Here is a 57,407-nt window from a genome sequence, read left to right as displayed (position 1 = left end):
TCGTCGTCCACGTAGACGACGCGCGCGCCGGGGCTGTGCCGCTGGGCGACCTGGTGCACGTTGTCGGTGGTGGGCAGGCCGCTGCCCATGTCGACGAACTGGCGGATGCCGTCGTCGGCCATGCCGCCCACCGCGCGGATCAGCGCCCGGCGGTTGGCGAACGCGATCGCCACCGAACCGGGCAGGTCCCTGATGAAGTAGTCGCCGACCTCACGGTCGACGGCGTGGTTGTCCCTCCCGCCGAGCAGATAGTCGTAGACCCGAGCGATGCTCGGCTTCGACGGGTCGACGCCCGCGGTGGAATCCGCCATCGGAACCAACCCCTGTCTCTGGGAGCACCGGTGCGCCGATCGTAGAAGAACCGTCACGCACCGCGCTGCCCACCACGACCGGTGTCGCGCGATCCGTCCGACGTGAGCGGCGGGCCCGGCCCAGCGGGCCGTCCAGGAGGCCGCGAGATGACCGCCGATCAGCTCGGAAGCCGACCGGCGCTCAAGGCCTCACCCGCGTCCTGGCCGCGGTCGCCTCGCTCGCGGTCGCCTCGCTCTCGGTCGACGTCGTGACCATCCGATCTCCGGCGATCAGGAGCGGCGCGGCGGACGACGCTCAGGACATGGCGCGGTCACGCCGCTCGAGCCACCTTCGCCCGAGGAACGCGGCGACGAGATGTGCGGCCAGGCCTGCCCCTGCGACGGCGAGTCCGGCCTTCGTGCCGAGCCACAGATGGACGGCGAGACCGCCGACTGCCAGCGGCAGGGCGACGATCCGCAGGACGCGGTGGCCTCCCGGCGGCCGGTTCACGCGGGGTCCTGACGCTCGGCGGGCCGGACGCCCGTCACGTAGCGCATCCACGGGCGCAGATCGCCGACCCCGACCCCGGTGAATCCGGCGTCCCGCACCAGGCCGTCCAGCTCGTCGATCGGGTTGTGTTCCATGGCCGGTCCGGTGGCGGCACCGACGAGGTGTCGTCCGATCCGGCTCTCGGGAGGACGGAAGTCGGCGACCAGCAGCCGCCCGCCCGGCCGGCAGACCCGGTACATCTCCGCCAGTGCCCGCGGCCTCACCCCAGCGGGCAGGTGGTGGATCATCAGGCTGCTGACGACCACGTCGAAGGAGGCGTCCGGAGCAGCCAGTTCCTCCGCTATGCCGCGCTCGAAGGTACAGCCGGGCAGAGCGGCGGCGAGGCGCCGGGCGTGGTCGACGACCTGGTCGGCGGGGTCGACGCCGAGAGCCGTGCCGTCGGGCGCGACGGCGGTGGCCATCCGCCGGGTCAGGTAGCCGGTGCCGCAGCCCACGTCGAGCACCCGGTCGCCAGGCCGGGCGCCGCTGAGGGCGGCGAGCCGGGCGAACACCCGGTCCCGGCGGCCGCCGAAGGCGACGGTGGTGAACAGTTCGTAGCCGCGGCCGTGGCCGATGGCCGTGCCGTCGGTGTCGTGCTGGGGGTCTCCGTGCAGCAGGCGTCCGAGCGCCATCTCCCGCTCCCTACTTAGTTCGGACTAAGTAATCCCGAGCTTAGTTGCGACTAAGTTCTTCGGCAAGAGAACCCCTAGGATGATCGGGTGACCGAGCCCGACCCCAGCGAGACCCGACCCACCGCACGGCGCCGGACCCGCCTGAGCGCGGACGAGCGCCGCGCCACGATCCTGGCTGCCGCCACCGAGGTCTTCGCCGAACACGGCTACGGGCGCGCCAAGGTCTCCGAGGTGGCCGCCCGCATCGGCGTCACCGAGCCGGTGGTCTTCCAGAACTTCAAATCGAAGGCCAGGCTCTTCACCGCCGTCGTGGCGCACGCCGCCGACCTCGTCTGCACCGAACTGGCCGCGGCCGCCGGCTCCGGCGTCCCGGTGTCCGCCCTGCTCACCGGGCTCACCGCACCCGAGCACCTCGACCGGTTGCACGCACGGGGAGCGATCGGCGTGCTGTTCGCCGACTCGGTCGCGGCCACCGCCGAACCATCCGTCGCCGAGGCAGGACAGACGGCCGTGCGCCGGATCGCCGAGTCCCTCGCCGCGCTGCTCCGCCGGGGCCAGGCCGACGGAGAGCTCCGCGCCGGCACCGACCCCGATGCGGCGGCCTGGCTGCTGATCTCACTGATCTCCGCCCGACCGCTTCGTCTCGCCGCCCTACCCGAGGCCTCCCGGGCTCACATCGAACGCGAACTGGCCGCCATGGCAGCGCAATTGATCGCCCCGCCGGCAGGCTGACGCCCGCCCCGGCCACGGGGCTCACGGCACCCCCGCGCGGGCGCCGACGCCCACCCTCCGGCACCTTCCGACGGACGGAACCGCCGGAGTACGACCGGGAGCGGGCCTCGTGAGCGGCGTCCGGGCGGATCCGTGTAGGGTCGGCGGCTGATCAGGCTCAGCCGGACCGTCTGGGGGCGGGAATGCTTTTCGGCGCGAACAGGAACCGCCCGGCGGAAGCCCCCGTCGAGCCCGTGGGCTGGGAACGGGTCAGGGAGTTCGTGGTCGGCGACGTCGAACGGCCTGCCACTCCCACGCGCAACCGCATCACGCGGGGCCCCCGCGCCGTCCGCGTGGCCAAGCGCGGCACGAACGACCGCGTCCTCGCCCCGTGCGCGTACGTGGCCATGTCGGACCTGCCGCTACCGGTGTCGGCTCCCCCTGCCCGCGGTCCTGAGCTCGCCCTCTTCGAAGACCGCGACGCCACCCGTCTACTCTGCTACGTCGGCGAACCGCAGGAGGTCGCCGGCGAGCGACACCACCCCGTCCACGACGGCCAGGGGCAGCTCATCGGGACCCTTCGCCGCGTTCCGCCCAGGCGTCCTTTCCGCCACACCTGGGCCATCGACCAACCGGACCACCCCACCATCGTCGGCCGGAACGAGTGGATCGCGGGCGGCTCGCCGAAGGACGCGCTCGCGCGGGCGGCCGGCCGGTTCGCGGTCGGTGTCCTCGGAGCCGTCGCCGACCTCGGAGCCGACGGCGGGGACCACCCCGCCAAGCCGCGCACCCTGGAATGGCGTGCCGACGGCGTGGTAGTGATGCTCTCCGAAGGAAGCGAGAAGGTCACCGTCAAGGCGGAGTGGATCGACCGCCGCCTGGCGTTCGCCTTCGCGCTCCTGGGAGACCGCTGAGACGGGCCTCGCCCCACGGACGAGGATCCGCGCCGCGGCTGCGGCGATGGGCGCGCCGATCCTCGCCGAGGAAATGCCCGCACTCACCTCCGCCGGGCCGGCGGAGCGAGCCGGCCACCGTCCTCCGCGGACTCCTCACCGCCTGCGCGGTGATCGCCGTCGCGGCGGCAGGTCCTGCTCGCCGGATCGCCACATCGGCCCCGCCACGGGAGCTCGCAGCGGTGCTGCTCGGGCCCGCCCGGCTCGGCAGCCCGACCGCCGGACAATCCGGGGGCAGACCCGGCCTTGAACGTCACCCCGCCCGGCGAGGCCGTCTTCGCCGAACCCGGTACCACGCTCGGCCCGGTCACCATGGAGGGCGTCCTCAAAGAGCTCGTGGGCCCCGCACCGGCCGCACGCTGACCCCGACCCAAGTCCTCGGCCCCTGCCCCGCGGGGGTCTCGGGCGCTCCGGCCCCTCGCACCTGGGCCGTCCCGTCCGCAGCGGATCAGCGGTGTTCGGGGTTCTCGAAGTCGAAGCGGCAGCCGGCGTCCCATTCGGAGCGCTGGTTGCCGTGGGCGGGGATGCCACCGGCGTCCTTCAGCAGCCTGGCCAGGTGGAGCTGGTTCCAGGTCATGAAGGTGGTGTTGCGGTTGGTGAAGTCGTTGTCCGGGCCGCCGGAGCCCTCGTCGAGGTAGGACGGACCGGGGCCGGCCTCGCCGACCCAGCCGGCGTCGGCCTGCGGGGGGATCGTGTAGCCCAGGTGCTGGAGGCTGTAGAGCACGTTCATCGCGCAGTGCTTGGCGCCGTCCTCGTTGCCGGTGATCAGACAGCCGCCGACCCGGCCGTAGTAGGCGTACTGGCCCTCGGAGTTGAGGATCGACGAGCAGGCGTACAGCCGCTCGACGACCTGCTTCATGACGGAGGAGTTGTCGCCGAGCCAGACCGGCCCGGCGAGGGTGAGGATGTCGGCGGCCATCACCTTGGAGTAGATGACGGGCCACTCGTCGGTGTCCCAGCCGTGTTCGGTCATGTCGGGCCAGACGCCGGTGGCGATGTCGAGGTCGACGGCCCGGAGGACCTCGACCTCGACGCCCTGGCGTTCGAGGATGCCGGTGCTGACGTCTATCAGGCCCTGGGTGTGGCTGCGTTCCGGGGAGCGCTTGAGGGTGCAGTTGATCACCAGGGCGCGAAGGTCGGCGTACGACGTCGTCGGGTCCGGCACGGGTTCCTCCCACGTGGTCCGGGAGCCGGGCGGGTCGCGGACTCCCCGTACAGCTGACCAGCCCGGCGGCGCGGGCGCGCGCCGGGCTGGTCCGGTCGCCTGACGGTCGACGCGGTCAGGTGCCCCGGTACCAGCTCAGGACGAACGTGGTCATCGCGAAGGCCGCGAGGCCGAGGGCGCCGGGATCGGCGATGGTCGTGGGTGCCGCCGGAGGGGTCGGCGGAGCCGGCGGTTTCGGGGGGAGCACGGAGCCCGGATCGGTCCTGCCGGTACCCGCCACGACGACTCCTCTCCACGGCGTGCCCGACCGCGCCGCCCGCCCGTGTCCTTCCGGCGGGCACGGCGCCCCCGGGTTCGCCGTGGCGTGCCTCGGGCACCCGCTCATCGGCGGCCGTGCTTCCGGGCCGGGACCGTTCCCCGGCGCGGAAGCCCGTCGCACCGCTCGCGTCTTTCCGGTCTGCGGACGCTCAATCCGACCGGCCGACCGGCTGGACGAGCGAGCCGCGCCGCTGCCCGGGCCGAGCGGCTCCTCCGGCCGGACGTCCTGCGAGTCAGCCTTCCGTGCTCGGCCCTGCGGCCGCCGTCCCAGCAGTCCCGGACGGGCCGGCCAGGGTGACGGGCAGGCCGGCCTCGATGCGGCTCAGCAGGCGGCCGCCGTGGACGCCGGGCGCGTCGAAGCCGCGCAGCTCGTCCGGGTCCTCCCCGGTGCCGGTGGTCAGGACCTCGGGCACGAGCACCGTCGCGGCGTCGACCGGCGGCCCGCCGGCGGAGGGGGCGAGGTAGGCGGGCGCGAGCACCGGACCGTGCAGGATGCCCTCGACCAGGTCGGGGGCGAACTCGGCGGACAGCACCGTGACCCGGGCGTGCAGGTCGCCGTGGAGCATCACGAGCTTGTCGGTCATGTTGCCGACGAAGGCCTCGACGTGGACGTCCCCGCGGACGAGGAGCTTGGCGTCGCCCTCCAGGTAGACGGCGGCGGCCCTGAGGTCCCCGAGGACGATCAGCGCCGGGCAGCCGTCGTCGGTGTTGAGGACGGCACCGGTGACGGCGAGGTCGCCGTCGACGACGTAGCCGGTGCCGTCCGGCTCCGCGGCGTCGAGGTCAAGGTGACCGTCGACCGTCAAATCGCCGGAGTGGACGTCGTACTCCTCCTCGTAGAGGTTCTCGTAGGAGGAGACGGGCAGCCCGCGGCGCTCGAAGAGGGCGACCGCCTCGTCCCAACTGTGGCTCGTGGTGGTGATGTTCATGGGCCGAACTGTGTCATGCGGCACTGTCAGCCAGGACCTCGGGACGGCCGCCGGTGGCCGGCCGGCACCGTGCGCGTCCGGTCCGCCGGGTGCCGGTGGAGGAGCCGGCCGCCGCGGGGGTGACGGCCCGGGTGTCCACGCCCGCCCGCGGGCCGGGCTGACCCCACCCGTGACCCCGGCCGCCGGGGCTCGTCCGGGTGAGAGGCATCAGCCGCCGAGCAGCGGGATGGCGGCGAAGTCGTGGTCCTGCCAGAGCAGTCGGGAGGCCTCCTCCGGGTAGGGGGCGACGGCCGGGTGCGCGTCGAGGAGCTGGACGAGGCGCCGCCCGGGCTCGTGGGCGGGCCAGCCCGGGTCCCCGTCGGTCGCGAAGGCCGTCCAGGCGGTGCGCATCCGCGCGGAGAGCTCCTCCGCCTCCGGCGAGGGGGTGTCGCCGATCAGCAACGCGGGTTGGCCGCTGCTCAGGTTGCCGAAGACGAGCGGGACGTCGAGGCCGTGGCAGGCGCCGAGGATCCCGCCGAGGCCGGGGGCGGGCCAGGTGAGCTCGTAGAGGAACGTCCGCCCGCCGGCGGCGGCGTGCGCCCGGGCGAGGTGGAGGGTCGGCATGCGGAACAGCCAGTCGGCGTTGACCAGTTCGTAGAGTTCCTCGGGGCCGGCCGCCGGGTGGGCGGCCCGGTGGCGGCGGGCGCCGTCCGGGCCGGGGGCGAGCATCCGCAGGGCGGTCTCGGCCTGTTCCTCGGTGACCTGGCCGAGCACGCCGTCGATCAGGCTGAACAGCCGGTGTTCGTCGCGGGTGTGGCCGACGAGGAGGTCGACGTCCGCGGCGGTGCCGGTGGGGGCACCGGTGGCGAGGGCCTGCCAGGGGGTGGCGGGCAGGACGTCGCCGTCGACGACGGGGGCGAACGGGATCGGCCGGTGGGTGATCGGGCCCCAGCGGTCCGCCCACCGGCCGATCTTCGCGGAGACGGCGTCGCCCGCGGCGGGCAGCCGGGCCGGGTCGACGGTGGACAGGTCGGCCACCGTGGGCCGCAGTCCCAGTTCGGCGGCGCAGGCGGCGGCGACGTCGGCGGCCAGCTCGGGCGTGAGGAACGTCCCCGGCACGCTCTGCGCGACGGCCCGGCGGAAGAGTCCGGCCGCCCGCGGCATCGCCAGCAGAGCGGCGACCGAGCCGCCGCCCGCCGACTGGCCGGCGACCGTGACCCGCGACGGGTCGCCACCGAAGGCCCGGACGTTGTCGTGGACCCAGCGCAGGGCGGCGAGCTGGTCGAGCAGACCGCGGTTGGCGGGGGCGCCCTCGATCTGCGCGAAGCCCTCCAGGCCCAGCCGGTAGTTGAGCGTGACCACGACGAGGCCGCCCGCGGCCAGCCGGCCGCCGTCGAACTCGGGCAGCGCGGAGGAGCCGATCACGTAGCCGCCGCCGGGGATCCACACCAGCACCGGGAGGCCCGCGCCCGGGCCCGGGTCGGGCGACCAGACGTTGACCGTCAGCCAGTCACCGTCCGCGGCCGGATCGGCGGGGCCGTCCGTGCCGAGCACTCCGGCCTGGGGCGGTGGCGGGCCGTACGCCTCGGCCGCCCGCACGCCGGCCCACCCGCGGACGGGCTGCGGTGCGGCGAAGCGCAGCGCCCCGACCGGCGGCTCGGCGAACGGGACGCCGCGGAAGACCGCGAGCCCCGCTTCCCAGGTGCCGCGCAGCGCACCCGCGGTGGTGCGGGCCTCCGGTGCGGGCGTGGACTCGGACGGGCTGGCTGTGGAGGCGGTCACGACGACGTCCCTTCCGGCGGATCCGGCTGGTGCGGCCGATCCGGACCGAGACGCGCCGGTCCGGTCCGGTCCGGTCCGGTCCGGTCCGGTCCGGTCCGGTTCGGGCAACCGGGTCGGCACCGGACGACGAAGGGCCCGGCCGCCCGCTCCGCGGATCATCGCACCGGATCGGCGGTCGGGCCACTGGTTTTGGGGACGGCCGCGGGCGGCGGGGCGGGCGGGCGCCCTAGCGGCGGGACAGGCGGGCAGGCGCCGTGGCGGCCGGGCTTCGGCGGGTGCGGCAGGCGGGCGACGACGACCGGGCTTCGGCGCCGGGGGCGCACACGACGGAGGGCGGGGCGTCCGCCGGAAACCGCCGCGGTGACGCCCCGCCCCTCCGCCCGCCTGCGCCGCCGCAGCGGGTCCGGTCAGGCCGCGGCCGTGGTGGGCGTGCGGCGGGCCAGCGCGTCGGAGGCCTTGGCCGTGGCGTAGAGCGAGACGACCAGGGCGACGACCAGGGCGGCCCCGCCGGCGAACACCGTGGTGGAGGAGACGGCCTTGGCGCTGCCGGCCTCGGTGCGGGCCGAGCCCGAGATGAAGGGCATGACGGCGAGCACGGCGACGCCGAGCGCGACCTCGCCCCACACGACCAGCGGGAAGTGCCGCAGGGTCAGGTGCAGCAGCGAGCTCTGGTCGTCGGCCCGGCGGGCCTGGACGATCCGCGGCATCAGGCGGAACTGGTTGAAGGCTCCGGCGGCGACGAGGCCGAGGACCAGCAGGACCTTGACGGACAGGGCGATGCCGTAGCCGGTGGTCCACAGCTGGGAGACCGCGCCGACGTGCTTCCAGCTCAGCCAGAGGCCCGACACGGTGACCGCGCCGACGCAGACCATGGCGACCAGGCTGAACCGGCGCCACACGTCGGCCCAGAGCAGTCCGGCGCCGTCGCCGAGCCGGCCGCGGGTGCCGGCCAGGGCGACCAGGAGGGCGAGGCCGCCGAGCCAGACCACGCCGGAGACGATGTGGGTCTGGTCGAAGACGAGGTCCAGCCAGCGGTCGAGGTCGGCGGGCTTGGTGGCCGGGACGGCGCCGATCAGGGTGACGGCGAGCGAGAGCGGCAGCGCGAGGAGGGCGACGGCGTCGACGTGCCGGCGGACGGCCGGGACGAACAGGGACGTCAGGGCGGCGGCCGTCACCACCAGGACCGCGTTCTGCACCAGGTAGACGGTGCCCTGGGCGATCCAGGCGCCCTTGGCGGCGGGGGCCTGCAGGAAGTCCAGGATCCGGTCGGGCACGAGGGCGTCACCGAAGGGCATCCCCTTGCCGGCGCGTGCCACCCGGGCCGCGAGCTGGAAGTACCCGGCGACCAGCAGCACCACGCCCGCCCAGGCGAGGTAGGCCGCGGTTCTTCTTCGCAGCACCACCGTGTCCTCGGGGCGTGTCTGCGGCGCGCGCAGCGCGGGGCGGACGGTGGTGGCGTAGGTGACGGTGGCACCGATGGCCCCGCTGAGGCCGAGGAAGTAGCCGGTCTTGCTGAGGATCCGCCAGGCCTGGGGCATGACGTATCCGGCCGTGGTCGCGGCCAGGGAGGCAGTGTGCATGAGGTAAGGCTAACCTAAATATGCACGCTCGAGAACACCCCGTCGACCACGGTGAGCAACCATCGCCGTCTCGCGAGCTCCCCGCCACGCCACCCGCGATCCCGACGTTTCGGCTGGTGAGACAGCCGGGGCGGCTGTGACACCAGCGTGCCGGGCGGGCGTGACGGCGGGGACGGCCGCGCCTCACCGCCACGCTCCGTACACGAAACGGCGATGGCGCCGGACCGGCCGTCCGACGCCACCACCGCTCGCATCAGGCCTGCGGAGTGCGCCCCGCACCGGAGGCCGGGCGGCCGGAATAGCGGGCGGTGGCCCCGTCGTTCCCAACAGTCGATCAGAACCACGGCGAACCACGCTCCCTGTCGGCCCCGTGCCGCAGACTGAGGCCGAACACTCGGCAGACCGAAGGATGAGCCCCATGACTGACCGGCCCTTGACCCTGATGGCCGTGCACGCCCACCCCGACGACGAGGCCACCGGCACGGGCGGTGTGCTCGCCCGCTACGCGGCCGAGGGCATCCGCACGGTGCTCGTCACCTGTACCGACGGCGCCTGCGGAGACGGTCCGGGGGGCGTCAAGCCCGGCGAGGCCGGGCACGACCCGGCGGCCGTCGCCGCGATGCGCCGTCAGGAGCTGGAGGCCAGCTGCGAGGTCCTCGAGGTCGGCCACCTGGAACTGCTCGAGTACGGCGACTCCGGGATGATGGGCTGGCCCGCCAACGACGCGCCCGGCTCGTTCTGGACGACGCCGGTGGACGAGGCGGCGGCCCGCCTGGCCGACCTGATGCGGAAGTACCAACCCGACGTGGTCGTGACGTACGACGAGAACGGCTTCTACGGCCACCCCGACCACATCCAGGCCAACCGCATCACGACGCGGGCGCTGGAGCTGGTCGGCACGGCTCCGAAGGTGTACTGGACGACGGCGCCGCGCTCGATGATGGCGAAGTTCGGGGAGGTCATGCGCGAGCTCGGCGGGGAGTGGGAGGAGCCGGGCAGCGAGGGGTCGGAGCTGCCCGAGATCGGCCTCCCCGACGAGGAGATCACCACCTGGGTGGACGCCACCGGGTTCGGCGGCCAGAAGTACGACGCGCTGGCCGCGCACGCCAGCCAGGGCGAGAACATCTTCTTCCTGAAGATGGGCAAGGAGAAGTTCACCCAGCTGATGGGTGTGGAGACCTTCGTCCGGGTGCACGACACCACCGACGCGGAACTGCCCGAGAACGACCTCTTCGCCGGCCTGCGCTGAACGACCCGCCACCCGGGCCACGGCGCCGCCCTCCGGTCACGGCCAGCCCGTCGGCCTCGCCGTCGCCGTGGCCCGGGCGGCGGCGATCGCGGCACAGGAGCGCCGGACCTCCTCCGCCGCCCAGCCGGCGGGCAGCGGCCCCTGGGCCCGGAGGGCGGCGGCCCGCCGCTGGAGGTCGCGGAGCGCCCCGCCCTGGGCGCTGGACAGACCCATCTCCTGGTAGTCGCCGAGGTCGGTGCCGCCGTCGAGGGCGGTCTGCAGCCAGGGCCCGATGCTCAGCACGCAGTCCGCCACGGGGTCGGCCGACGGGACCGCCCCTGCGGCGGACGGCGACGCCGTGGCGGGCGGCACGGTGGCGCGTGCGGCGGTCGGCGGTCCGCCGCACGCCGCGGCCATGGCCGGCCCCACCACCAGCCCCGTCAGGCCTGTCAGGCCTGTCAGCCCCAGGCCCCGCAAGCCCTGCAGGCCCCGCAGACCGACCAGCCCCGTAGCACCCGGCAGGCCAGTCGGACCCGCGCCCGTCGAGCCCGCCCCGAGCCGTCTCCCCATGCGCGCATTGTGGCGCCCTCCGGCCGGCCGCACCAGGGGCCGACCGTGCCCGCCACCCCGCCCACCCGGTCGGCCGACCGGCCGTCACCCCGCCCACCTGCGCCGTTGGCCCGTTAATCGGTGGCCGGGCGTTCTCCCCCGCTCCTACAGTGTCGGCGGATCAACCACCTTCCAAGGAGCCGGGCATGCGCGTGCACTACCCTCGGACGCCGCACCTGCCCTGGTCCCCGGGGGCGGCGGCGGACGACGTCCGCAGCGGCGACCTCTCCGGGCTGACGGGCGCGGAGGTCGTCGTCACCGAGAAGCTCGACGGCGAGAACACCACGCTCTACCGGGACGGCCTGCACGCCCGTTCGCTGGACTCGGCGCACCACCCCTCCCGTGCCTGGGTGAAGGGCCTGCAGGGCCGGATCGGCCCGCGGATCCCGGCCGGCTGGCGGATCTGCGGGGAGAACCTGTTCGCCCGGCACTCGATCCCGTACACCGACCTGGAGAGCTGGTTCCACGGCTTCTCGGTCTGGACCGACCGGGACGTCTGCCTCGGCTGGGACGACACCGTCCGCTTCCTGCGCCGCCTCGGCGTGCCGGCACCGCGGGTGCTCTGGCGCGGCCGGTACGACGAACGGGCCCTGCGGGCGCTGCGGTTGGACCTCGACCGCCAGGAGGGCTACGTGGTGCGGACCACCGCGGGCTTCCCCCGGGCGGAGTTCGGGCGGCGGGTCGCCAAGTGGGTGCGGCCGCAGCACGTGCGGACCGACACGCACTGGATGCACGCCGCCGTCGTGGAGAACGGGCTGGGCCCGGGCGCCGCCCTCTGGTCGGTGCGCTCCGGGGCGCTGCCGGAACTCCCCGCACTGGCCGCCGCACTGCGGCTACCCGAGGACGGACTGCGCGAGGACGGCCTGCTCGGGGCGGGACTGCTCGAGGACGGACCACGCGAGGCCGGACTGCCCGCCACCGCCGACCGGTTGGCCGAGGTGTCCGCCCGGCTGGACGAGCTCGGCCGCGGCGGGGACGCTCGACTGGCCGGAGTGCTCGCCACCGCGCTGGGCGCGGCCCGCCGGGAGGGCCTGGCACCCCGGCTGGCCGGTGTGCTCGGCCTGCCGCTGGCCCGGCGGGTCGCCGACCTGGTCGGACTGCACCCCGGCCTGCAGCAGCCCTATCCGGACGAGGACCGCCGCACCGGGCTGGTCCGGCTCTCCTGCGCCGCCGACCTCGGCGTCCTGCACGCCGTCGCCGCGACGGCCGCGCCCGGAGCGTCGGAACGCGACCAGGTGGCCTGGTCCGCGCTGCACGCCGAGGACGCCGGGCTGCTCGCCGAGGCGCCGCTGCGCCCGCTGCGGGAGGGCCTGCGCGAGGCGCTCGCGGGCCTCGACCGGGACGCCGCCGACCGCTGCTGGGCGCAGGCCCGTGAGGCGTACGCGCTGGGCCGGATCCACACCGTCGAGGAGGCCGTGGCGGCCGCCTGGCGGTGGCGGGACGGCCGCTTCCCGCGGCTGGTGCACCTCGCCGGCCCGGCGGGCAGCGGCAAGAGCACCTTCGCGGCCGCCCTGCCCGGGGTCGGCGCCCGGATCTCGCTGGACGACCTGCGCGAGGCCCGCGGCTCCCGCGCGGACCAGCGCGACAACGCCGCCGTGCTCCGGGAGGGCCTGGACCGGCTGGACGCCGCCCTCGCCCGGCCCGACCCCGCCCATCCGAGCGACCTGGCCGACCCGGCCGACCCGGCCCGCCCGGCCACCGTCGTCTGGGACGCCACCTCGCTCAACCGGCACCAGCGCGCGGCCGTGCACGCCGTGGCGCAGCGCCGCGACGCCCTGGTCACCCAGGTGGTGCTGCTGGTCGACGAGGCCGAGCTGGCGCGCCGCAACGCCGCCCGGCCGCACCCGGTGCCGCCGGAGGTGCTCGCGGCCCAGCTGCGCCGGTTCAGCCCGCCCTACCCCGGCCAGGCCCACCGCACCTGGTACGTCGGCCCGAGTGGCACCGTGGAGGACACGGCCGGCACCCTCGACGGAGAGGACGACTGATGCGCCCCATCGAACAGGTCTGTCAGCGGGTCCGCTGGGACTCCCGCTTCGACCCCGCACGGTTCTCGGTGGGCGTGCGCCAGCGCGACGACCGCACCGAGCTCGTCCCGCTGGAGGCCTTCGCCGACGCGGGCGACATCCCCTGGCACCGGGTGCGCTTCGTCGAGGCCGACGGCGTCCGGGTCTGGGACCGCGACTCGGGCGTGGACGTCCTGGACAGCACCGCGGCCGGCCGGCGCACCGCGCCGCGCCGCCTTCCGGCACCGTTCTTCACCGCCCTCACCCCGTACGACTGGCGGCCGGACGGCGGCTGGCGGCCCGCCGAACCGGCCTCCGGCACCACCCACGGCGACAGCGGCGGCGGCGACACCGGCGACACCACCGGCGCCGCCCCCGTGCGGGTGGTCACCTGGAACACCCTGTGGGACCGCTACGACGCCGACCGGATCGACACCGCCCGGCGACGGCCGCTGCTGCTCGCCGCGCTGGAGGCGGCGGACGCGGACGTCATCGCGCTGCAGGAGGTCGAACCGGCCCTGGTCGCCCTGTTGCTGGACGCCCCCTGGGTACGGGCCGGCTACACCCTCGGCACCGACCCGCTCGGTCCCGACGTCGATGCTTACGGGCTGCTGCTGCTCAGCCGGCTGCCGGTGCTGGAGGCGGGCCGGCACGTGCTGGGCCCGCACAAGGCCGTCACCGCCGTCACGCTGGGCGCCGCCGACGCACCGCTGACCGTCGCCGCCGTCCACCTGACCAGCGACCACACCGCGGGCGGCCCGGCCCGCCGGGAGGCCGAACTGGCCGAACTCGCCGAGGGCCTGGCCGGCGTCCAGGGCGACCTGCTGCTGCTCGGGGACTTCAACGACGGCCGCTCCGGCGCCGAGGGCCCGGCCGCCGCGCTCGGCCTGCGGGACGCCTGGACGCAGGTGCACGGGCCTGCCGACGCGACCGCCACCTTCGACCCGACCGCCAACCCGCTGGCCGCGGTCTCCTCGCTCAGCGGCCGGGCCGCCCGGCTGGACCGCGTCCTGCACCGCACCGAGCGGGCCCGGGTGGCGGCCGCGGCCCTGCTCGGCGACCGGCCGGACGCCTCGGGGCTGTACCCGTCCGACCACTACGGCGTGCTGGTGGACCTCGACCTGGCCGGGACCGGGGCGGCTGCGCTGCTCGACGTGGCGCCGACCGCCCGCACCGCCGTCGCCTGGATCCCGCCCGAGGAGCTGTGGCCCCCGATCCAGCGCGTGCGCGGCCGGTACGACCCTCAGCTGCGGCGCTGGCCGCCGCACGTCAACCTGCTGTTCGGCTTCGTCCCGGAGTCCGCCTTGGACCGGGCGCTGCCCCTGCTGGGCGCGGCCGCCGCCGAGCAGGCGCCGTTCACCGCCCGGCTGGACGGCGTGCACACCTTCGGACACCGCGAGGACGCCACCCTGTGGCTGGACCCGGCGGCCTCCTCCCCCGCGCCCTGGGCCGCGCTGCGGCACGCCCTGGAACGGCGCTTCCCGCGCTGCCGCGGCCGGGCGGAGGGCTTCACCCCGCACCTGACGCTCGGGCGCAGCGCCGATCCGCAGCAGGCCGCCGCCGACTGCGCGGCGCTGCTCGATTCCGTCACGGCCCGGGTGGGCGAACTGGTGGTGCTGTCCCGCCGGGGCGGTGAGCCGATGCGTCCGCGCGCGGTGGTCGCGCTGGGCACCGGCGAGGTGCGGTGGCTGGCCGAGCAGCGGACGGCCACCGGGCACGGGGGCGCGGCGCACGAGGTCGCCGGGCACGGTACGGCAGGGGCGGAGACCGCTCCGCAGCCCGGGGCCCGGCGCCGCGCGGAGGAGGCGGCGGCCCGGGCCGTCGCGGAGCGGATCGCGGCGGCCCTGCCCGACGGGGTCGTCCACACCGTCGGGTCCCGGCGGATGGGCTGCCAGCTGGACGGCGCCGATCTGGACCTGGTCGCGGTGCTGCCGGGGGCCGCCGATCCGGCCGGGCTGCGTGCCCGGGTCACGGCGGCGCTGCCCGGCGCCCGGCGGGTCCGCGCGGTGCGCGGGGCCAGGGTACCGGGGCTGCGGTTCACCGCCGAGGGGCTGGACGTGGACCTCGTCGTGGTCCACTGCGGGTCGCTCGCCCCGGGCGACGCGGTCGGGCGCCGTGCGGAGCTGGGTGCGGAGGCCGCGGTCGCGCTGAGCGCGGTCGGGGACGCCGAGGCCGTGCTGGCGGCGGTCGGCGACCGGCACGGGCGGTTCGTCAGGCTGGCCCGGGAGGTCAAGGCCTGGGCCCGGGCGCGCGGTCTGGACTCCGCGCCGTTCGGCCAACTGCCCTCACTGGCCTGGACGGTGCTGGCCGCCCGGACGGTCCTGAGTGCCGACGACGTCGCCGAGGAGGACCTGTTCCGGCGCTTCGCCGAGACCTGGGCGGCCTGGGACTGGCGGGAGCCGGTCAGCCTGCACGGCACCGTGACGGCCCACCAGGGCGAGCCGGTGGCGGTGTTCACGCCCTCCGCGCCGGTCCGGAGCTGCACCACCCAGGTCGGCCCGGACGCCCGGGAGCTGCTCACCGAGGAGCTCTACCGCGCCTGGGAGCTCGCGACGGAGGGCGACGACCCGTGGCCCTCACTGCTCGCCGTGCCACCGTTGCACCGGCGGCACGCGGCCTGGGCGGTCGTCACCGTCGAGGCCACGGCGACGGAGGACACCGTCGGCGCGGTGCGCGGGCGGCTCCGGGCCCTGCTGACGGCCCTGGAACGGACCGGGGCCACCGGCCTGCACGCCTGGCCGCGACCGTTCGAGGGCGCCCACGGGGCGACCCGCCTGGCGATCGGCCTCGGCGCCGAGCCGCCGGGCCCCGGGGCCGTCGACCGGATCGCCGCCGCCTGGTGCCGCGGGTTGCCCGGCGTCCGCGTCGAGCGGGTGGACGGCGGCGCGCTGCCGACGCCGGCGTAGCGGGCGTGCGCGGCGCGGCACAGCGCGGCGGAACCTGTCCATCCGTCAACCTGCCCGCCGGCCCGCCGGCCGCAACACGCCTGCCCTGCCTTGACCTTCACACCGGTGTGAAGGCCGATGATGCTGCCATGACCGCGACCACACCGTTCGACCCGTACGCCCTGCTCGCCCGGAGCCGGCTCGGCATCCTCGCCACCATCAAGGCCGATGGCCGGCCCCAGCTGTCGCCCGTCCTGCCGTACTACGACCCGGAGACCAACGCCATCCTGGTCTCCACCCGGGACGGCCTGGCCAAGACCGCGAACCTGCGCCGGGACCCCAGGGTCAGCCTCGAGGTGACCGGCCCGGACGGCCGCACCTGGGCCACCGCCGAGGGCGTCGCCACCCTCACCGGGCCCGGCACCGACCCCGACGGCCCGGAGGTCGAGGCGCTGGTGGACTACTACCGTCGGGCCGCCGGCGAGCACCCCGACTGGGCGGAGTACCGCGCGGTGATGGTCGCCGACCGCCGCGTCCTGCTGACCATCCCGGTCGACCACGTCTACGGCTCCCGGGTCTGACCCCTCGGTCCCGTACCGGCCGGCCGGGACGCCGCGCCGGGGACGGTCAACCGCGCCCGTGACGGCCGCGTCAGCGCCGGGTCGCGGTGACCACCGTCGCGTCGAGGTCCTCGTGCCGGATGTCGGCCGCCGCCAGGCCGGCCGCGCGGACGACCGCGAGGGCCGTCGGCGTCTGCCGCTCACTGGTCTCGAACAGCAGCGTCCCGCCCGCCGCGAGCCAGACCGGGGCCTCCGCCACGACCCGGCGCAGCACGTCCAGGCCGTCGGCTCCGCCGTCCAGCGCCGGCCGCGCCTCGTGCAGCCGTGCCTCCGGCGGCAGCAGCGCGATGTCGGCGGTCGGGACGTACGGGACGTTGGCGAGCAGCACGTCCACCCGGCCGCGCAGGGCGTCCGGCAGGGCGGCGAACAGGTCGCCCTCGAAGACCCGCGCCCCGGCGGGCCCGGCCCCGCCGGCGAGGTTGGAACGGGCGCAGCGGACGGCCGCCGGGTCGACGTCGGCCGCGTACAGCTCCACCGGGTGCGGCGCCGCGGCCGCCACCGCGGCCCCGAGGGCTCCGCTGCCGCAACACAGGTCGACGACCACGGCGCCCGGGCGGGTGAGCCCGGTGGCCGTGGCGGCCAGGAACTCGCTGCGCCGGCGCGGGACGAAGACGCCCGGCTGGACGGCGATCCGCAGGCCGGCGAACTCGGCCCAGCCGACGACGTGTTCCAGAGGCCGGCCGGCGGCCCGGGAGCTGACCATCGCGGCCAGTTCGGCCGGGGTCGTGGAGGCGGAGAGGAGGATCCGCGCCTCGTCCTCGGCGAACACGCAGCCCGCGGCGCGCAGCCGGGAGATCACCGAGGAACGGAGGGTGGCGGAGGCGAAGACGGACAAGAGGACCCCTTGGGGGAGATCGGGAGGAGAACGACTCCGTCAGGGCTCCCGCCAGGGTCTGTGCCGCGCCGACGCGTCCGCGCTACGCGCGCGGGGCGCCCGCACGGCCGCGCTCCGGGAGCACCCGCTCGGACATACCGGTAATGGGGCTCACCTCCTTGAGTCGCGGTCGTACTCGGCACCGGCCACCCTACCGCACCACTACCACGGGTGACCGGCCGTTCCCCGGGCCCGCACTGCTCCGCCCCCGGGCCCGCACTGCTCCGTTCCCGGCCTCGGCCGCCCGTTCACGGGACCGGATCCGCACGCGTTCCACACACTGATCGTGACGCGCCGCCGCGCGGGGCCGCGCACCCGCGGCGGCCGCCGGCTGCCACGGGTGCGCGCCAGGTCACGAGCAGTCCCAGTGGTGGGCCACCGGACGGTCCGGGCAGGCCCGGCACTCGAAGACGTAGACGCCGCCCGCGTCGCCGATCATCAGTCGGGCCGCCCGGTGGGCTCCACGGCCTCCGGTGGCGTCCTCGCGTTCCTCGCCGGTCTCGCTGTCGCGGTCCTCCAGAGGAAGCCAGGTACGGTACGACTCGCCGTCGTACTCCCCACTACTGACCGTCAGAAGGTGATCCATCGCCTGCCCGCAGCTCGGGCAGTCGGGCCAACAGGGGTCCTGGGTCCAGCTCGGGTATCCGCCGAGCTTGATCCCCGGGGCCTCGGCCAGGTGATAGCCCCACCACAGGCCGGTGCGGGCCTCCAGTTCCTCCATCCGCACCTGCAGTGCCGGGCTCAGCTCCTCCGGAATGTCCCAGCTCGGGTAGTCGACCACCGGCTCGGGGTGCACGACGCACGGTGCCGGGATGCTGTCCCGGGGCGCGGTGCCCACCGTCGACGGCGCGGCGGCCACGACCGGGCCCACCGCTGCGGAACTGCGCCAGATCACCCGGGGCGTGGCCGTCGGGCAGCCGTCGACGATGAACGGGCACCAGAGCACCTGCAGCAGGTCGGCCCCGGCGGGAGCGGCGAGCTGGGGAACGTCCTTCCGGTGGATCTGGACGACGGGGACCATCGGCACCGGCCCCTGTGTGGCGGATTGCCCCCACTGCTCCGGGTGGCTGGTGCTCGGGCACAGCGGCCACGGCTCGCCGGCCGGCCACAGCAGCGGCCCACCGACCGAACTCTCGGACGGGGACGGCTCGCCGGCCCGCGGGTGGAGACGTACGGCCTCACGGCGCAGCGCCACCAGTTCGGGGAAGAGGTCCTCCACATCCACGGGGCGTGGCGGGGTGGTGCGGGTCATGGTCGTCTCCGTGCGGCGGGGAAAGGGACGGCGGGCTGTATCGGGCGCCGATGGCTCAGGGGAGGTAGGGGGCGACCTGGTCGGCGAACTCCTCGGGGGTGAGGATGCGGATGCCGAGCTCCTCCGCCTTGGCCCGCTTGGAACCGGCCTTCTCGCCCGCCACCAGCAGGGTGGTGCGCTTGGAGACGGACGAGGAGGCCTTGCCGCCGGCGCGTTCGACGAGTTCGTTCATCTCGTTGCGGGACAGCGTGGCGAGCGGGCCGGTCATGCTGCCGGTGACGACCACGGCCTCGCCCGCGAGCGGGCCCGTGCCTGCACCGTCCTCGGCAGCCGGTTCCTCGGCGCCGACGGGGGAGGGTGCCTGCGGAGCGGTGACCTCGGTGCCCACCCCGCGGTCCGCGAGCTTGTCCAACAGATCTGCCAGATCGGCGAGTTCGGCGACGACGACCCGGGCCTTCTCGACCCCGATGCCGTCCACGCCGGCCAGCGCCTCGGCGTCCGCGGCGCGGATCGCGGCCATGCTGCCGAAGTGGGCGGCGATCCGGCGGGACATGGTGCGGCCGGTGCCGCGGATGCCGAGCGCGCAGAACACCCGGTTCAGCGGGCGGCTGCGAGCCGTCTCGATGGCGGCGAGGAGCTTGTCGGCGCTGGTGTCGCCCATCCGCTCCAGGGTCAGCAGCTCGCCCCGGGTGAGGGTGAAGAGATCGGCGAGGTCGGCGACCAGGCCGGCCTCGACCAGCTGGACGGCGCGGGTGCCGCCGAGGCCCTCGATGTCGAGCTGGTCGCGCCCGGCGGCGTAGATCACCGAGGCGACCACCTGGCAGGCCCGGCCGCGCACGCAGCGCCAGCGCTGCTCGGAGGTGTCGATCGCGTCACCGCAGCGCGGGCAGACCTCGGGGAAGACGATCGGCTGCTCGGCGCCGGTGCGCTGGTCGACCAGCGGCGCCTCCACCCGCGGGATGACGTCCCCGGCCCGGTAGACGAACACCTCGTCCCCGATCATCAGACCGCGGCGTTCGATGTCGGCCGGATTGTGCAGGGTGGCGTAGGTGACGGTGACGCCGTCGATCACCACCGGTTCGAGCACGGCGCGCGGCGCGATGATGCCGGTGCGGCCGACGTTCCACTCCACCCCGAGCAGTCTGGTCACCTTGTGCTGGGCCTGCAGCTTGCGGGCCACCGCCCAGCGCGGGGCCCGGGAGCCGGAGCCGGCCTCCTCCTGGTCGGCCACCGCGTCCGCCTTCACCACCACGCCGTCGATGCCGAAGGGCAGCGCGGCGCGCAGCGCGGCGATCCCGTCGATCCGCTGCTGCGCCTCGGCCAGGGTCGCGCAGCGGAGCGGCGCCGCGTCGGTGGCGGCGGCCGTGTTGGCGCCGAGGACGGCCAGCCGGGCCAACAGCTCGGCGTGGTCCAAGCGTTCGTCGGCCCCGGAAAGGCCGAGGGCGTCGTAGGCGAAGAAGGTGAGCTCGACCCGGTAGGGGCGGTCCTTGGCGCGCAGGGTACCGGCCGCGCCGCTGCGCGGGTGGGCGAAGGGGGTCGCGCCGTGCGCGGTGCGGACGGCGTTGGCCTGCTCGAACTGCTCGTGGGTGAGCAGCACCTCGCCGCGCAGCTCGACGTCCAGCGGCTCGGTGAGCCGCGCCGGCAGGCCGAGCACGGCGTCGGCGGCGGCGGTGATGTCCTCGCCGGCCAGGCCGTCACCGCGGGTGAGCACCTGGGTGAGCCGGCCGGCGCGGTAGCGGGCGGCGACGGCGAGGCCGTCCAGCTTCGGCTCGACGCACCAGGCTGCGACCGGACGGCCGAGCCGGCGCTCCAGCCCTGCCGCCCAGGCCTCCAGCTCCTCGGCCGAGAACACGTTGTCGAGGGAGAGCATCGGGGCGCTGTGCGGGACGTCGCCGACGACCGCGCCGCCGGCGACCTTGCCGGTCGGCGACTCGGCCAGCGCCTCGGCGGGGTGCGCGTCCTCGTAGGCCTCGATCGCCCGTACCAGGGCGTCGTACTCGTCGTCGCCGAGCGGCGTGGAGCCGTCGTCGTAGTACGCGGCGGCGGCGCGCACGGCGGTGGCGACGGCGTCGGCGTAGGCCTGCGGGGAGGCGAGGGCGGCGGGGGAAGCCGTGGTGGCTGCGTCCTTCATACCGACATCATGGCGACCCGCACTGACATTCGGCCTGCGCCCGCCCCGCGGCGGACGGCCGCGCACCGCGCCCGCGGGTGCGGCTGCGTCCCAGGTGAACGGGCGTGTCGGCGCGGTTCCGGCGGCGGCCGGTGCGCCGGCGGGCGTTCCGGTGCGGCCGGGCCCGGCTCGGGCACGGTCGTGGTCGTGGTCGTGGTCGTGGTCGTGGTCGAGCGGACGGGGACGGTCGGGGACGGTCCAGGACCGGGGAGCACCGGCCGGAGGCGACGGCGGGGCGCTCAGCGCGACTGCGGGAGGTCCAGCAGCACGGTCTCGAACTCCTGCAGCGAACGCAGGGTCAGCCCGCCGGACGCCGTCCCCCGGGCCCGGGTCGCGGCGGCGGCCCCGCGCGAGGCGACCAGAGCGGCCCGGTCGGCGAACAACCCGCCCACCGCTCCGCGTTCGTCCTCGACGCTGATCAGCATCGAGCCGCCGAGGTAGCCGTCGATGCGCTGCAGCGCGGGTAGGCCGTCCTCACGGAAGCCAGTCCTGTTCGGGGCGGGTGCGCCGGGCGTAGGCGCGGGCCGCGCGGGCCCGGTCGCCGCAGCGGGTGGAGCACCAGTGGCGGCGTCCGTGCCGGAGCAGGTAGCGGGTGCAGGGGGTGGAGCCGCAGGCGGTGAGGCGATCGGCGTCGGGGCCGGTCAGCAGGTCGGCGGCGTCGGCGGCGAGGGCCGCGAGGGCGTGTTCGACGATCGCGGCGGTGGGGTGCGGGGCCGCCCGGTAGGGGCCGGTCTCCTCGTCCCAGCAGAGCAGCCGGGCCGTGGGCAGCCGGATCAGGGCGTCGTTGACGGCGGACAGGGCGGCGGGGAGCGCGGGCAGTCCGGCGACTCTGGCCGCGAACAGCGCCCTGACCTGCTCGCGCATCGCGCGCACCAGGCCCGCGCACATGTCCTGCAGGCCGGCGTCGGCCGGGGCGAGGGCGTGTTCGAGGAGCCACCGGTTCGTCCCCGCGGGGGTGGCGAGGCGGTCCAGGACGTAGCCGCCGGGCACCGTGACGGAGCTGTTGACCAGGGCGAGGGAGGGGTGCTGCTCCTCCCCCGGCGCGGGTGGCACGGCGGCTTCGTCGGTCTGGGTCTCCCTCATGGATCTCATGGTATCGGTTGCGCCCATCCGTGAGAGCCCGCTACGGTTTCTCACGGATAAACCACTCCCATCCGTGAGGTGTGCTTCGCCATGGCTTCTTCCGACCCGACCGTCGAGCAGTTCCCCGTCCGCCTCTTCGGCGGCCCGACCGCCCTCTTCGAGTACGGCGGCCTGCGCTTCCTCACCGACCCGACCTTCGACGCCCCGGGCGACTACCAGCGCCCGGGCGGCCCGGTCCTGACCAAGACCGCCCCGGCCGCCGGCGGCCCCGCCGACGCCGGCCGCGTCGACGTGGTCCTGCTCTCCCACGACGAGCACGCCGACAACCTCGACCACTCCGGCCGGGCACTGCTCGCCGACGTGCCGCTCACCCTCACCACCCCCGGCGGCGGCCGGCGCCTCGGGGGCACCGCGAGGGGCCTGGCCGACTGGGAGTCGGTCACCCTGGACCGCCCCGGCGGCGGCACCGTCACGGTGACCGCCGCACCCGCCCTGCACGGACCGGGGGCCCGCGCGGACGTGGAGGCCGTCACCGGGCAGGTCGTCGGCTTCGTCCTGACCGGCGAGGGGCTGCCCACCGTCTACGTCAGCGGCGACAACGCCTCGCTCGACGCCGTCCGGGAGATCGCCGAACGGTTCGCCCCCGTGGACACCGCGGTCCTCTTCGCCGGGGCGCCCCGCTTCCCCGTCCTCTTCGACGGCGAGCCCCTCGTCCTGGACAGCAAGCAGGCGGCCGAGGCCGCCCGGATCCTGGGCGCCCGCCGGGTGGTCCCGGTCCACCACGACAGCTGGGCCCACTTCACCGAGGGCCGGGACGACCTGGTGGCCGCGTTCACCGCCGCCGGCCTGGCGGACCGCCTGCACACGGCGTGACCGGCCCCGCCCGGGGGGCGGGACGGGGTGACGGGCCGGGGGGCGGGGGACGGGCCCGTCGGCCCGCCGGGTGCCGCGGCCCGCACCCCGGCCGGGCTCAGGCGGGCAGCGGCGCCCGCGGCCTGGTCCGGTAGGCGCCCGACCCGCCCGGGGGGACGAGGCAGGGCAGCAGCCACTCCCACAGGGCGCCGACCCGGCGGGCGCGCTCCTCGTCGGCGCCGCCGTCGCCGAAGACCACCTCCAGGCCGCAGGCGGCCGCCACCACGAGGGTCTCCGGCCCCAGGACGCCCGGCCGGTCGCGCAGTTCACCGGCGCGGCGCGCCCCGACGAGCAGTTCGCGGACGACGCCGGCCCAGATGCCGTGGAAGCCCGGCACCCCCTCGACCGGGGCGGTGGTGCCGGTGGCGGCGACACCGGAGGCGGCCCCACCGGGGCCAGCCGCACCGACGGCGGCCGCGCCCGGGGCCGCCGGGCCGGACTGCCAGCCACCGCCCTCGCGGCCGAGACGGAACGCGGCGCGCACCACCGCGTCCGAGCCCAGGGCGTCGACCAGCCAGTAGCCCGAGTCGATCAAGGTCTGGAGCGGGGAGGCGGTCGCGCGCAGCGCGCGGCAGGCACTGCGCAGGGAGCACTCGGCCTGCTGGAACACCGCTCTGGCCAACTCGTCCTTGGACGCGAAGTGGAAGTAGAGCGCCCCCTTGGTCACCCCCGCGGCCCCGGCGATCTCGCCGAGCGTCGCACCGGCGTAGCCGTGACGGTCGAACAGCTCCGCCCCCGCCTCCACCAGCCGTCCGCGCGTCCGTTCCGACCTCTCCTGCACCACCCGACCCACAACCCCTCACAGCGACCAGCAGGTTCCGACCTCGCCCGGGCGGGACGCCCGGTGCCGCAACGCCTTCGGCGACGAACTCCGCGGAGCCTCAGCCGACCCGACTGAGCCGGGCGGCGGCCGGCTCCGACCCGGCCGCCGCCTCCGCCCTGGCGGGCGCGGCCGCCTCACGCTCCGGGCGCTCCGGCCCGGTCATCAGGATCGAGCGCTGCAGCCGCCGCAGGCCGATCGACGGCTCCATGCCCAACTCCCTTACCAGGGTGTTGCGCAGGCGCTGGTAGGCCTCCAGCGCCTCGCCGCGCCGGCCGGAGCGGTGCAGGGCGATCATGTACTGGCCGTGCAGGCTCTCGTGGGTGCGGTAGCGGTCCACCAGTACGGTCAGTTCGGCGAGCAGCACCCGGTGCCGGCCCAGCCGCAGGTCCGCCTCGATCCGCTGGTCCAGCGCACAGAGCCGGGTCTCCTCCAACCGCTTCGCCTCCACCCCCAGCTGACCGCCGGCCGGGACGTCGGCGAAGGCCGCCCCGCGCCACAGGCCGAGCGCCTCGGCGAGCATCCGGGCGGCCAGCGGGTGGTCCTCGCCGTCCATGGCGCGGTAGCCCATGCCGGCCAGGCGCTCGAACTCCCGGACGTCCGTCATCCCGCCGCCACTGTTGAGCATGTAGCCGCCGGGCGAGGTCACCAGCACGTCCTTGGCGCAGGAGACCCCGGCCGCCGCGCCCACCTGCCCGAGCGCGCGGTCGATCATGTCGCGCAGCTGGAGCACGTACGTCTGGACGGTGGTGCGCGCGCTGCGCGGCGGTCGCCCGGACCACAGCTCGTCGGCCAACGCCCTTGCCGGCACCACCTGGTCGGCCCGCAGGGCCAGCAACCCCAGCACCTGACGCGGCTTCGGTGCCGACGGCACCACCGAGACCCCGCACACCCGGACGTCCAGCGCCCCGAGCACCCGAATTTCCACGATGACCACCCCAATCACACGGAACGCCGCAGGCCTGTCCGCCGCGGCCGGCACCCGGGTCGACACCCCTAGGGCGACTGTCACCAGTCAAAAACAGGACGCGCGGTTTGTCAATACAAAACCGAACGCGCTGTTTGTTTCTGTGGAATGGGTGGCCCGGGGCTGGACGGCGAGCCGGATCGACCGAGCGTCACGGCTGTGACACCCGGAGCGACCGGCCGCGGACGTGCCGAAGGCGGCGCCGGACCTCTCGGGTCCCGCACCGCCACGTCTTCATCCGGACCGATCGGGCCGCCCCCGCGCGACCGCCCCCGCGCGCCCGCCGCCCCCGCACGACCCGGCGCGCCGCGGCGGGCGGGGAGGACGCCCACCGAGGTCAACCGGGCTGCGCCACCATGGACTTCAGCTCACCGGACGCCGACCTCGTCGACGACCGCCCCGACCCCGGAGCGCTCCTCGGCCGGGTCCGCGCCCGGGTCTGCGCCGGCCTCCTCGGCCGCCCGGGCGGCGGCCACCTCCGCGACCACCCGGGCGCCGCGGTCCGGCCCCATCTGCAGCGAGCCGAGCACGCCCGGCACCGCGATGCTCGGCATCAGGTGCTGGAACAGCCCGGCCACCCGCTGCTCCAGGTCCGCCCGCCCGGACAGCTTCTGCGACTGGATCTGCACGCCCGTCCAGGCAGCCGTGACCAGCCAGGCCGTGTCGGCCGGCACGATGTGCGGCAGCAGCTCGCCGCGCTCCCCGGCGGCGGTCAGCAGCGCCTCCAGGCGTCCGATCCACCCGGGGATCGCCCCTCCGCCGAGATCGTCGAAGACGTCCTGGCCGAGCGAGAGCCGGGCCCCCGCACTGAGCAGCGGGTCACGCGGCATCAGATAGGCCACCACCATCCCGGTGTCCACGAACTCCTGCAGTTTGCAGACCCGTTCGGGCACACCGTCCTGGACGAACTGCTCCTCCACGACACCCTGGGCGAGATCCCGCTTGGAAGCGAAATGGAAGTACACCGCGCCGCGCGTCACCCCGGCCCGCGAGACCACCTCGCCGATGGTGGCGCCCTCGTAGCCGAACTCGTCGAAGACCGACGCCGCCGCCTCGAGGATCAGCCGACGCGTCCGGAGCGCCCGCTCCTGCCGTACCACCCGCAACCACCCCGCCCAGAGCTCCGGAAAACAAAACCAAACACCCCGTATCTTAGCTACCGGTGGCCCGAGAGCGACAAGACGAAGTCCGGGAATCACCCCAAAGGCTCCTTCTCCCCCACCTGCCTCCCCCGGTCATTCCACAGGAGACGCGAAGCCTTCACCGGGCACCCGGAAACGGCAGCCGCACCAGCGTCCTTCGCCACCGACAAAACCGAACGATCGGTATTCCAATCTCCCGTTCGGCGACGACAGCCTCGTCCGCAACCGAAAGGTTGAATAGCCCGGAGCCCGGGGGTATCGTTGTCCTCAACCAATCGGTTGCGGAAGAACAGAGGTGCGTGGTGGCCGTCGACCAGCTGTCCCGGGCGTTCGTCGCCCTGGCCGATCCGACCAGGCGCGACATCGTCGCCCGGCTCTCGGTCCGGGACGCCACCGTCGGCGAGCTGGCCGAGTCCTACGCGATGTCCATGCAGGCCGTCTCCAAGCACCTCAAGGTGCTCGAGGAGGCCGGACTGGTGAGCCGCAGCCGGGACGCGCAGCGACGGCCGTGCCACCTGGAGCCGCAGGTGTTCGACCTGATGACGAGCTGGATCGAGCGGTACCGCCGCCAGGCGGAGGAGCGCTTCGGCCGCCTGGACGCCGTCCTCGCGGCCATGGCCGACGACGAGACCCCCGGGCCCCGCCCCGACCGGAAGCAGCACGCAGAACAGACAGAACGGACAGAACACTCCGAGCACACCGGAGGGAGCGACCGGCCCGCACGGGACGGCCGACCCGCGCAACACGAAGGAGACCCGTCATGACCTCCGCCACCGGCCACGAGACCCGGATCGACGCGGACCCGGCACTGCCGACCATCCGGATCGTCCGCGAGTTCGACGCCCCGCAGGAGAGGGTGTTCCGCGCCTGGATCGAGCCCGAGCTGGCCACCCAGTGGCTCGGCCCCCAGGACCTCGACATGAAGATCGACGCCTGGGAGGGGCGCACCGGCGGCCACTACCGCTACTCCATGCACCGCGAGGGGCAGCAGGTCGCCGCCTTCTACGGCTCCTTCCACGAAGTCCGACCGGCGAGCCGGCTCGTCCAGACCTTCACCTTCGAGGGCGTGCCGGACGGCGTCTCGCTGGACACCGCCGTCTTCGAACCCGCGGGCGAGGGCCGTACCCGCGTCACCGTGCTCTCCGTGGTCGACAGCCTCACCGCCCGCGACGCCATCCTGGCCAGCGGCATGGAGCACGGCGTGGTCGAGGGCTACCGGAAGCTGGACGCCCTGCTCGCCTCCTCCTGACACCTCACCCCTGACGCCTCACCCCTGACGCCTCACCCCAACGCCTCCTCCTGACACCTCCGCAGAGGCCCGACCCGTCCGGGCGGCGGCCCGCATCGCGCTCGGCCGCCGCCCACTGCTGCCCACGCCGCCCTCCACAGCCAGCCGGCGTCACCCGCTGTCACGGGCCGGCGGCACCGCCCGGCGTCACAGCTGGTCCGGCTCCCCCGCGCCCAGCAGCTCCTGGGCCGCGCGGACGAAGGCCCGGCCGGCGGCGGTGGAGCGGTCACGGTGCCAGAGCAGGCCCCACTCCACCGGCGCCGCACCGGCCAACGGCCGGTACACCACGTCCGGGCGGGCGTGGTAGCGCCGGGTCTGCGCTCCGACCGGGAACACCCCGAGCCCGGCCCCGACCAGCATCAGCACCTCGTTCAGCGTGCCGCCCACCGGCCCGAGCGCGGACGCCTCCCCGACGGACGGTCGAGGAGCCGGAGCACCACGCGGGGCAACCGAGCCCGACGGCCCGCCACCCGGCGCAGCGTCCGACGGCCCGCCACCCGATGACAGGTCGCCCGGTGCGCCGCCGCCCAGCACGGACCCGGGTCCCCGGTCCGCCCGGAAGGACTCCGGCAGGTCCGCGGGCAGCCGGACGAACGGGACCCCGAGCAGGTCCTCGGGCGCCACCGAGGCCGCCTCGGCCAACCGGTGCCCCGCCGGAACGGCGAGCATCCGGGGTTCGCTGACCAGCACCGGCCCCATCACCAACTCCGGTGACAGCAGCGGGAACTCCGCGAACACGAGATCCACCTCACCCGCCCGCAACAGGTCGAGCCGCTGCAGCAGCGGCGCCTCACGCAGCACCACCTCCCACCTCGCCAGCCGCGCGCGGAAGAGCTCGGCGACCCCGAACAGCAGCTGGCCGGCGGCCGGCTCTGCATAGGCCACCCGCAGCTCCCCGGCCTGCCCGTGCGCCGCGTCGGTGGCGCGCTGGACGGCCGCGCCGACCGCCCGCCACGCCGGCCCCAGCTCCTCCGCCAGCTGCCGGCCGATCGCCGTCGGCTCGACCCGGCGGCTCGTCCGGGCGAACAGCGGTGCACCCACCCGGCGTTCGAGCTTCCGCACGGTCTGGCTGACCCGCGCGGTCGAGACGTGCAGCCGCTCGGCCGTCCGCCCGAAGTGCAGCTCCTCCGACAGCACCAGGAAGGTCTCGATCTCGTGCCGCTCCGGCATCCCCGCCCCCGTTCGCCGCGGCACGCACCGCCCGTCGCCCAGCCGCCGGCGTCAGCAGCCGCGCTTCATCGTGAAGCACCGCTCATCGTTCAGTCTCCCTTCACGATCGTTGCACGGACCGCCGTTGATCACCCCACCGCCCCCGGGGGAGAGTGGAGCCGTCCGCCGAGGCCCGCCAAGGCCGCTCACCCCCACAGGAGTTCCCATGTTCGTCACCACCGGCCGCGCGCTCACCGCCCCCGCCGCCGACCTCGCCGCCGTCACCGCCGAACTCCGCGACCGCACCGAGATCCTGGACGCGCTGCTCCGCTTCGCCCTCGGCCAGGACCTCAAGGACCGCGACCTCTTCGCCTCCTCCTTCACCACCGACGCCGAACTCGACTTCCGCCCCGCGGCCGCCGCCTGGGGCGCCGAGCCGCCCCTGATGGTCGGCCGGGAGCCGATCGTCGACACGATCCTGAGCATGTTCACCGGACGGGTGAACACCACCCACCAGGTCACCAACCCGCGGATCACCGTGGACGGCGACCGGGCCCGGCTCACCGCCCTCGTCGAAGCACAGCACCTGCTGACCGCCGACCCGGCCACGCACGCACTGCTGAAGAACCGCTACGACGTCGAGCTGCTCCGCGACGGCGACCGCTGGCTGATGCACCGTGTCCGGATCGAGAACGTCTGGCTGACCGGCGAGCCGAAGGCGATCTTCGGCGGCTGAGGCCCCGCTGCACCGGTCAGGGCAGCACCGCCACGGCCTCCACCTCCACCAGCTGGTCGTCGTAGCCGAGCACGGTGACGCCCAGCAGTGTGCTGGGGGCGTCGTGCTCGCCCAGGTAGGCGCGGTAGACGTCCCAGACCTTCACCAAGTCGGCCTGGTCGGCCGAAGCGACGTACACCGTCGTCCGGGCGACGTCCGTGAGCCCGGCGCCGGCCTCCTCCAGGACGGCTATCAGGTTGCGCATCACCTGGTGGGCCTGCCCCTCGTAGTCCCCCACCGCCACCGTCCGCCCCTCCTCGTCCAGGGGGCAGGCGCCGGCGAGCCAGAGCGTACGGACCGGGGCGTCGACGACCGCCGCGTAGGCGTAGTCGACGACGGGGGTGAGGCGCGGGTGACGCATCAGTGTGACGGGGCTGCTCATCTGGACTCCCGAGGTCGCGACCGAACGTTCGCGCCCATCGTTGGCGCCTCCCGAATGACCGTCAATCGATTTACCAGCGGATTTCCCGCCACTGCGGGGCCCGTGCGTCCACGGTTCACCGCTGCGGGTGATGGCGGGTCAACTCGGCGAAGCGGAATCCTGGTCTGGTCCGGGGCGTCGCGCATCCGCCGCCCGATCGGCCGACGAGAGCAGGGAGTCAGCGATGGAACCCCGAGCACCCGAGGAGCCCGGTTCGCCCGCGGGGGCACCACGACCCGACCGCGACCGCGAGGAGCCCGCCGGCGTCGGCCGGCGCCGCGTGCTGGGCCTGGCCCTGGGCGCCGGCCTCGTCCCGGCGCTCGCGACGGAGGCGGCGGCCCAACCCGGCCGTACGCCCCGCGTGGAAGCGCCCCGCGACGCCGCCGCGCTGGGCCGCAGGGTCGCCGAGGTGGCCGCCGCCCAGATCGGCGTGCCCTATGCCTGGGGCGGCGGCGACCGCCAGCGCGCGAGCCTCGGCTTCTGCCACGACGAGAACGGCTACCACGACGGCAAGTGCCTCGGGGAGAGCACGGTCGCTTTCGACTGCAGCGGCCTGTCGCAGTACTGCTGGTTCCGGGCCAGCGACGGCACGGTCGAGCTGGGGCACTACACCGTCGCCCAGTTCCACCGCAGCGCCCCGGTGGAGCGCGCCGACCTCGCCCCGGGGGACCTGCTGTTCTTCTCCCGCCCCGACGCACCGCTGCACCACGTCGGGATCCACGCGGGCGGCGGCGCGATGATCCACGCGGAACGCACCGGGACCCTGATCGCCCGGGTCGAGAACGTCCTCGACGTCCCGCGCTGGGCGGGCGAGTTCGCCGGCGCCCGCCGACCCGCCCCCCCCGCCTGCCCCGCCCGGCGCCGGGGGTCCGGGCCCCGGCCGCCGGGCGGCGCGGGCAGCCGGCCCTACAGCCCGCTGCCCGCGCCGCCCAGCCCCTCGTGGACGCGCAGCAGCAGGCCGTGCAGCGTCTGCCGCTCCGACTCGTCCAGCGGCGCCAGCACCTCGCCCTGCACCGCGCGCGCCTCGGCGTCCAGTTCCGCGAGCAGCTCCCGCCCCGCCCCGGTGACGGAGACCGTCACCCGCCGCCGGTCCGTCTGGTCCCGGGCCCGCTCGACGTACCCGGCGGCGGCCAGCTGGTCGGCGACCTTGGCCAGGTCGCTCGGGTCGACGCCTAGCCGCCGGACCAGGTCGCGCTGGGCCTGCGGGCCGAAGTCGGCGAGGGCGGCGAGCACGGCCATGTCCCAGAGCCGCAGCCCGCGTCCGGCGAGCCGCTCGGCCAGGCGGGCCCGCGCGGTGCGCCCGATCCGGGAGAGCAGGTAGCTGTCGAGGTCCCGCAGCATGGGCGGCAGGTCGGGAGCGGGAGGCGGTCCGGGGGCGGCGAGCGGTGCCGGAGCGGGGAGCGGTTCGGGGGTCATGGCGCAAGTCTAGGGTGAGTCCCTATAGTGGGTGGCGACCCACTAATCATCCCCTCGGCCCATCGATTCCTGACCCGCCGATCCCCGACCGACCACCACCGAGCCCGGGAGCTTCGACCGTGGACGCCCTGTACCCCCGCCTGCTCGTGACCGGCTTCGCCGAGTGCTTCCGCTTCTACCGCGCCGTCCTGCCACCGCTCACCGGTGCCACCCTGGTCAAGGGCACGCCCGACGGCCCGTACGCCAACTGGGACGTCGACGACCAGGCCGTCCTGGTGCTCTTCGACCGCGCCGCGATGGCCGCCACCCTCGGCACCAGCGGCCTGCCCGCCCGGCCCGCCGCCCCCGCCCAGGACGCCGCGATGCTCGCCCTCCGGGTGCCCGACGTGGACGAGGCCTTCACCCTCTGCCTGCGCCACGGCGGCACCCCGGTCGTCGGCCCGACCGACCGCCCCGAGTGGGGCCCGAACCTCCGCAGCGCCCACCTGCGGGACCCGGACGGACACCTGATCGAGCTGCAGTCGTACTGACGCCGGCGGCGCCCCGGACGGGTCGGCGCGCGGCCCGCCCGGGGCACCGGACGGGTCAGCGGTCCCGCGCCACGGTCCGGACGGCGGCGCCGAGCGCGTCGGACCGGGAGTCCGGCGCACAGGCCCGGCCGAGCAGCGGTGCGCGCCCGTCGGCGCCGGGAACGTGCCCGAGGACTGCGGCGCAGTACTGGACGTCCGGTACGGGCAGCGGGCGGTGCACGGTCGAGGCCGCCTGGGCGGCCGGGGCGCCGACGGCGCCGGCGAGGGCGAGACAGCCGGCGAGCGCCGGGGCGGCGAGACTACGCGGCATGCGCATGGGAACCTCCGGGAACGGCCCGGAGCGGTCCGGACCGGGGGACGGCGGGGACGACGGCGGCCGTGGACCCGGCCGCCCGCGCCCATTCGACGGGCGGCCACCGCCCCCGGCCGGTCCGACACACCGCGCACCGCACTAGTCGTACGTATGGCCACCAGTCATGCCCACCACGGCAGTCATGCCCACCGCTGCCGGACCACCGCCCGCCGGCGGCTCAGCGGCCCGCACCGTTCGGCCACAGCTCCGCACTGCACGCCGCCACGAGCGCGCCGATCCGGGCCCAGGCCTCCTCCGCCGGCAACGGGTCGAGCCGCCGGCCGCCCCGCAGCCGCAGGGCGACCCGCCCGTCCGCGGCCTCCCCGGCCCCGACCACCGCCTGGTACGGGGCCAGCCGTGCCGACCGGATCCGCGCACCGAGGGTGCCGTGCTCGGGGCCCGCGACCTCGGCGCGCAGCCCCAGGTCGAGGCAGCGCTGCCGGAGCCGCGCGGCCTGCGGCAGTTCGGCCTCCGAGACCGGCAGCAGCACCACCTGGGTCGGGGCCAGCCAGGCCGGGAAGGCGCCGCCGTACAGCTCGATCAGGTGGGCGACCAGCCGCTCGATGCTGCCGATCACGCTGCGGTGGACCATCACCGGGCGGTGCCTGGCGCCGTCCGGGCCGGTGTAGTGCAGGCCGAACCGCTCGGGCTGGTGGAAGTCGACCTGCACGGTGGAGAGGGTGGACTCGCGCCCGGCGCCGTCGGCGATCTGCACGTCGATCTTGGGCCCGTAGAACGCGGCCTCGCCCTCCACCGCCTCGAACGGTACGCCGGAACGCTCCAGGACGCCGGTCAGCAGCGCGGTCGCCCGTTCCCAGAGTGCCGGGTCCGCCACGTACTTGCCGCCCCCGCCGGGCAGGGAGAGCCGGTAGCGGACCGGCCGGACGCCGAGCGCCCGGTGCGCCTCGCGGATCAGCTCCAACGCCGCGACGGCCTCGTCGGCGGCCTGCTCCGGGGTGCAGAAGACGTGCGCGTCGTTCAGCCGGATCGCCCGAACCCTGCTCAGCCCGCCCAGCACCCCGGACAGCTCGGCCCGGTACATGTCTCCCAACTCTGCTATCCGCAGCGGGAGTTCACGGTAGCTGTGCGGGCGGGAACGGAAGATCAGCGCGTGGTGCGGGCAGAGGCTCGGCCGCAGCACCACCTGCTCCGACCCCAGCTCCATCGGCGGGAACATGTCCTCCCGGTAGTGCGCCCAGTGGCCGGAGATCTCGTACAACTCGCGTTTCCCGAGCGCCGGCGAGTAGACGTGCCTGTAGCCGGCCCGCCGCTCGCGCCCGCGGATGAACTCCTCCAGGGTGTGCCGGATCGCGGCGCCGTCGGGCAGCCAGTACGGCAGGCCGGACCCCATCAACGGGTCGGTGTCGAACAGGTCGAGCTCGCGGCCGAGCTTGCGGTGGTCGTTCACGGGTGGTCTCCCTCCACTCGGTCGGGGCGGGCGAGTGTGCCGGGAACGGCGAAGCCCCGGGGCACTCGGCCCCGGGGCTTCGGACTAGGTCAGCAGTCAGCGCGCCGGGACTCTCTCCGGCGTCGTCGTGGCGAGTGCAGCGCGCTTCATGCGATCCACGGTAACAGGCCCCGGCCGCAGCGGTGATCCGTTTTCCCCGCAGGCCGCCGGACCGCCCGGCTCAGTGCAGCAGCACGCAGCCGCGCGCGCCGAGCGCCGCGCGCAGCTCCGGCGACGGCCGCACGTCGTTCCACCGCAGGTCCAGCTTCTCCAGCGCGGGCAGTTCGGCCAGCCAGTCGGGCAGTTCGGTGATCCGGTTGCCGCGCAGGTCGAGCCGGCGCAGCAGCGGCAGCCCGGCCAGAGCCGGCGGGACCTCGGTGAAGGCGTTCTCCCGCAGCTCGAGCTCCCGCAGCTCACCGAGCCCGGCGAAGGTGCCCGGCAGCTCGCTCAACGCGTTGTCGCGCAACCAGAGTTCGCGCAGCGCGGGCAGGCCGCCGAGGCGTGCGGGCAGGGTGGTCAGCCGGTTCTGCTGGGCACGCAGCTCGACCAGGGAGACCATGTCACCGATGGTGGAGGGGAGTTCGGCCAGCCGGTTCTCCCCCACGTTGAGGTAGCGCAACGCGGTGAGCCGGCCGAGGGCCTCGGGGAGCGCGGTCAGCTCGTTGTCGTGCAGGTAGAGGAAGTCCCGCAGACCGGTGAGCCCGCCCAGTTCGGCGGGCACCGCGGCGAGCCGGTTGTGCCCGAGGTCGAGTGTCCGCAGCCGCTGCAACCTCCCGATCCCGGGCGGCAGTTCGGTCAGGCCGGTGTCGGCGAGGATGAGCACCGTCAGCTCGGTCCGGTCCCACACCCCGGCGGGCACCTCGTCGAGCGGCTGCCGCCAGAGGTTGAGCGTCGTGTCCGTCACGTCGGCCATTCTCCCTCCCCCGCTGCGCTCCGCCGACCGGGGCGAGGCGGCACCGGCCCGGAGCCGGCCGCTCGGCGACACCGCCCGGTCAGCGGACGATCAGCGGACGGCACCCGCCCGGCCCGGTTCGGGCGCGGCCACCGGCACGGCCCGGCGACGGCGGGCCGCGCGGCCTCGGAGCACCACCGCGTGGCCGACGGCGAGACCGAGCAGCAGCGTCACGACGGCCGGCCAGTAGGACCGGGGCTCCAGCGGCAGCGCGGCGGTGTCCGCCCGGGTGCCGATCACCGCCACCGGCAGCAGGCTCACCGCGCCCAGCGGCGCCCACCACGGGTACCGGCCGCGCGGGGCGCGCCGGACGGCGACGCACCAGAGCCCGAACAGCGCGGTCCCGGCGGCCGCGAAGACCAGCCCCGCCTCGGCCTGGGCGACCGCCCGGTGCGGGGAGTCGACGGTCGGGACGCTGGTGGCGCCGGAGGCGAGCTCGGTGACGGTGGACCCGTCGAGCGCGGTGGTCACCCGCACCTCGTCGCCGGTGTGCAGGCCCCGCAGGCCCTCCGGCAGCTCACCGAGGCGGAGTACCTCGCCCGCGCCGTCCCAGTCCCGGCCCACCGTCACGGCCGTGGTGGAGGAGCCGTCCGCGGCCGGCTCGATCGCGCGCACCACCCGTACCTCCACCGCCAGGCAGCGCCCCGCCGCATCGGCGGGGCGCGCCACCGTGCAGCGCGGCGCGGCGTCGTAGCGGTGGGCGTCGTCCAGCCCGTGGAGCAGCCGGACGACGCCGAACGGCAGCATCACCAGCGCGCAGACCAGCAGCGCGACGCCCGGCAGCACGCCGCGCAACCGGCGGCGCAGCGGCTCGCGCGGCGGCGGGCCGAGCCGGAACGACGGGTCGACGTGCCGCTCCCAACTCGCCCTGAGCCGGGCGAGGTCGGCGTCGAACCCGGGCCGCGGGTAGAGGGTGCTCTCCTGGAGGCCCGGCAGGGTCCGGCGGCGGCCGTCCACCAGGGTGATCCGGACCGAGGTCATCTCGCCCCCGCCACCGCTCTGGTGGCGCACCGCTATCCAGCGGACCTCCCCCCAGGGGTAGCCGTGCACCCGGCCCAGCCCCCGGTAGATCCTGATGCCGTCCTCCCCGGCCTCCGTCCAGCACCGCTTCAGCAGCAGGACCGACGCCGGGATCACCACCGCGAGCGCGGCGGCCGTCCACCCCAGCCCCTCCGCGCCGTTGCGCATCGTCGCGATCACGGTCTGCACGCCGATCAGACCCGCCGGCAGCCACAGCCGGCGCCACGCGAACGTGAGGTCCCCACCCCGGAAGCGAACGTCATCCACCGCGGCAGCGTACGCCCGGGCGCGGTCCGACACGAGGGGGGTGCCCGGTCCGGCACGAGGGGGGGTACCCGGACCTGCCCGGCGGGGCGGGCGGTCAGTGCGCGGCGGCCGCCACCACCGCCGCGACGAAGGCGGGCACGGCGGGGTCGGCCGCGCCCTCCCGCCAGGCGAGCACCACGCGGCTCGGCGGGTAGTCGGCCAGCGGCACGTAGGCCACGCCCTCGGTGACGTGGCGGTGGGTCGCTCCGGCCGGCAGGATGCCGACCGCGCCCTGCCAGACGACGGCGTGCAGGCACTCCGCCACCGAGCGCACCACCGGACCGGACGGTTCCCGGTCCGCCGCCGAGCCGGGCCCCGGCAGCGGGCCCGCCGCCGCTCCGAGCCAGTAGCCGCGCCAGTCCGGGTCGGCGGTCTCGGGCAGCCGGATCCAGGGCCGCGCCCGCAGCGAGCCCACCCGCAACTCGGCGTGCTCCGCCAGGGGATCGCCCGCGGGTACGGCGGCGACCAGGGGCTCCTCCCCCAGCGGCTGGAGCGAGAGGTCCGCGGTGTCGAACGGGAGCCTGGTCAGGGCGATGTCGACGCGGCCGGCCCGCAGTCCGGCGGTCGGGTCGCTGAGCTCCGACTCGCATAGCCGCACCTCCGCCTCGGGGTGCGTGCGGCGGAAGTGCTCGGCCGCCCGCGGGCCGAGTTCCAGTCCGGCGCCGGCGACCGTGCCCACCCTGAGCGTGCGCCGCCGGCCGGTCCGGCTCACCCGCTCCCGGGTGCGGTCGGCCGCCGCCAGCAGCTCGCGGGCCTCGGCCAGCAGCACGGCACCGGCCTCGGTGAGGAGCACGCCCTGCGCGGAACGCTCCAGCAGCCGGCAGTCCAGCTCCCGCTCCAGTTCGCGGATGCGCTGGCTGAGCGGCGGCTGGGACATGTGCAGCCGGGCGGCCGCCCGGCCGAAGTGCCGTTCCTCGGCCACGGCGACGAAGTAGCGCAGGCGGCGGAGGTCCATGCCGTACACCGTATCGGAGCCGTCCGACTCGTCACGGAGCGGTCCGGCCCGCATCGGTCGGCCCGGCTGGTATCGGATCGGTCCGGGCGGTATCGGATCGGTCCGGGCGGTATCGAAACGGTCTTGGACGGGGCGCCGGGCCCGCTGCTGAGCTGGTCCCGTACGGCGGGAGCAGGTCCCGCCCGGTTCTCAGAGGTGACCCGCATGGAACCCGTCAGCCACTCGCACGACCACGGCTACCAGGACCCGTCCGACCTCCAGCGGGCCCGCCAGGTCGGCCGGTTGGCCCCCGCGGAGTTCGCCGCCTGGCAGTCCTTCCAGGGCGCCGTCGACCGCACGGACGGTGCCGTGCCGCGCCGGTACCGCGAGCTCGTCGCGATCGCCGTGGCGTTGACCACCCAGTGCTCGTACTGCCTCGACGTCCACACCGGCCAGGCCCTGAGGCACGGCGTCACCGCCGAGGAGCTGGCCGAGGTCGTCTTCGTCGCCGGGGCCGTCCGCGCCGGCGGATCGCTGGCCCACGGACTGCAGGCGATGAAGCTCTACGACCGGCACGCGACCGCCGCCGGGCAGTCGACCGGGTCGGTGCACTGACACCTCCTGCCGCACGCGGCGGCACCGGCGCACGGGGCCGCCGCGGTGGTGCTGCTGGAGGTGTCGTTGCGGTGGTGGTGGTAAGGGTGCCGCCGCGGTGGTGGCGGCAGAGGCGCCCCGGCTGAACCGCAACCACCGCCCCGGCCAACGGCGGTGACGAGTTGTGAATGGATCTGGCGCTTCCTTTCACTGTTCCGATACGTTCTGGATCACTCAGCGGTCAGCAGCCCTCCGGGAGTCGTCATCAGCGCCCAGTCCGCCCCCGCACCCCTCACCCTCCCCGCACTGCTGGACCACCGGGCCGCGCTGCACCCCGACCGGACGGCACTGCTGGTACCGGGCGGTGGCAGCCTGACCTACCGGACGTGGCGCGAGCGGGCGGTGCGGGCCGCCCACGGGCTGGCCCGGGCCGGGGTCCGCCCCGGCGACCGCGTGGCGCTGCTGTTCACCAACCGGGAGTGGGACGCGTACGCCGTGGCGTTCCTGGCCGCGCACTACGCCGGCGGGGCCGGGCTGGTGATCCGGGAGGACCTGCCGCCCGAGGACGTCGACCGGCTCATCGAGGCCGCCGGGGCCCGGCTGGCGATCGCCGGAGGCGGGCCGCACACCTCCCTGCCCACCCTCCGCCTGGACGAACTGGATGAACCGGACGAAGGAACCGGACCGAACGACCCCGGCGCCCTGGACGGCCCCGGCCACCCGGGCGGCCCCGAGGGCCGGGCCGGCGACGCGCCCGCGGCCGAACCCCCGCACCGGGCCGCCCCCGGCGACCTCGCCCAGATCATCGGGACCTCCGGCACCACCGGCGCCCCCAAGGGCGTCCGCGCCGCTCACGCCAGCCTCACCGCCGGGCTGGTCCTCGCCCCCCGCCCCCGCCCGTACGCGCACTCCCGGTACGCCGTGCACGCCTTCCCGATCGGGACCAACGCCGCCCAGGTCGTGCTGGTCAACGCGCTGACCGCGCAGCCCGCCACGATCTGCCTGCCGCGCTTCGACGCGGAGGAGTTCGGGCGGGTGGTGGAGGAGTTCGGCGCGGGCACCGTCTTCCTGGTGCCGTCCATGGCGGTCGAGCTGCTCAACTCCGGGGTCGCCGACCGGCGGGACCTCTCCGGCGTCCTGCTGGTCAGCTCCTCGGCCGCCGCGCTCCCGCCCGCCGTCGCCGCCGGGCTCTGCGCCGCCCTCCCGAAGGCGACCGTCGTCAACACCTACACCTCCGCCGAGGCCTCCCCCGCCCAGGTCTCCGCGATCGTCGACCCGGCCCGCCCCGGGTCGGTCGGCCGCCCGACCGACCCGGCCGCCCTGCGGATCCTCGACGAGACCGGACGGCCCGTCGCCCCCGGCGGCACCGGCGAGATCTGGCTGCGCCAGCCCGGCCCGCCGCGCGGGTACGTCGGAGCCGGATCGGCGGACGTGTTCCGGGACGGCTGGGTGCGGATGGGCGACCTCGGCCGACTCGACGGGGACGGCCACCTCCACCTGGTCGACCGCGAGAGCGACGTCGTCAAGTCCGGCGCCCTGAAGGTCTCGACGCTGCGCATCGAGGCCGTGCTGCACGAGCACCCGCGGGTCGCCGACGCCGCCGCGCTCGGGCTGCCGCACCCGGTGATGGGTCAGGTGCCGGTCGCCGCGGTGGTCCCCGCGCCCGGCGGGATCGACCTCGACGAGCTGCGGCTCTTCCTCGGCACCCGGCTGGCCCGGCCCGAACTGCCGGTGCGCGTCCTGCTGACGGACGCCCTGCCCCGCAACCCCAGCGGCAAGGTCGTCAAGCACCGCCTGCGGGCGCGCTTCGAAGAGCCCGCGACCGCCTCGGGCGGCACCGCGCCGGCCACGGCACGGGAGCTCGCGCTGGCGGGCCTGTGGCGCAGCGTGCTGGGGCGGCCGGTCCGGGCCGTGGAGGAGGAGTTCTTCGCCCTCGGCGGGGATTCCTTCCGGGCCGTCCAGCTGGCCGCCGCGATCACCGCCGAGTTCGGGGTCGCGGCGGGGACGGCCCTGGTCTTCGAACGGCCCTCGCTACGGGCCCAGGCCGCCTGGCTGGAGCAGGCGGCGACGGCCCCCACCCCGCACGTCACCGCGGCGCCCGACCCCACCGCACCCGCCGGCGGTGCTCCGGCCGCGGCCGGGGTGCCGGCCTTCCTGCGGGCGCTGCGCGCCCAGCCGCACGCGCTGCCCCTCACCTCGCAGCAGGAGAACTTCCTGCGCTGGATGGCCGAGGCCCCCGGCCGCCAGGTCGGTTCGGTGGCGGTGATGTTCCGGGTGATGGCGGAGCTGCGGACCGACGCGCTGGCCGAGGCCCTGTACGAGGTGGTCCGCCGCCACCCCGCGCTGCGCACCCGCTTCCTCCCGGTGCCCGGGAGCGGCCCGGACACCCCGCCCGGCCTCCACCGGACGGTGCTCGACGACGAACCGGCCGCCGACGTGGTGCTGGTGGACGCCCCCGGCCTCGACGACGCCGAGGTGTCGGCCCGGCTGGTCGCCGAACGGGACCGCCCGACGGACCACACGGCCGGGCCGACGACCCGGCTGGCCGTGGTGAGCCGCGGGCCGGAGGACCACGTCGTCCTGCTGGCCGTCCACCACCTCGTCGCCGACGGCTGGTCGCTCGGCGTCCTGCTGCGCGACCTGGGGGTGTGCTACTCGGCGCTGCGCAACGGCCGCCCGGCCCCGGCGGCGCGCCCCGGGCCGGCCTACCGCGAGCTGGTGGAGTGGTCGAACGCGCACTGGCCGGCCAACCGGGCGCACTTCGCGGCCACGCTCGCGGGCGCGCCCGCCGCGGTCGAACCCTTCCCGGGGCGGCGGCACACCGAGGTGGTGCTGAGCGCCGCCCGGGCGTTCACCGTGCCGCCCGCCCGGGCGGCGGCCCTGCGGGCCCGGGCGGCGGAGCTGGGGGCCACGCCGTTCCTCGCGGTGGCCGCGGTGTGGAGCGGGCTGCTGGCCGAACGCAGCGGGCAGCGGGACCTCGTGCTGATGACGCCGGTACCGGGCCGGACCAGGCCGGAGGCGGAACGGGCGGTCGGCTGCTTCGTGCAGTCGCTGCTGCTGCGGGTGGACGCCTCCGGCTCGCCCGGGTTCGCCGAGCTGCTCGACCGGGTGCGGGCCGCCGCCACCGCCGCGCTGGACCACCAGCTCTACCCCTTCGCGGAGTTCAGCCCGCTGGTCCCGTTCGCGGCCTGGCTGCGGTACGAGAGCTGGAGCGCCCCGGCACAGCTGCCCGGGGTGGCCTGCGCCGCGTGGGAGCTACCGCGCAACGCCACCGTGCCCTACCCGCTCCCCGGCGGCGACCGGCACGTCCCGGAGCTCGCCGTCACCGAGCAGCCGGACGGCGGGCTGCGCTGCTGGCTGCGCTACAACGAGCACGCCTTTCCGGCCGGTGCGGTGGACGCGCTGGCCGCGGACCTCGCCGCCGCACTGGCCGCGGCGGCGGGGGCCTGACCGCCGGGGCCGCCCTGCGGCCGGGCGCTGCAGCCGGCCGGTGAGCCGCTGAACCGGCCACCCGAGCAGCGGGGGTCCCGCGGTGTGACGGACCCGCCCGAGCACCTGCGGCCCGACCGAGTGACCCGCATCACATCCCGCTCCTGTCAGCAACCGGGGCGCCGTCTCGTCCAAGGGGCACGCGAACGAGACAGGAGTAACGCCATGAAGCACCGCATCGTCGTACTCGGCGCCGGATACGCCGGGGCCTTCACCGCCGGGAACCTGGCCCGCCGGCTCTCCCCCGCCGACACCGAGGTGACCGTCGTCAACGCCGTGCCCGACTTCGTCGAGCGGATGCGACTCCACCAGCTCGCGGCCGGCCGGGACCTCGCGTCCCTCACGCTCGCCGACGTCTTCGCGGGCACCGGGGTGCGCCTGCGCCTGGCGCTCGTCACCGGCGTCGACCCCGAGCGCAGGACCGTCGCCCTGACCGGCGAGGACGGCGACGGCGAGCTGGAGTACGACACGCTCCTCTACGCGCTCGGCAGCTCCGCGGCCGACCACGGTGTCCCCGGCGTGACCGAGTACGCCTGTGACGTGACCGGCCGGGCCTCGGCGCTGCGTCTGCGCGAGCGCCTGGCCGCCCTCGGTGAGGGCGGCACCGTGCTGGTGGTCGGTGAGGGGCTGACCGGCATCGAGACCGCCACGGAGCTGGCCGAGTGCCGGCCCGACCTCTCCGTCGCGCTCGCCGCCCGCGGCGAGCCGGGCGCCTGGCTCTCCCCGAGGGCCCGCCGTCACCTGTACCGGGCCTTCGACCGGCTCGGCGTCACCGTCCACGAGCACACCGGCGTCGTGGCCGTCGAGCCGACACGGGTGATCGCCTCCGACGGCAGGTCCGCTCCCGCCGACGTGACCGTGTGGTCGGCCGGGTTCGCCGTTCACCCCATCGCAGCCGCCGGCGGCCTGGAGGTCGCCGAAACCGGCCAGATCGTCGTCGACCGCACCATGCGCTCGATCTCGCACCCGGACGTCTACGCCGTCGGTGACTGTGCCTACGCGATCGGCGCGAACGGGCGGCCTCTGCCGATGTCCTGCGCCTCGGCCGGCTTCACCACCATGCAGGCGACCGCCGCGATCATCGCGCGCCTGACGGGCCGCCGGGTCCCGACCACCGGGCTGAAGTACTACGGGAACCACATCAGCCTCGGGCAGCGGGACGCGATCTTCCAGATGGTGGACGGGGACGTCCGGTCGAGGTCCTGGTACCTGGGCGGCCGGGCCGCCGCCCGGCTCAAGTCGGGCGTGCTCACGGGGGCCGGGTGGGGCATCGTCCACCCGACCTTCGGCATGCCGAAGCGCAAGCTCCGCCTGGCCGCCGAGCCTGGCCGGACCGCTGCGGGGACCGCCGCATAGGCTGCCCCGCATGGACAGCGCAGCCATCGATCGGTTCGAGGCCGGCCGGGGCCGGCTGGCCTCGCTCGCGTACCGCCTGCTCGGCTCGGCCGCCGACGCCGAGGACGCCGTGCAGGACGCGTTCCTCCGCTGGCAGGCCGCGGACCGGGACCGCATCGACGTGCCGGAGGCGTGGTTGACCAAGGTCGTCACCAACCTCTGCCTCGACCGGCTCCGCTCGGCGCAGGCGCGCCACGAGCGAGCGGCCGGAGACTGGCTGCCCGAACCACTCCTCGAGGGCGATCCGATGCTCGGCCCCGCCGATACCTTCGAGCAGCGGGAATCGGTGTCCTTGGCCGTGCTGACCCTCATGGAGCGCCTCTCGCCGGTCGAGCGGGCCGCCTACGTCCTGCGCGAGGCCTTCTCCTACTCCCACGCCGAGATCGCCGGGATCCTCGACATCACCGAGTCCGCGAGCCAGCAGCACGTCCACCGGGCCCGCCGCAGGGTATCCGCCGAGCGCCGCGGCGGTGGCGAGGTGGACTCCGCGTCCGCGCGCCGGGTCGTCGAGGAGTTCCTCGCCGCCGCGGTGTCGGGGCGCACCGAACGGCTCGTGGCGCTGCTCACCGCCGACGCCACCGCGGTCTCGGACGGCGCCGGACTGGCCAGGCGGCTCCTGCGGTACACGACGCGCGAGCGCATCGCCTCCTTCGTTCGGGCCGGCTTCAAGGCCACGCCGGCGAAGCGGCGGCTGGCCGGCGGCTCGCCCGCGATGCACATCGCGCTGGTCAACGGATCCCCGGCGGTCCTCGCCGTGGTCGACGACCGGGTCGTGGGCGCCGTCGCGTTCGACGTCAGCGGCGGCAAGGTCGCGTCGCTGCGCGGCATCGCCGCCGCGGGTCGGATCGCGCGCCTCGACGAGGCTTGGCGACAGCACGAACACGACGTGCCGGTCATCAGCGCGTGGTGACCGGAGCCACCGCGGTCCGGTGAGGTGAGCCGGAGCGGGGACGGCACTCCTCCGGCCCTGCACGCGGACGGTTCGGCCTCGGCGGCGACGAACCGCCCTGACCGAGCGGGGCCCGTGACGGCGCTCCCGACAGCGCCGCCTCCCCCGCCCCGGCCCCCCGCTCCGGCCAGGTGGAGCGCCCGGTCACACGCCCCGGGGGTCCGGTCGACGAGGGCCGTCCGGGCTTCCGGGCGCCAGCACCCCCGGAAGCCCCCCGACCGGCGGGGCCGGCCGGGAGCTCACCCGCCGAGCCGGTCGGCGGCCTCGTCCTCGCTCAGGGCGTCGATCTCGGCGATCAGCCGCGCCTCGATCCGCGCCGCCAGCGTCGCCGCCGTACCGCTCTCGAACACCTCGCGGATGGGCACGTCCAGGCCCAGGCCCGCCCGGATCCGCGCGGCGACCCGGGTGACCAGCAGGGAGTCCCCGCCGAGCGCGAAGAAGTCGTCGAGCACCCCCACCCGGGGCAGGCCGAGCACCTCCTGCCAGAGCCCGGTGACGAACTGTTCGGCATCGGTGCGCGGCGCGAGGTAGCGGGGGCCGCCGTCGGGTTCGGGGTCGGGCAGCGCGGCGAGGTCGGGCTTGCCGTTCGGGGTCAGCGGCAGCCTCCCCATCACCACCACGGTGTCCGGTACGAGGTAGGCCGGCAGCCGCGCCGCCAGGTGCGCGCGCAGTCCGGCGGCGTCGGCCTCGGCGCCCGGGCGGGGGACGGCGTAGGCCAGCAGCCGCCGCCCGCCGCGCAGCGCCACCGCGGCCTGGGCGACGGCCGGGTGGGCGGCCAGGGCGGACTCGATCTCGGCGGGTTCGATCCGGTAGCCACGCAGCTTGAGCTGGCCGTCGACGCGGCCCAGGTACTCCAGCCGCCCGTCGGTGCGCCAGCGCGCGCGGTCACCGGTGCGGTACATCCGGCCCCCGGCGAACGGGTCCGGCACGAAGGCGGCGGCGGTCAGGTCGGGGCGGCCGAGGTAGCCCCGGGCCAGGCCGGCACCGCCGACGTACAGCTCGCCCTCGGCGCCGCGCGGCAGCAGCCCGCCCTGCTCGTCCAGCACGTAGAGCCGGACGCCCGGCAGCGGGCGGCCCAGCGGGGGGCGATGGAGGGCGTCGTCGGACGTGAGGTCGGTCGCGGTGACGATCACGGTGGCCTCGGTGGGGCCGTAGGTGTTGACCAGCCGCACGGTGTCGCCGTGGCGCGCGTGCCACCGGGCGACGGCGTCGGCGCCGACCTGGGAGCCGCCGAGGATCTGCAGGCGCAGCGCGGCCGGCCAGCGGGTCTGCTCGCCGAGCCCGACGAGCTCCTCCCAGTACGCCGTCGGCAGGTCCAGCACCGTGACGGTGTCGCCGTGCGGGCCGCCCAGCAGGTCGGGCAGGCTGCGGCCGCCGCCGGGGAGCAGGACGACGCACGCGCCGGAGGCGAGCGCCGGCCACAGCTCCTCCGCGTGGGTGTCGAAGCCGAGGGAGGCGAACTGGACGATCCGGTCGGCGGGCCCGAGCGCGTACCCGTCGGGGCCGGCCATCCAGGCGACCCGGGCGGAGAGCGCGGGGTGGTCGACGGCGACGGCCTTGGGGGCGCCGGTGGATCCGGAGGTGTAGAGCACGTAGGCCAGGCCGCCGGGGTCGGCGGCGGCCTCGGGCCCGTCCGGTCGGTCGCTCCCGGCCTCCGGGCCGGCCCCGCTCTCCGGGCCGGTCCCGCTCTCCGCCCCGTCGAGGACCAGCACCGCGTCGGCCTCGCGCAGCATCAGCCGGCGGCGCTCCTCGGGGTGCGCCGGGTCGAGCGGCAGGTACGCGGCGCCGGCCTTCCAGACCGCCGTCAGGGCGACGACCAGGTCGAAGGAGGGCGGGATCGAGACCGCGACCACCCGGCCGGCCACCGGCCCCAACCGCCGGGCCAGGTCGGTGGAGCGCCGGTCGAGTTCGCGATAGCTCAGGGCCTGGCCGTCGCACTCCAGCGCGGGCGCGTCCGGGCGGGCCGCGGCCTGCTCGGCGAACCGCTCCAGCACCGTCCGCACACCGGCACCCGCCGGCCCCACCGCATCCGCCGAGCCCGCCGCGTCCGCCGGCCCCTGCCCGAGGGCCAGCAGCTCAGCGCGCTCCTGCGGCCCGACCGCCCAGTCCCCGTCCAGGGCGAGCCCCGGGTCGTCGACCACCCGGGCGAGGAGGTCGCGGCAGCGCCGGCCGAGGGCCTCCACGGTGGCCCGGTCGAGCACCTCGCGGTCGAAGCAGAAGGAGAGCGTCAGCCCGCCGTCGGGGGTGCGCCAACTGTCCAGCAGCAGATCGGTCTTGGCCTGCTCGAAGCCGGAGTCCATGCTCGCCGTGCGGACGCCGGCGGGCAGCGCGGGCGCTCCGGGGCCGGCGGCCAGGTCGTACTGGCTCTGGTGGACGAACACCGCCCGGTAGAGCGGTCCTGCGCCGGCCTCGGCGGGCAGGTCGAGGTGGGCCGCCAGGCGCTCGACGGGCAGGTCCGGGTGGCTCAGGGCGGCGAGCGTGGCCGAGCGGGTGCGGCGCAGTGCGGTGCGGAAGTCGGGCCGCCCGCCGAGCTCGGCCCGGATCACGGCCGTCCGGCTGAAGTAGCCGAGCAGTGCCTCGTGCGCGGCCTCGGTGCGGCCGGCCAGCGGCGTGCCGACCAGGAAGTCGCGGCATCCGGTCCAGCGGGCGAGCACGAACTGGTAGCCGGTGAGCAGCACCATGAACGGGGTGCAGCGCTCCTGCCGGGCCAGCCGGTCCAGCGCGGTCGTCTCCTCGGCGCCGAGGTGGACGGTGGTGAACCCGGCGGGCCGGGTCGGCCGGGCGGGCCTCGGGCGGTCGAGCGGCAGCCGCAGCACCCCGGTGCCGGCCAGCTTGCCGGCCCAGTGGCGGAACGCCTCCTCGCCGGCCCCGGCGGCCGTCCTGGCCTGTTCGGCCCTGGCGAAGTCGCCGTATTGGAAGGGGAGTTCGGGAAGGTCCGCGGGTGCCTCGCCGATCGCCTCGCGGTAGAGGGCGAGCAGTTCGCGCCACATCGTCCGGAACGACCAGCCGTCCGAGACGATGTGGTGGAGGACGATGCAGAGCGCGTGCTCCCGCTCGCCCGCACTGACCAGCGCGGCCCGCAGCGGGGGCCGCACGGCGAGGTCGAAGGGCGCGTTGACGTAGCGGCGGCAGGCATCGGTGAACGCGGACTCGTCGGCGCCGTCCGGCAGTCGGACCCGGGCCAGCTCGATCCCGGCCGGGGGCTCGACCAGCTGGACGGGCTCGTCGCCGTCCAGTGCGAAGCGGGTGCGCAGCACCTCGTGCCGGACGGTCAGCCGGTGCAGCGCGGTGCGCAGGGCCTCCGGGTCGATCGGGCCGGTCCAGCGCCGGTTGAGGTACATGTTGAACCCGGCGTCCTCCGGGTGGAGTTGCTGGAGGAACCAGAGCCGGCGCTGTTCGGCGGTCAGCGGGTGGGTGGCGGTGGTCACCGGAGGGTCACCTCGGTCTCGGAGCGGTGCGGGCTGGTGGGTGCGGGGGCGGCCCGGCCCTGCAGGGCCTGCAGGCCGACCAGGTCGTCGGGTTCCGCGTCGGGCACGTCGCGGTCGAAGTGGCGCAGCGCGGGGACGGCCAGGCAGGCGAGCACGAGGGCCGCCATGGCGAGGCCGAACAGCAGGTAGAGCAGTCCGATCCCGCGGCCCTCGCCGGTGCCGATGAGCCGCCCGACGGTCGGGGCGAGGGCGCCGTCGTGGTCCATCAGCGGTTGGAGCAGCCGGGGGCCGAACGGCGCGACCAGCGCGAACCCGACCGGCAGGGTCGACCAGGCGACCATGGTGTTCACCGCGATCACCCGGCCGTGGAAGCGCAGCGGCACCTTGGTCTGCACGATCGTCGCGTAGACGCCGTTGACCAGGGCCAGCGTGTAGGCCATGCCGAAGGCCCCGAGCGCGACCACCGGCACGGCCGGGCGCAGCCCGGTGACCAGGCAGGCCGCGGCGAGTGCCAGGGTGGCGAGCAGCACCCCGCGCAGCCGCCGGTGGCGCGGCCCGCCCCAGGCGAGCAGGGTGAGCCCGCCGAGGACGGCGCCGAGGCCGGCCGCGGTGGAGACCCAGCCGGCGGCGGCCAGCGGGGCGATGGAGAGCACCAGCGGGGTGGTGAGCAGGAACAGTGGGGAGAGGAAGACGTTCAGCGCCGCGAAGAACAGCAGCATGGCCCGGAAGTGCCGGCTGCCGAGGGCGCGTCGGAAGCCCTCGCGGATCTCGGCGGAGACGCTCTCGCGGCGGCTGGCGCCCATCAGGTCGGGGAAGCGGACGGCCAGGGTGACGCCGAGCGCGGCGGCGTAGCTCGCCACGTCCAGGGTGAGGATGCCGCCCAGCCCGATGGCGGCGAGCAGGCCGACGGCGAACAGCGGGACGAGGAACTGGGCGAGTCCGAAGGCCATCTGGACGAGGCCGTTGGCCCGGCCGAGGTAGCGTTTGGGGACGAGTTGGGGCACCGCCGCGTTCCAGGCGAGCCGTTGGAAGGTGAGCGCGGCGGAGAGCACGCCGACGAGCAGGTAGGCGTGCCAGACCTGCAGCGCCCCGGTGAGGTGGAGGATCAGCAGGACGGCCTGGGTGGCGCCGGCGGCGAGGTCCCCGTACAGCATGACGCGGCGCCGGTCGCCACGGTCGACGACGGCCCCCGCGAGCGGCGCGGCGAGGATGCCGGGGACGAGTCCGCAGGCGGCCAGCAGGCCGAACTGGGCGAGGGAGCCGGTGCGCAGGTAGATCCAGACCGGGAGCGCGAACTCGGTGAGCGCCGATCCGATCATCGACACCTGCTGCCCGGAGGCGACGGTGAGGAAGCGGCGCATGGTCGGGCGCAGCGGGGCCGCCTGCCGCCCGCCGTCCCGTCCGGTGTCCCGGGACGTGCCGGCGAGCCACCAGGTCGCCCCGGCGGTGCGCCGGTGGCGCTCCTCCCGGCCCGCGGCGATCGAGCGGTGCACGCGGGTGAGGATCTCCGCGAGTTCGGCGGCCCGGTACTTGAGGTAGAAGTGGCCGGCCTCGTCGAGGACGACGACGGCGACGGTGTCGGCGAGCCGGTGCCACTCGCGGTAGCGCTCCTGGTAGAACTCGGTCGCCGGGTCGCGCTCGCCGCAGACCGCGATGATCGGGGCCCGCAGCCGGCCGGCGGCCGCCCCGTCCGCGGCGGAACCGGCGCCTTCCCCGTCCGCGACGCCCGTTGTGCCGCCGTCCGCGGCCGGGCCCGTTCCGCCGCCGCCCTCGAAGAGCCGGGTGAAGTAGCGCTCGGCCTCCTTGGTGCCGGTGCGGCGGTTGCGCACGATCAGCCGCAGCTGCTCGGCGTCGACCTCGTCGGTGTCCAGGCCGGCCGCCGCCAGGGCGTTGATCATGCCCTGGTCGCTGCGCAGCCGGTCGACGAGGTCCGCCCACCGCTCGCCGACGGCGGCGCCGCGCCCCCGCGGGCGGGCGAACGGGAAGATGCCGCCCAGGTGGACGGCCTCGATCTCCCGGCCCGCCGCCTCGACCAGCCGGGCGATCTCCACCGCGAGGCGCACGCCCACCCCGCAGTGCCCGTAGAGCACGATCGGGCCGGGGACGTTCTCGACGATCTCGCGGGCGCAGGTCGCGGCGACCTCGTCGATGTCCATCGGGTCCTCGCCGAGTTCGTGCCCCGGGACGGCGACGGAGTAGAGCGCCCAGTCCGGCGGCAGCGCGTCGGCGAGTGGCTTGTAGATCAGGGCGCTGCCGCCCCCGTACGGGGTGCACACCAGGCTGGCGGTGGTGCGCACCCGCGGCGGGGTGAGCCGGTGGAGCAGGCCGCCGGCGCCGCGTTCGGCGGCCGGGTCGGTGACCAGGGCGGCGAGCCGGCGGACGGTGGAGTGCGTGAACAGGTCCATCACCCCGACCGGCACCGGCAGGCCGGGGAAGGCCCGGCGCAGCCGGGCGACGACCTGGGTGGCGAGCAGGGAGTGGCCGCCGAGGTCGAAGAAGTCGTCCAGCGCGCCGACCCGTTCGACGCCCAGCACCTCCGCCCAGATCCCGGCGATCAGCGTCTCGGCGCCGTCCTCCGGCTCGACGTGGCCGCCGCTCGGCGCCGGGTCGCCGGGCTCGGGCAGCGACCGGCGGTCGACCTTGCCGTGCGCCAGCAGGGGAAGCCGGTCGAGCACCACGTAGCGGGCCGGGACCATGTGGTCGGGCAGGACGGCGCCGAGCGCCGCGCGCAGCTCGGCGGCGGTCGGCGCGGGCCCGGGGCCGGGGTGCTCCAGGTAGCCGACCAGGTTCTGCCGCACGCCCTCGCCGTGGAGGGTGACCAGCGCCTGGGTGACGCCGGGCAGGGCGGTCAGCGCGGCCTCGACCTCCCCGGGCTCGACCCGGTGGCCGCGGACCTTGATCTGGTCGTCCGCGCGCCCCAGGTACTCCAGCGCGCCGTCCGGCCGCCAGCGGGCGAGGTCTCCGGTGCGGTACATCCGGCCGCCGGTGAGCGGATCCTCGACGAAGCGCTCGGCGGTCAGGTCGGGGCGGCCCAGGTAGCCGCGGGCCAGCCGGTCCCCGCCGACGTACAGCTCGCCGGTCACCCCGGGCGGCACCGGCCGGCGGGCCGCGTCCAGCACGTAGCAGCGCGCCCCGGCCAGCGGTGTGCCGATCGGGGTGTTGCCGGGGCCGGCCTCGCCCGGCAGCACCTCGTGGACGGTGACCCCGACGGTGGCCTCGGTGGGCCCGTAGTGGTTGAACACCGCGCACCGGCCGCGGCCGGCCAGGTCCGCCGCCCAGGTCCGGGACGAGGCCTCCCCGCCGAGCACCAGGGCCCGGCGCGGGAGCAGCCGCTCGGGGGCCGTGTCGGCCATCAGCGCGGCCAGGTGGGAGGGTGTCATCTTGAGGTAGTCGATGCCCTCACGCTCGATGTGCTCGGCGAGTTCGGCCCCGGCCACGCGGCGCGGCAGCAGGTGCACCCGGCCGCCGGTGGTCAGCGCCAGGTAGAGCATGGTGAGGCTGAAGTCGAACGCCAGGGACTGCGGCAGTCCGTAGCTCGCACCGGGCTCGATCCGCAGCCGTTCCCGGACGCCGGCCAGGTAGTTGAGGATCTGGCGGTGCTGCACCGCGACGCCCTTGGGCTGCCCGGTGGAGCCGGAGGTGTAGATCAGGTAGGCGAGGTCGTCCGGTCCGGAGGTCTCCTCCAACGGGCCCTCTCCGTAGGCGGGTTCGGCCCCGGCGGGTCCGGCCGCGGCGGGCTCCTCCGCGAGCTCGTCGAGGAGCAGGTCCGCGCCCTGGTGGTCGGCCAGCAGCGGCCTCAGCCGCGAGTCCGTCACCAGGACCCGGACGCCGGCGTCCGCGACCAGCCGGGCGAGCCTCGCGGGCGGCTGCTCCGGGTCCAGCGGGAGGTAGCAGCCGCCGGCCTTCAGCACGCCGACCAGGGCGACGGCGAGCTCCGGGGACTGTTCCAGGCAGATCGCGACGCGGTCGTCCGGGCCGACGCCCAGCGCACGCAGCCTGCGGGCCAGCACGGTGGCCCTGGCGTCGAGTTCGCGGTGGCTCACGGTCCGGTCGGCGCACACCAGGGCCGGCTGGTCACCTGCCTCGCGGGCGGCCGCGGCGAGCAGCGCCGTCAGCGTCCCGGGGCCGCCGGACGGCAGCTCGGGGCCCGCCGCCCAGCGTTCGAGCACGTCGTGGCGTTCCGTCGCGGTGAGCACCGGCAGTTCGTCGACGGACTGCGCCGGGTCGGCGGTGGCGGCCGCCATCAGCACCTCGAAGCGCTCGGCGAGCCGCCGGACGGTGTCGGCCTCGAAGAGGTCGGTGCGGTAGGTGATCAGCCCGTAGAGCCCGCCGTCGCGCTTCTCCCGCAGGTAGAAGGCGAGGTCGGCGTGGGTGGTGGTGGCCCGGTAGCCGAAGCCCTCGGTGGCGGGCACGGCGGTGCGCTCCCCGTAGTTCTGGAAGGCGAAGGTGGTCTGGAAGACGGCCGCGCGGCTGACGTCCCGCTCCACGTCCAGGTCCGCGACCATCTGCTCGAACGGCACCTCCTGGTGGGTGTACGCGTCGAGCGTGGTCTCCCGCACCCGGGCGAGCAGCTCGGCGAAGGACCGCCCGGGCTCCAGTCTGGCCCGGATCGGCAGCATGTTCACGAACGCGCCGACCACGCCCTCCAGTTCGCGGTGCAGCCGGCCGGCCACCGCGGAGCCGACGGCGAAGTCCCGCTGCCCGGCGTGCCGCCCCAGCAGCACCTGGAGCCCGGCCATCAGCACCATGTACGTCGACGCGCCGTGCGCGCGGGCGCACTCGGCGACGGCCCGCACCAGCTCCGGGCCCCAGTGCAGCTCCAGGGCGGCGCCCTCGAAGGTGAGCAGCGCGGGCCGCGGCCGGTCGGTGGGCAGCTCCAGTGCCGGGACGCCGGCGAGTTCGGCGCGCCAGTGCTCCCGGGAGGCGGCGAGGGCGCCGCCCGCCAGGCGCTCGCGCTGCCAGCAGGCGTAGTCGCCGAACTGGACGGGCAGGTCCGCCAGCCCGGCCGGGGTGCCGTCGGCGTGCTGGGCGTAGAGCGCGTCCAGTTCGCGGTTCAGGATGTCGATGGACCAGCCGTCGCAGACGATGTGGTGCATGGCCAGCGCGAGGACGTGGTCCTCGGCGCCGAGCCGGATCAGCCGGGCCCGGAGGAGGGGTCCGGCCGCCAGGTCGAAGGGCCGGGCGACCAGCGCGCCGACCTCCTCGGCGGCTCTTCGCTCCGGGTCCGGGCCGGCGGAGACGTCCACCGGCTCGGCGGGGAACGGGCCCGGCGGGGCGATCACGACCTCGGCGGTGCCGTGGTCGGTGGTGGGGAAGGACATCCGCAGCCCCTCGTGGCGGTTCACCAGGTCGGTGAGCGCCCGGTCCAGGGCCTGCCGGTCGAGCGGACCGCGTAACCGGCGGGCCGGAGCCAGTGCGTAGGCCGTGCCGCCCGGGCTGAACTGGTCCATGAACCAGAGCCGTTCCTGCCCGCTGGACAGCGGCGGCGGGCTGCCCGCCGGGCGGGGTCCGACCGTCCGGCTCGGCGCCGCGGCGCCCCGCAGGCGCTGGGCGAGCAGGGCGCGCTTGGTGGCGGACCAGTCGGCGGGCAGGTCCTGGGTGTCGGTCATCGGCGGTCCATTCGGGCGAGGCGGGGCGGGGTGCTGGTGACGGTCGGGTGCTGGTGACGGGCGGGTGCTGGTGACGGGCGGGTGCTGGTGACGGGCGGGTGCTGGTGACGGGCGGGTGCTGGTGACGGGTGCCGAGCCGACGGGGACGCCGCTCGGGGGTGCGGGGCCGGTGACGGGAGCGGGGGCGGTCGGACGGGCCGGCGGCCGGGAGGTCGGACGCACCCGGAGTGCGTCCGGGGCCCGGCCGCGCTCGCCGGGCCCGTCTCAGCGGCGCTCGCGGACGGCCGCCGCGATGCCGGCCGGCGTGGAGACGTCGAAGAACAGGTCGAAGTCGAGCTCCACCCCGAGCGCGGCGCGGATCCGCGCGGTGATCTGGATGATCGTCAGGGAGTGCCCGCCGAGCTCGAAGATGTCGTCGTCCGGGCCCAGTTCGGGCAGGGCGAGCACCTCCCGCCAGATCGCCAGGACGGTGGCGGCGACCTCGTCGGGCTGCTCGGCCCCGGCACCGGGGCGTGCCGCGGCAGGTGGGGCAGGCGTGGCAGGCGCTGCAGGCGGGGAGGCCGTGGCGGAGGCCACCGCGTCCGGCCGGGGCGGGGCGGGCAGCGCCCGGCGGTCCAGCTTGCCGTTCGGGGTGAGCGGCAGGCGGTCGAGGCGTAGGTACCGCCGCGGCACCATCACCGCGGGGAGGGTGCGCCGCAGGTACTCCCGCAGCTCGGCGTCGGTGACCGGCTCGGCGTCGGTGACCGGCTCAGCGCCGTCGGCCGGCCCCGCGCCGGAGGACGGGACGACGTAGCCGACGAGTTCGGGCTCGCCCGGGGTCTCCTCGTGCACGGCGACGGCCGCCTCGGCGACGGCCGGGTGCGCCAGCAGGACGGCCTCGACCTCGCCGGGTTCGACCCGGTGGCCCCTGATCTTCACCTGGGCGTCGATCCGCCCGTGGAAGGTCAGTTCACCGTCCTCCGTCCAGGCGGCGAGGTCACCGGTGCAGTACATCCGGCCGCCGGCGAACGGGTCCTCGACGAAGCGTTCGGCGGTCAGCTCGGGGCGGCCGCGGTAGCCCTGCGCGACGCCGTCACCGCCGAGGTGGAGCTCGCCGGGCACCCCGACCGGCAGCGGGCGGCCGTCCGGGTCCAGCACGTAGGCGCGGGTGTTGGCGATCGGCCGACCGATCGGCACGGTGTCCGGGGCGGTCGGGATCGCCCGCCAGGTCGACCAGACGGTCGTCTCGGTGGGCCCGTAAACGTTGGTCAACTCCTCTACAGCGGCGCGCAGTTCACGGGCCAGCGGCAGGGGGAGCGACTCGCCGCCGACCAGCGCCGTCAGCCCGGGCGGCAGCGGCCCGGCGGCGAGCAGCACCCGCCAGCCGGACGGGGTCGCCTGGACGTGGGTGACGCCCTCGCGCCGGACCAGGTCGAGCAGCCGCGGCCCGTCCGTCGCCGCGCCGTCCGGGGCCAGCACCAGCCGGCCGCCGGTGACCAGCGGTAGCAGGAGCTCCAGGCCGGAGATGTCGAAGGAGAGCGAGGTCAGCCCGAGCCACGCGTCGCGGTGCGAGGAGCCGAGCCGGTCGGCGAAGGAGGTCAGCAGGTTGACCAGCGCCCGGTGCCCGACCTCCACGCCCTTGGGCCGCCCGGTCGAGCCCGAGGTGTACAGCACGTAGGCGAGCGCGCTCGGAGAACCGGCTGCCGCGGGCGCCGGGGAGGCCGTGGGCGCGGCGCCGGCGGCGCCGAGGCGCAGCACCGCAGGGGCGGCCGCCAGGACGGCGGGGGCGGGCTCCCGGTCGGCGAGCAGCAGGGTCGCGCCGGAGTCGGCCAGCAGGTGGGCCAGCCGCTCGGCGGGGTGGCCGGGGTCGAGCGGCAGGTAGGCCGCCCCGGCGGCGTGCACGGCGAGCAGCGCGGCCGGCAGGTCCGCGCTGCGCCCCAGGTGCAGAGCGACGAGGTCGCCCGGCCCGACGCCGGCGCCGCGCAGCGCGGCCGCCAGGCCGTCGACACGGGCGAGCAGCTCCCGGTAGCTCAGCCGCACCGGTCCGGCGACCGCGACGGCACCCGCGTCCGCCGGCGGGGAGCCGGCGGGGGTGATGACGGCAGGGGCGACGACGGCGGGCGCGACGACAGCGGGCGCGTCCGGCGTCCCGGCGGCACGCTCGCGCACCAGGTCCAGCACCGTGAGGTCGCGGGGGTAGTCGCGGGCGGTGTCGTTCCACTCGGCGGTGACCAGCCGGCGCTCGGCGCGGCCCAGCAGGGCCAGGGAGCCCAGCGGCGCGTCCGGCCGCTCGGTGGCGGCCGCCAGCAGCGTGCGGTAGTGCCCGGCGACGCGTCCGGCGGCGGCCGCGGACAGCACCGCGGGCGGGTACTGGAGGGAGAGCTCCAGCCCCTCGGCGGTGTCCACGGCCTGCAGGTGCAGCGTGTTGCGGGCGGCGCCGTTGAACACCGCCCGGTCCACCCGGGCGGTGCTCCCCGGGAACACCGGGTCGGCGGCCGTGCTCCGCCGGTAGCCGAAGGACACCGGGCAGAGCCCGACCCGCGGCGTCAGACCGCCCACCGCCGCGCCGAACGGCACCGTCCGGAAGGCGTACGCGGCGCGCACCTCGGCCCGTACCGCCCGGGCGTACCCGGCGAAGTCCGACGCGGCCGTCGCCCCGGCCGGCGCGTGCACCGGCAGCTCGTTGACGAACATCCCCAGCTCACCGGCCTGCCCGGGCCCGCGGACGGAGAGCGGCACCGACACCGGGACGGCCTCGCCCCCGTAGCGCAGCAGGAGCCCGTGCAGGGCGGCGAGCAGGAACTCGAAGACGGTGACGCCGCTGCGCGCGGCAGCGTCGGCCAGCCGGGCCCGCTCCGGCGCGTCCAGCCGCCAGCCGACGGCCTCCCCCGGCCCGGCCGCGGTGACGGCGCGCGGCAGTCCGGGGAGCACCGGGTCGGTCGCGGCCGCCCAGCGCGGGCCGTACCAGTCGGCGGCGCGGCGCACCAGCTCCGGGGCGGGGTGCGGGGTCGGCACTGCGGGGGGCGGGGCCGCCGGGTGGGCAGGGCCCGCCGGGTGGGCGGCGAGGAGGTCCGGCCGACCCGGGCGGTCCGGAGTGGATGCGGGTCCGCCCAGGGCCGCGGCGTAGGCCACGGCGAGGTCGGCGACCAGGACGTCCTTGGACTCCCCGTCGAAGACGGCGTGGTGGACGACGACCAGCAGCTCCGCGCCGCCGCCCCCGCCGAGGTGGAGGGTGAACCGCGCCGGCGGGCCGGTCCGGAGGTCGATCGGCCGGGCCGCGTCCTCGGCGAGCCGCTTCGCCAGGCCCTCCGGCCCGTCCCCGGAGGCGTCGGCCACCTCCAGCAGCGGGGCCGGTCCGGGCTCCTGCAGGATCCGCCCGTCGCGCTCCACGAACACCCGGGACAAGGCGCTGTGACGCCCGGTCAGCTCTTTCACCGCCCGTCCGAGCGCGGCCGCGTCGACCCGGTCGAAGGAGATCCGGACCGGCATCAGGAACGCCCCGTGCACGGGCCCGAGCCGCTCGGTCAGCCAGACCCCCTGCTGGAAGGGCGACGCGGGCACGGCGGAGGACTCTGGCATCTGCGGCTCGATTCGACGGTCGGCGATCGGTGCGGGCACGCGACCGGGAGCCGAGGGTGTCGGCGCCGCGGGTTCGCTGGTGACGCGACCGTCTGGTGGTGTCCGGCCCGCCCCTGGCCGGCCGACCGGCCGCTCCGGCCGCGACCCTCCCGGCCCGCCCAGATCCCCCCTGCGCACAACCGAATCGGAGCCGATCTTCTCCCCCGCGGAAAGACCATGGTCCTGACCTGCCGAGAGGTTCGCAGAGAACCCACCCCCCGGTCAAGGGTTCGCGACCCCTCCCACCAGGCGTCATGTACGCGTCCAACCGCCGGGAACTCGACCACCGGCGCGCTTGTTTGAACATCCGTCACCGCACCGGCGGACTCCCCCGGGCGAGGCATCCGCCCCGCCCGGGGGCGCACGGCCACCCCGCGCCCGCGCGACTACCGCACCGGCGCCGGCCGCACGGGGTGCTTGCTCATGATGGACACCCGGTTGAAGGAGTTGATGGTGATCGCGACCCACACCGCGGCAGAGATCTCCTCGTCCGACAGCACCTCGCGCGCGGCGCGGTAGGCCTCCTCCTGGACACCCGCGTCCGCGGGGGTGGTGGTGGCCTCGGCCAGGCCGAGCACCGCGCGCTCCCGCGGCGTGAACAGCTCGGTGTCCCGCCAGGCCGGGAGCACGCCCAGCCGCTGGGCGGTCTCGCCGGCGGCCAGCGCGGCCCTGGTGTGCACGTTGAGGCAGTAGGCGCAACCGTTGATCTGGGACACCCGCAGGTTGACCAGTTCCACCACGACGCGGTCGAGTCCGGCGTCGGCGGCGACCGCCCGCGCCGCCTCGGCGGCCGCCAGCAGTGCGCGATAGGCCTGCGGGCTCTGCTTGTCGATGAACACCCGCCGGTCAGCCGAGACCGTCGTCACTTCACTCACCTGAACTCCTCCACCGGATCGCTGTCGGTTGCCACCTTGCCATGACACTATAGTTGAAGATAAAACAATCTTTCCGAACGCCGCACGGGAGGAACCCTCACCCATGAGCACCGCCGAGACCGACGCCGCCACCGCACCGCACACCACCGTGGACGTCCTGCCCGCCCGCGACGTCCCCCTCGGCGGGCCCCGCGCCATGACCGTACGCCGCACCCTGCCCCAGCGCTCCCGCACCCTCATCGGCGCCTGGTGCTTCGTCGACCACTACGGGCCGGACGACGTCGCCCGCACCGGCGGCATGGACGTCGCCCCGCACCCGCACACCGGACTGCAGACCGTCAGCTGGCTCTTCAGCGGCGAGATCGAGCACCGCGACAGCCTCGGCGTCCACGCCCTCGTCCGCCCCGGCGAGGTCAACCTCATGACCTCCGGACACGGCATCAGCCACTCCGAGGTCTCCACCCCCGCGACTGCCGTCCTCCACGGCGTCCAGCTCTGGGTGGCCCTCCCCGAGCAGCACCGGCACACCGCCCGCGACTTCCACCACCACGCCCCGCTCCCCGTCGCCCTCGACGGCGGCCGGGCCCGGGTCTTCCTCGGCACCCTCGCCGGCGACACCTCCCCCGTCCCCACCTTCACCCCGCTGCTCGGCGCCGAGCTCACCCTCGACCCGCACGCCACCGTCACCCTGGCCGTCGACCCGGCCTTCGAACACGGCCTGCTCGTCGACCAGGGCGACGTCCGCCTCGCCGACACCCCGCTCCACCCCGGAGACCTCGGCTACCTCGCCCCCGGTGCCACCGCCCTGACCCTCACCAACACCTCCGACACCCCCGCCCGCACCGTCCTCCTCGGCGGCACCCCCTTCGAGGAGGAGATCGTCATGTGGTGGAACTTCATCGGCCGATCCGGTGAGGAGATCGTACAGGCACGAAATGACTGGGAGAAGGGTGTCCGGTTCGGCGAAGTACACGGCTACGACGGCGGCCGACTGCCCGCCCCGGAGCTGCCCTCGATTCCCTTGAAGGCGCGAGGGAGGGTGCGCTGACCTGCGGAGACGCGTGTCGGTGGATTGGTAGAGACGGTCGGCCGCCGGTGCTGCGGTGGCCCGACGCCCCTGCCGGGCGGCGATGGCTGGGTCGGGTTCCGGAGGGCGGGCGAGACGGGATTCGAAGATCCGCAGAGTCTCACATGTGGGTGGGTGTGACAGCGTTTGCTCGGATGAATGCTGACCTTTTGCTGACTTTTCTGACGATGCATCAGGTCTCGGTGTCTGGCGCTCAGGCCGTCCGGTACGCCGGACGACGGTTCTGTCTCGGCCTTCCGCTCACTCCCCCTAGATGAATGATGCGAAGGGTTAGTGGTCGTAGGCGGTCAGCGAGCGCATGACGGGCTGACCAGTGTGGTCGTTGTGCCAGATTGCGCAG

General features: G+C 75.7%; 45 protein-coding genes and 1 pseudogene (1 of these 46 running past the window's edge). 17 read left to right on the top strand and 29 right to left on the bottom strand.

Going from position 1 to position 57,407, the window contains the following annotated elements:
- The 3 genes from ACIRS1_RS28750 to ACIRS1_RS28740 all read right to left on the bottom strand — a co-directional run.
- On the bottom strand, window positions 1-311 hold the beginning of the coding sequence (locus ACIRS1_RS28750) for an SAM-dependent methyltransferase (RefSeq protein WP_402844901.1). The gene continues 514 nt to the left of window position 1, outside the view; only the first 311 of its 825 coding nucleotides appear in the window; the start codon lies at window positions 309-311; its stop codon lies beyond the left edge, outside the window.
- Window positions 312-606: 295 nt separating this feature from the next.
- Complete coding sequence (locus ACIRS1_RS28745; RefSeq protein WP_402844899.1) at window positions 607-801, bottom strand: hypothetical protein; 195 nt, start codon at window positions 799-801, stop codon at window positions 607-609.
- Window positions 798-1,472, bottom strand: coding sequence for a class I SAM-dependent methyltransferase (locus ACIRS1_RS28740; protein ID WP_402844897.1), 675 nt, complete (start codon window positions 1,470-1,472; stop codon window positions 798-800). The genes ACIRS1_RS28745 and ACIRS1_RS28740 overlap by 4 nt, the downstream gene beginning before the upstream one ends.
- A gap of 87 nt (window positions 1,473-1,559) precedes the next feature.
- Between ACIRS1_RS28740 and ACIRS1_RS28735 the strand changes: the two genes are divergently transcribed.
- Together ACIRS1_RS28735 and ACIRS1_RS28730 are read left to right on the top strand one after the other, a co-directional pair.
- Complete coding sequence (locus ACIRS1_RS28735) at window positions 1,560-2,204, top strand: TetR family transcriptional regulator (RefSeq protein ID WP_402844895.1); 645 nt, start codon at window positions 1,560-1,562, stop codon at window positions 2,202-2,204.
- A 233-nt stretch (window positions 2,205-2,437) separates the two neighbouring features.
- Window positions 2,438-3,097: a hypothetical protein gene (locus ACIRS1_RS28730; RefSeq protein ID WP_402844893.1), complete on the top strand. Its 660-nt coding sequence runs from the start codon at window positions 2,438-2,440 to the stop codon at window positions 3,095-3,097.
- A 487-nt stretch (window positions 3,098-3,584) separates the two neighbouring features.
- Here ACIRS1_RS28730 and ACIRS1_RS28725 read toward each other — a convergent pair whose 3' ends face one another.
- The 5 genes from ACIRS1_RS28725 to ACIRS1_RS28705 all read right to left on the bottom strand — a co-directional run bounded on the left by ACIRS1_RS28725 (window position 3,585) and on the right by ACIRS1_RS28705 (window position 8,889).
- Window positions 3,585-4,301, bottom strand: a complete 717-nt coding sequence (locus ACIRS1_RS28725; protein WP_402844891.1) for a flavodoxin family protein — start codon at window positions 4,299-4,301, stop codon at window positions 3,585-3,587.
- Between the two features lie 115 nt (window positions 4,302-4,416).
- Window positions 4,417-4,581 (bottom strand): GPR1/FUN34/YaaH family transporter, encoded by a 165-nt coding sequence (locus ACIRS1_RS28720; RefSeq protein WP_402844889.1) that lies wholly within the window; start codon window positions 4,579-4,581, stop codon window positions 4,417-4,419.
- A gap of 271 nt (window positions 4,582-4,852) precedes the next feature.
- Window positions 4,853-5,548: a hypothetical protein gene (locus ACIRS1_RS28715; RefSeq protein WP_402844887.1), complete on the bottom strand. Its 696-nt coding sequence runs from the start codon at window positions 5,546-5,548 to the stop codon at window positions 4,853-4,855.
- Between the two features lie 207 nt (window positions 5,549-5,755).
- Window positions 5,756-7,309 (bottom strand): carboxylesterase/lipase family protein, encoded by a 1,554-nt coding sequence (locus ACIRS1_RS28710; protein WP_402844886.1) that lies wholly within the window; start codon window positions 7,307-7,309, stop codon window positions 5,756-5,758.
- Window positions 7,310-7,716: 407 nt separating this feature from the next.
- A complete protein-coding gene (locus ACIRS1_RS28705) occupies window positions 7,717-8,889 on the bottom strand; it encodes a CopD family protein (RefSeq protein WP_402844884.1) in 1,173 nt (390 codons plus the stop codon).
- A 418-nt stretch (window positions 8,890-9,307) separates the two neighbouring features.
- On the opposite strand from ACIRS1_RS28705, the gene ACIRS1_RS28700 reads away from it, so the two are divergent.
- On the top strand, window positions 9,308-10,138 hold the full coding sequence (locus ACIRS1_RS28700; RefSeq protein WP_387899436.1) for a PIG-L family deacetylase: 831 nt from the start codon (window positions 9,308-9,310) through the stop codon (window positions 10,136-10,138).
- Window positions 10,139-10,174: 36 nt separating this feature from the next.
- Here the strand turns inward: ACIRS1_RS28700 and ACIRS1_RS28695 are convergent, their stop codons facing one another.
- Window positions 10,175-10,420 (bottom strand): hypothetical protein, encoded by a 246-nt coding sequence (locus tag ACIRS1_RS28695; RefSeq protein ID WP_402844881.1) that lies wholly within the window; start codon window positions 10,418-10,420, stop codon window positions 10,175-10,177.
- A gap of 452 nt (window positions 10,421-10,872) precedes the next feature.
- Between ACIRS1_RS28695 and ACIRS1_RS28690 the strand changes: the two genes are divergently transcribed.
- From ACIRS1_RS28690 to ACIRS1_RS28680, 3 genes are all read left to right on the top strand, one after another.
- A complete protein-coding gene (locus ACIRS1_RS28690) occupies window positions 10,873-12,711 on the top strand; it encodes an RNA ligase family protein (protein ID WP_402844880.1) in 1,839 nt (612 codons plus the stop codon).
- Entirely contained in the window at window positions 12,711-15,635 is a 2,925-nt protein-coding gene (locus ACIRS1_RS28685) for an RNA repair domain-containing protein (RefSeq protein ID WP_402844879.1), read from the top strand. Before ACIRS1_RS28690 ends, ACIRS1_RS28685 begins: the two co-directional genes overlap by 1 nt.
- 128 nt (window positions 15,636-15,763) lie before the next feature.
- Window positions 15,764-16,195, top strand: a complete 432-nt coding sequence (locus ACIRS1_RS28680) for a PPOX class F420-dependent oxidoreductase (RefSeq protein WP_360221738.1) — start codon at window positions 15,764-15,766, stop codon at window positions 16,193-16,195.
- Window positions 16,196-16,265: 70 nt separating this feature from the next.
- Here the strand turns inward: ACIRS1_RS28680 and ACIRS1_RS28675 are convergent, their stop codons facing one another.
- The 5 genes from ACIRS1_RS28675 to ACIRS1_RS28655 form a co-directional block, all read right to left on the bottom strand.
- Complete coding sequence (locus ACIRS1_RS28675; protein ID WP_402844877.1) at window positions 16,266-17,069, bottom strand: putative protein N(5)-glutamine methyltransferase; 804 nt, start codon at window positions 17,067-17,069, stop codon at window positions 16,266-16,268.
- A 391-nt stretch (window positions 17,070-17,460) separates the two neighbouring features.
- Window positions 17,461-18,360, bottom strand: a complete 900-nt coding sequence (locus ACIRS1_RS28670) for a DUF1963 domain-containing protein (protein ID WP_402844876.1) — start codon at window positions 18,358-18,360, stop codon at window positions 17,461-17,463.
- Between the two features lie 55 nt (window positions 18,361-18,415).
- On the bottom strand, window positions 18,416-20,491 hold the full coding sequence (gene ligA, locus ACIRS1_RS28665; RefSeq protein ID WP_402844874.1) for an NAD-dependent DNA ligase LigA: 2,076 nt from the start codon (window positions 20,489-20,491) through the stop codon (window positions 18,416-18,418).
- Between the two features lie 278 nt (window positions 20,492-20,769).
- Window positions 20,770-20,955: a hypothetical protein gene (locus tag ACIRS1_RS28660; protein ID WP_402844872.1), complete on the bottom strand. Its 186-nt coding sequence runs from the start codon at window positions 20,953-20,955 to the stop codon at window positions 20,770-20,772.
- A gap of 49 nt (window positions 20,956-21,004) precedes the next feature.
- Window positions 21,005-21,613 (bottom strand): CGNR zinc finger domain-containing protein, encoded by a 609-nt coding sequence (locus ACIRS1_RS28655; RefSeq protein WP_402844871.1) that lies wholly within the window; start codon window positions 21,611-21,613, stop codon window positions 21,005-21,007.
- A 90-nt stretch (window positions 21,614-21,703) separates the two neighbouring features.
- Here ACIRS1_RS28655 and ACIRS1_RS28650 point away from each other — a divergent pair, with 90 nt between their 5' ends.
- Entirely contained in the window at window positions 21,704-22,486 is a 783-nt protein-coding gene (locus ACIRS1_RS28650) for an MBL fold metallo-hydrolase (protein WP_402844869.1), read from the top strand.
- A gap of 97 nt (window positions 22,487-22,583) precedes the next feature.
- Here the strand turns inward: ACIRS1_RS28650 and ACIRS1_RS28645 are convergent, their stop codons facing one another.
- The 3 genes from ACIRS1_RS28645 to ACIRS1_RS28635 form a co-directional block, all read right to left on the bottom strand.
- On the bottom strand, window positions 22,584-23,309 hold the full coding sequence (locus tag ACIRS1_RS28645; RefSeq protein WP_402844867.1) for a TetR family transcriptional regulator: 726 nt from the start codon (window positions 23,307-23,309) through the stop codon (window positions 22,584-22,586).
- Window positions 23,310-23,406: 97 nt separating this feature from the next.
- Entirely contained in the window at window positions 23,407-24,273 is an 867-nt protein-coding gene (locus ACIRS1_RS28640; protein WP_363365654.1) for an AfsR/SARP family transcriptional regulator, read from the bottom strand.
- A gap of 407 nt (window positions 24,274-24,680) precedes the next feature.
- Window positions 24,681-25,412, bottom strand: coding sequence for a ScbR family autoregulator-binding transcription factor (locus tag ACIRS1_RS28635; protein ID WP_360223297.1), 732 nt, complete (start codon window positions 25,410-25,412; stop codon window positions 24,681-24,683).
- Between the two features lie 344 nt (window positions 25,413-25,756).
- Here ACIRS1_RS28635 and ACIRS1_RS28630 point away from each other — a divergent pair, with 344 nt between their 5' ends.
- Window positions 25,757-26,218 carry an ArsR/SmtB family transcription factor gene (locus ACIRS1_RS28630; RefSeq protein ID WP_402844865.1) on the top strand — a complete coding sequence of 154 codons (462 nt, stop codon included), beginning with the start codon at window positions 25,757-25,759 and terminating at the stop codon, window positions 26,216-26,218.
- Entirely contained in the window at window positions 26,215-26,703 is a 489-nt protein-coding gene (locus ACIRS1_RS28625) for an SRPBCC family protein (RefSeq protein ID WP_402844863.1), read from the top strand. The genes ACIRS1_RS28630 and ACIRS1_RS28625 overlap by 4 nt, the downstream gene beginning before the upstream one ends.
- A gap of 186 nt (window positions 26,704-26,889) precedes the next feature.
- Here ACIRS1_RS28625 and ACIRS1_RS28620 read toward each other — a convergent pair whose 3' ends face one another.
- Entirely contained in the window at window positions 26,890-27,912 is a 1,023-nt protein-coding gene (locus ACIRS1_RS28620) for a LysR substrate-binding domain-containing protein (RefSeq protein ID WP_402844861.1), read from the bottom strand.
- Between the two features lie 205 nt (window positions 27,913-28,117).
- Between ACIRS1_RS28620 and ACIRS1_RS28615 the strand changes: the two genes are divergently transcribed.
- Complete coding sequence (locus tag ACIRS1_RS28615; RefSeq protein ID WP_360223285.1) at window positions 28,118-28,627, top strand: nuclear transport factor 2 family protein; 510 nt, start codon at window positions 28,118-28,120, stop codon at window positions 28,625-28,627.
- A gap of 16 nt (window positions 28,628-28,643) precedes the next feature.
- Here ACIRS1_RS28615 and ACIRS1_RS28610 read toward each other — a convergent pair whose 3' ends face one another.
- A complete protein-coding gene (locus tag ACIRS1_RS28610) occupies window positions 28,644-29,048 on the bottom strand; it encodes a RidA family protein (RefSeq protein WP_402844859.1) in 405 nt (134 codons plus the stop codon).
- Window positions 29,049-29,178: 130 nt separating this feature from the next.
- Between ACIRS1_RS28610 and ACIRS1_RS28605 the strand changes: the two are divergent.
- Window positions 29,179-29,844, top strand: a pseudogene (locus tag ACIRS1_RS28605) (C40 family peptidase); the annotation flags it as partial.
- 149 nt (window positions 29,845-29,993) lie between these two features.
- Here ACIRS1_RS28605 and ACIRS1_RS28600 read toward each other — a convergent pair.
- Window positions 29,994-30,503 carry a MarR family winged helix-turn-helix transcriptional regulator gene (locus ACIRS1_RS28600; RefSeq protein WP_402844857.1) on the bottom strand — a complete coding sequence of 170 codons (510 nt, stop codon included), beginning with the start codon at window positions 30,501-30,503 and terminating at the stop codon, window positions 29,994-29,996.
- A 119-nt stretch (window positions 30,504-30,622) separates the two neighbouring features.
- On the opposite strand from ACIRS1_RS28600, the gene ACIRS1_RS28595 reads away from it, so the two are divergent.
- Window positions 30,623-31,033: a VOC family protein gene (locus ACIRS1_RS28595; RefSeq protein ID WP_402844855.1), complete on the top strand. Its 411-nt coding sequence runs from the start codon at window positions 30,623-30,625 to the stop codon at window positions 31,031-31,033.
- A gap of 55 nt (window positions 31,034-31,088) precedes the next feature.
- Here the strand turns inward: ACIRS1_RS28595 and ACIRS1_RS28590 are convergent, their stop codons facing one another.
- The 5 genes from ACIRS1_RS28590 to ACIRS1_RS28570 all read right to left on the bottom strand — a co-directional run bounded on the left by ACIRS1_RS28590 (window position 31,089) and on the right by ACIRS1_RS28570 (window position 36,065).
- Window positions 31,089-31,343, bottom strand: a complete 255-nt coding sequence (locus ACIRS1_RS28590) for a hypothetical protein (RefSeq protein ID WP_360219022.1) — start codon at window positions 31,341-31,343, stop codon at window positions 31,089-31,091.
- A 220-nt stretch (window positions 31,344-31,563) separates the two neighbouring features.
- The gene (gene thrS / locus ACIRS1_RS28585) at window positions 31,564-32,793 is read right to left on the bottom strand and encodes a threonine--tRNA ligase (RefSeq protein WP_402844853.1); all 1,230 of its coding nucleotides are present in this window, start codon (window positions 32,791-32,793) and stop codon (window positions 31,564-31,566) included.
- A 220-nt stretch (window positions 32,794-33,013) separates the two neighbouring features.
- Entirely contained in the window at window positions 33,014-33,745 is a 732-nt protein-coding gene (locus tag ACIRS1_RS28580; RefSeq protein ID WP_402844852.1) for a leucine-rich repeat domain-containing protein, read from the bottom strand.
- Between the two features lie 90 nt (window positions 33,746-33,835).
- Window positions 33,836-35,071, bottom strand: a complete 1,236-nt coding sequence (locus ACIRS1_RS28575; RefSeq protein WP_402844850.1) for a hypothetical protein — start codon at window positions 35,069-35,071, stop codon at window positions 33,836-33,838.
- Window positions 35,072-35,165: 94 nt separating this feature from the next.
- The gene (locus ACIRS1_RS28570; RefSeq protein ID WP_360219034.1) at window positions 35,166-36,065 is read right to left on the bottom strand and encodes a LysR substrate-binding domain-containing protein; all 900 of its coding nucleotides are present in this window, start codon (window positions 36,063-36,065) and stop codon (window positions 35,166-35,168) included.
- 204 nt (window positions 36,066-36,269) lie between these two features.
- Here ACIRS1_RS28570 and ACIRS1_RS28565 point away from each other — a divergent pair, with 204 nt between their 5' ends.
- The 4 genes from ACIRS1_RS28565 to ACIRS1_RS28550 all read left to right on the top strand — a co-directional run bounded on the left by ACIRS1_RS28565 (window position 36,270) and on the right by ACIRS1_RS28550 (window position 42,432).
- Window positions 36,270-36,659 (top strand): carboxymuconolactone decarboxylase family protein, encoded by a 390-nt coding sequence (locus tag ACIRS1_RS28565; RefSeq protein ID WP_402844849.1) that lies wholly within the window; start codon window positions 36,270-36,272, stop codon window positions 36,657-36,659.
- A gap of 153 nt (window positions 36,660-36,812) precedes the next feature.
- Window positions 36,813-40,088, top strand: a complete 3,276-nt coding sequence (locus ACIRS1_RS28560; protein WP_402844847.1) for an AMP-binding protein — start codon at window positions 36,813-36,815, stop codon at window positions 40,086-40,088.
- Window positions 40,089-40,292: 204 nt separating this feature from the next.
- A complete protein-coding gene (locus ACIRS1_RS28555) occupies window positions 40,293-41,483 on the top strand; it encodes an NAD(P)/FAD-dependent oxidoreductase (protein ID WP_402844846.1) in 1,191 nt (396 codons plus the stop codon).
- 10 nt (window positions 41,484-41,493) lie between these two features.
- Window positions 41,494-42,432 (top strand): sigma-70 family RNA polymerase sigma factor, encoded by a 939-nt coding sequence (locus ACIRS1_RS28550; RefSeq protein ID WP_402844845.1) that lies wholly within the window; start codon window positions 41,494-41,496, stop codon window positions 42,430-42,432.
- 278 nt (window positions 42,433-42,710) lie between these two features.
- Here the strand turns inward: ACIRS1_RS28550 and ACIRS1_RS28545 are convergent, their stop codons facing one another.
- From ACIRS1_RS28545 to ACIRS1_RS28530, 4 genes are all read right to left on the bottom strand, one after another.
- Window positions 42,711-45,899, bottom strand: coding sequence for an amino acid adenylation domain-containing protein (locus ACIRS1_RS28545; protein ID WP_402844844.1), 3,189 nt, complete (start codon window positions 45,897-45,899; stop codon window positions 42,711-42,713).
- Complete coding sequence (locus ACIRS1_RS28540) at window positions 45,896-51,508, bottom strand: amino acid adenylation domain-containing protein (protein ID WP_402844842.1); 5,613 nt, start codon at window positions 51,506-51,508, stop codon at window positions 45,896-45,898. Before ACIRS1_RS28540 ends, ACIRS1_RS28545 begins: the two co-directional genes overlap by 4 nt.
- A 264-nt stretch (window positions 51,509-51,772) precedes the next feature.
- On the bottom strand, window positions 51,773-55,066 hold the full coding sequence (locus tag ACIRS1_RS28535; protein WP_402844841.1) for an amino acid adenylation domain-containing protein: 3,294 nt from the start codon (window positions 55,064-55,066) through the stop codon (window positions 51,773-51,775).
- A 425-nt stretch (window positions 55,067-55,491) separates the two neighbouring features.
- The gene (locus ACIRS1_RS28530; protein WP_402844840.1) at window positions 55,492-55,980 is read right to left on the bottom strand and encodes a carboxymuconolactone decarboxylase family protein; all 489 of its coding nucleotides are present in this window, start codon (window positions 55,978-55,980) and stop codon (window positions 55,492-55,494) included.
- Window positions 55,981-56,083: 103 nt separating this feature from the next.
- Between ACIRS1_RS28530 and ACIRS1_RS28525 the strand changes: the two genes are divergently transcribed.
- A complete protein-coding gene (locus ACIRS1_RS28525) occupies window positions 56,084-57,028 on the top strand; it encodes a pirin family protein (RefSeq protein ID WP_402844839.1) in 945 nt (314 codons plus the stop codon).
- Window positions 57,029-57,407 lie beyond the last annotated feature (379 nt).

This window comes from Kitasatospora sp. NPDC101176 (assembly GCF_044768035.1).
Classification (GTDB): domain Bacteria; phylum Actinomycetota; class Actinomycetes; order Streptomycetales; family Streptomycetaceae; genus Kitasatospora.
Note: the sequence above shows the minus strand (reverse complement) of the source record. Positions and strands in the feature narration are given on the sequence as shown.

What these genes read in the sequence shown, in the direction of transcription:
- ACIRS1_RS28740 (WP_402844897.1), bottom strand. Translation starts at nt 1,472, where the DNA reads ATGGCGCTCGGACGCCTGCTGCACGGAGACCCCCAGCACGACACCGAC.
- ACIRS1_RS28715 (WP_402844887.1), bottom strand. Translation starts at nt 5,548, where the DNA reads ATGAACATCACCACCACGAGCCACAGTTGGGACGAGGCGGTCGCCCTC.
- ACIRS1_RS28705 (WP_402844884.1), bottom strand. Translation starts at nt 8,889, where the DNA reads ATGCACACTGCCTCCCTGGCCGCGACCACGGCCGGATACGTCATGCCC.
- ACIRS1_RS28700 (WP_387899436.1), top strand. Translation starts at nt 9,308, where the DNA reads ATGACTGACCGGCCCTTGACCCTGATGGCCGTGCACGCCCACCCCGAC.
- ACIRS1_RS28690 (WP_402844880.1), top strand. Translation starts at nt 10,873, where the DNA reads ATGCGCGTGCACTACCCTCGGACGCCGCACCTGCCCTGGTCCCCGGGG.
- ACIRS1_RS28685 (WP_402844879.1), top strand. Translation starts at nt 12,711, where the DNA reads ATGCGCCCCATCGAACAGGTCTGTCAGCGGGTCCGCTGGGACTCCCGC.
- ACIRS1_RS28680 (WP_360221738.1), top strand. Translation starts at nt 15,764, where the DNA reads ATGACCGCGACCACACCGTTCGACCCGTACGCCCTGCTCGCCCGGAGC.
- ACIRS1_RS28670 (WP_402844876.1), bottom strand. Translation starts at nt 18,360, where the DNA reads ATGACCCGCACCACCCCGCCACGCCCCGTGGATGTGGAGGACCTCTTC.
- ligA (WP_402844874.1), bottom strand. Translation starts at nt 20,491, where the DNA reads ATGAAGGACGCAGCCACCACGGCTTCCCCCGCCGCCCTCGCCTCCCCG.
- ACIRS1_RS28660 (WP_402844872.1), bottom strand. Translation starts at nt 20,955, where the DNA reads ATGCTGATCAGCGTCGAGGACGAACGCGGAGCGGTGGGCGGGTTGTTC.
- ACIRS1_RS28655 (WP_402844871.1), bottom strand. Translation starts at nt 21,613, where the DNA reads ATGAGGGAGACCCAGACCGACGAAGCCGCCGTGCCACCCGCGCCGGGG.
- ACIRS1_RS28650 (WP_402844869.1), top strand. Translation starts at nt 21,704, where the DNA reads ATGGCTTCTTCCGACCCGACCGTCGAGCAGTTCCCCGTCCGCCTCTTC.
- ACIRS1_RS28625 (WP_402844863.1), top strand. Translation starts at nt 26,215, where the DNA reads ATGACCTCCGCCACCGGCCACGAGACCCGGATCGACGCGGACCCGGCA.
- ACIRS1_RS28620 (WP_402844861.1), bottom strand. Translation starts at nt 27,912, where the DNA reads ATGCCGGAGCGGCACGAGATCGAGACCTTCCTGGTGCTGTCGGAGGAG.
- ACIRS1_RS28615 (WP_360223285.1), top strand. Translation starts at nt 28,118, where the DNA reads ATGTTCGTCACCACCGGCCGCGCGCTCACCGCCCCCGCCGCCGACCTC.
- ACIRS1_RS28610 (WP_402844859.1), bottom strand. Translation starts at nt 29,048, where the DNA reads ATGAGCAGCCCCGTCACACTGATGCGTCACCCGCGCCTCACCCCCGTC.
- ACIRS1_RS28600 (WP_402844857.1), bottom strand. Translation starts at nt 30,503, where the DNA reads ATGACCCCCGAACCGCTCCCCGCTCCGGCACCGCTCGCCGCCCCCGGA.
- ACIRS1_RS28590 (WP_360219022.1), bottom strand. Translation starts at nt 31,343, where the DNA reads ATGCCGCGTAGTCTCGCCGCCCCGGCGCTCGCCGGCTGTCTCGCCCTC.
- ACIRS1_RS28580 (WP_402844852.1), bottom strand. Translation starts at nt 33,745, where the DNA reads ATGGCCGACGTGACGGACACGACGCTCAACCTCTGGCGGCAGCCGCTC.
- ACIRS1_RS28570 (WP_360219034.1), bottom strand. Translation starts at nt 36,065, where the DNA reads ATGGACCTCCGCCGCCTGCGCTACTTCGTCGCCGTGGCCGAGGAACGG.
- ACIRS1_RS28565 (WP_402844849.1), top strand. Translation starts at nt 36,270, where the DNA reads ATGGAACCCGTCAGCCACTCGCACGACCACGGCTACCAGGACCCGTCC.
- ACIRS1_RS28555 (WP_402844846.1), top strand. Translation starts at nt 40,293, where the DNA reads ATGAAGCACCGCATCGTCGTACTCGGCGCCGGATACGCCGGGGCCTTC.
- ACIRS1_RS28550 (WP_402844845.1), top strand. Translation starts at nt 41,494, where the DNA reads ATGGACAGCGCAGCCATCGATCGGTTCGAGGCCGGCCGGGGCCGGCTG.
- ACIRS1_RS28540 (WP_402844842.1), bottom strand. Translation starts at nt 51,508, where the DNA reads ATGACCGACACCCAGGACCTGCCCGCCGACTGGTCCGCCACCAAGCGC.
- ACIRS1_RS28535 (WP_402844841.1), bottom strand. Translation starts at nt 55,066, where the DNA reads ATGCCAGAGTCCTCCGCCGTGCCCGCGTCGCCCTTCCAGCAGGGGGTC.
- ACIRS1_RS28525 (WP_402844839.1), top strand. Translation starts at nt 56,084, where the DNA reads ATGAGCACCGCCGAGACCGACGCCGCCACCGCACCGCACACCACCGTG.